At 63.9% G+C, this 46,715-nt stretch carries 47 protein-coding genes and 1 pseudogene; 23 read left to right on the forward strand and 25 right to left on the reverse strand.

Features of this window, described 5'->3' with window-relative positions:
- The first annotated feature begins 336 nt into the window (after positions 1-336).
- The gene (locus AC0L3N_RS28455; protein ID WP_473550835.1) at positions 337-933 is read left to right on the forward strand and encodes a DUF6456 domain-containing protein; all 597 of its coding nucleotides are present in this window, start codon (positions 337-339) and stop codon (positions 931-933) included.
- 367 nt (positions 934-1,300) lie between these two features.
- A pseudogene (locus AC0L3N_RS28460) lies at positions 1,301-1,580 on the forward strand (DUF2285 domain-containing protein).
- A gap of 565 nt (positions 1,581-2,145) precedes the next feature.
- On the opposite strand, the gene efp reads toward AC0L3N_RS28460, so the two are convergent.
- Positions 2,146-2,712 carry an elongation factor P gene (gene efp, locus AC0L3N_RS28465; RefSeq protein WP_292193664.1) on the reverse strand — a complete coding sequence of 189 codons (567 nt, stop codon included), beginning with the start codon at positions 2,710-2,712 and terminating at the stop codon, positions 2,146-2,148.
- Between the two features lie 129 nt (positions 2,713-2,841).
- Here efp and epmA point away from each other — a divergent pair, with 129 nt between their 5' ends.
- Positions 2,842-3,885 (forward strand): EF-P lysine aminoacylase EpmA, encoded by a 1,044-nt coding sequence (gene epmA / locus AC0L3N_RS28470; protein ID WP_473550836.1) that lies wholly within the window; start codon positions 2,842-2,844, stop codon positions 3,883-3,885.
- A gap of 228 nt (positions 3,886-4,113) precedes the next feature.
- Here the strand turns inward: epmA and AC0L3N_RS28475 are convergent, their stop codons facing one another.
- Positions 4,114-4,710 carry a DUF922 domain-containing Zn-dependent protease gene (locus AC0L3N_RS28475; protein ID WP_473550838.1) on the reverse strand — a complete coding sequence of 199 codons (597 nt, stop codon included), beginning with the start codon at positions 4,708-4,710 and terminating at the stop codon, positions 4,114-4,116.
- Positions 4,711-4,947: 237 nt separating this feature from the next.
- Here AC0L3N_RS28475 and msuE point away from each other — a divergent pair, with 237 nt between their 5' ends.
- From msuE to AC0L3N_RS28500, 5 genes are read left to right on the forward strand one after another with little or no spacing between them, the layout of a single operon-like run.
- Positions 4,948-5,499, forward strand: coding sequence for an FMN reductase (msuE, locus tag AC0L3N_RS28480; RefSeq protein WP_123148028.1), 552 nt, complete (start codon positions 4,948-4,950; stop codon positions 5,497-5,499).
- Positions 5,500-5,553: 54 nt separating this feature from the next.
- Entirely contained in the window at positions 5,554-6,918 is a 1,365-nt protein-coding gene (locus AC0L3N_RS28485) for an LLM class flavin-dependent oxidoreductase (RefSeq protein ID WP_473550839.1), read from the forward strand.
- Positions 6,919-6,944: 26 nt separating this feature from the next.
- The gene (locus AC0L3N_RS28490; RefSeq protein WP_473550841.1) at positions 6,945-7,793 is read left to right on the forward strand and encodes an ABC transporter permease; all 849 of its coding nucleotides are present in this window, start codon (positions 6,945-6,947) and stop codon (positions 7,791-7,793) included.
- Between the two features lie 59 nt (positions 7,794-7,852).
- Entirely contained in the window at positions 7,853-8,851 is a 999-nt protein-coding gene (locus AC0L3N_RS28495; RefSeq protein ID WP_473550842.1) for an ABC transporter substrate-binding protein, read from the forward strand.
- Positions 8,852-8,865: 14 nt separating this feature from the next.
- Entirely contained in the window at positions 8,866-9,627 is a 762-nt protein-coding gene (locus AC0L3N_RS28500) for an ABC transporter ATP-binding protein (protein WP_123148032.1), read from the forward strand.
- Positions 9,628-9,661: 34 nt separating this feature from the next.
- Here the strand turns inward: AC0L3N_RS28500 and AC0L3N_RS28505 are convergent, their stop codons facing one another.
- The 3 genes from AC0L3N_RS28505 to AC0L3N_RS28515 form a co-directional block, all read right to left on the reverse strand.
- Positions 9,662-11,629 (reverse strand): acyltransferase family protein, encoded by a 1,968-nt coding sequence (locus AC0L3N_RS28505; protein WP_473550844.1) that lies wholly within the window; start codon positions 11,627-11,629, stop codon positions 9,662-9,664.
- Positions 11,630-11,929: 300 nt separating this feature from the next.
- Positions 11,930-12,292, reverse strand: a complete 363-nt coding sequence (locus AC0L3N_RS28510; protein ID WP_123148034.1) for an SPW repeat protein — start codon at positions 12,290-12,292, stop codon at positions 11,930-11,932.
- 218 nt (positions 12,293-12,510) lie between these two features.
- Complete coding sequence (locus tag AC0L3N_RS28515) at positions 12,511-12,732, reverse strand: alkylphosphonate utilization protein (protein ID WP_123148066.1); 222 nt, start codon at positions 12,730-12,732, stop codon at positions 12,511-12,513.
- A gap of 183 nt (positions 12,733-12,915) precedes the next feature.
- Between AC0L3N_RS28515 and AC0L3N_RS28520 the strand changes: the two genes are divergently transcribed.
- Entirely contained in the window at positions 12,916-13,269 is a 354-nt protein-coding gene (locus tag AC0L3N_RS28520; protein WP_473550845.1) for a cupin domain-containing protein, read from the forward strand.
- Positions 13,270-13,457: 188 nt separating this feature from the next.
- Here the strand turns inward: AC0L3N_RS28520 and AC0L3N_RS28525 are convergent, their stop codons facing one another.
- Both AC0L3N_RS28525 and AC0L3N_RS28530 read right to left on the reverse strand, forming a co-directional pair.
- A complete protein-coding gene (locus AC0L3N_RS28525) occupies positions 13,458-13,688 on the reverse strand; it encodes a hypothetical protein (protein ID WP_123148036.1) in 231 nt (76 codons plus the stop codon).
- A 277-nt stretch (positions 13,689-13,965) separates the two neighbouring features.
- Positions 13,966-14,229, reverse strand: coding sequence for a hypothetical protein (locus tag AC0L3N_RS28530; protein WP_123148037.1), 264 nt, complete (start codon positions 14,227-14,229; stop codon positions 13,966-13,968).
- A 319-nt stretch (positions 14,230-14,548) separates the two neighbouring features.
- Between AC0L3N_RS28530 and AC0L3N_RS28535 the strand changes: the two genes are divergently transcribed.
- Together AC0L3N_RS28535 and AC0L3N_RS28540 are read left to right on the forward strand one after the other, a co-directional pair.
- Positions 14,549-15,481, forward strand: coding sequence for a hypothetical protein (locus tag AC0L3N_RS28535; protein ID WP_473550847.1), 933 nt, complete (start codon positions 14,549-14,551; stop codon positions 15,479-15,481).
- Positions 15,482-15,681: 200 nt separating this feature from the next.
- The gene (locus AC0L3N_RS28540) at positions 15,682-17,673 is read left to right on the forward strand and encodes an AI-2E family transporter (RefSeq protein WP_473550848.1); all 1,992 of its coding nucleotides are present in this window, start codon (positions 15,682-15,684) and stop codon (positions 17,671-17,673) included.
- Between the two features lie 15 nt (positions 17,674-17,688).
- On the opposite strand, the gene AC0L3N_RS28545 is transcribed toward AC0L3N_RS28540, so the two are convergent.
- From AC0L3N_RS28545 to AC0L3N_RS28580, 8 genes are all read right to left on the reverse strand, one after another.
- On the reverse strand, positions 17,689-18,618 hold the full coding sequence (locus AC0L3N_RS28545) for a phosphatidate cytidylyltransferase (protein ID WP_473550850.1): 930 nt from the start codon (positions 18,616-18,618) through the stop codon (positions 17,689-17,691).
- A 12-nt stretch (positions 18,619-18,630) separates the two neighbouring features.
- On the reverse strand, positions 18,631-19,392 hold the full coding sequence (locus tag AC0L3N_RS28550; RefSeq protein WP_473550851.1) for a lysophospholipid acyltransferase family protein: 762 nt from the start codon (positions 19,390-19,392) through the stop codon (positions 18,631-18,633).
- Between the two features lie 8 nt (positions 19,393-19,400).
- Positions 19,401-19,829 (reverse strand): hypothetical protein, encoded by a 429-nt coding sequence (locus AC0L3N_RS28555; protein ID WP_473550853.1) that lies wholly within the window; start codon positions 19,827-19,829, stop codon positions 19,401-19,403.
- On the reverse strand, positions 19,826-21,163 hold the full coding sequence (locus AC0L3N_RS28560; protein ID WP_473550854.1) for a phosphatase PAP2/dual specificity phosphatase family protein: 1,338 nt from the start codon (positions 21,161-21,163) through the stop codon (positions 19,826-19,828). Before AC0L3N_RS28560 ends, AC0L3N_RS28555 begins: the two co-directional genes overlap by 4 nt.
- 2 nt (positions 21,164-21,165) lie before the next feature.
- Positions 21,166-22,947, reverse strand: a complete 1,782-nt coding sequence (locus AC0L3N_RS28565) for a bifunctional alpha/beta hydrolase/class I SAM-dependent methyltransferase (RefSeq protein WP_473550855.1) — start codon at positions 22,945-22,947, stop codon at positions 21,166-21,168.
- A gap of 24 nt (positions 22,948-22,971) precedes the next feature.
- On the reverse strand, positions 22,972-23,574 hold the full coding sequence (locus tag AC0L3N_RS28570; RefSeq protein WP_473550857.1) for a CDP-alcohol phosphatidyltransferase family protein: 603 nt from the start codon (positions 23,572-23,574) through the stop codon (positions 22,972-22,974).
- A 385-nt stretch (positions 23,575-23,959) separates the two neighbouring features.
- Entirely contained in the window at positions 23,960-24,559 is a 600-nt protein-coding gene (locus AC0L3N_RS28575; protein ID WP_473488935.1) for an NADPH-dependent F420 reductase, read from the reverse strand.
- A gap of 203 nt (positions 24,560-24,762) precedes the next feature.
- The gene (locus AC0L3N_RS28580; protein ID WP_473550858.1) at positions 24,763-25,497 is read right to left on the reverse strand and encodes an SDR family NAD(P)-dependent oxidoreductase; all 735 of its coding nucleotides are present in this window, start codon (positions 25,495-25,497) and stop codon (positions 24,763-24,765) included.
- 270 nt (positions 25,498-25,767) lie between these two features.
- Here AC0L3N_RS28580 and AC0L3N_RS28585 point away from each other — a divergent pair, with 270 nt between their 5' ends.
- Positions 25,768-26,664 (forward strand): LysR family transcriptional regulator, encoded by an 897-nt coding sequence (locus AC0L3N_RS28585; protein ID WP_473550860.1) that lies wholly within the window; start codon positions 25,768-25,770, stop codon positions 26,662-26,664.
- A gap of 529 nt (positions 26,665-27,193) precedes the next feature.
- On the opposite strand, the gene AC0L3N_RS28590 is transcribed toward AC0L3N_RS28585, so the two are convergent.
- The 3 genes from AC0L3N_RS28590 to AC0L3N_RS28600 form a co-directional block, all read right to left on the reverse strand.
- A complete protein-coding gene (locus AC0L3N_RS28590) occupies positions 27,194-28,030 on the reverse strand; it encodes an alpha/beta fold hydrolase (protein WP_473550861.1) in 837 nt (278 codons plus the stop codon).
- A 138-nt stretch (positions 28,031-28,168) separates the two neighbouring features.
- Positions 28,169-29,731 carry a bifunctional AfsR/SARP family transcriptional regulator/alpha/beta hydrolase gene (locus AC0L3N_RS28595; protein WP_473550863.1) on the reverse strand — a complete coding sequence of 521 codons (1,563 nt, stop codon included), beginning with the start codon at positions 29,729-29,731 and terminating at the stop codon, positions 28,169-28,171.
- 87 nt (positions 29,732-29,818) lie between these two features.
- Positions 29,819-30,955, reverse strand: coding sequence for a nucleotidyltransferase family protein (locus AC0L3N_RS28600; RefSeq protein WP_473550864.1), 1,137 nt, complete (start codon positions 30,953-30,955; stop codon positions 29,819-29,821).
- 244 nt (positions 30,956-31,199) lie between these two features.
- Between AC0L3N_RS28600 and AC0L3N_RS28605 the strand changes: the two genes are divergently transcribed.
- The 6 genes from AC0L3N_RS28605 to AC0L3N_RS28630 all read left to right on the forward strand — a co-directional run bounded on the left by AC0L3N_RS28605 (position 31,200) and on the right by AC0L3N_RS28630 (position 37,659).
- On the forward strand, positions 31,200-32,189 hold the full coding sequence (locus AC0L3N_RS28605) for a TIM barrel protein (RefSeq protein ID WP_473550865.1): 990 nt from the start codon (positions 31,200-31,202) through the stop codon (positions 32,187-32,189).
- Between the two features lie 41 nt (positions 32,190-32,230).
- On the forward strand, positions 32,231-33,289 hold the full coding sequence (locus tag AC0L3N_RS28610) for a sugar ABC transporter substrate-binding protein (protein ID WP_473550867.1): 1,059 nt from the start codon (positions 32,231-32,233) through the stop codon (positions 33,287-33,289).
- Between the two features lie 67 nt (positions 33,290-33,356).
- Positions 33,357-34,910 (forward strand): sugar ABC transporter ATP-binding protein, encoded by a 1,554-nt coding sequence (locus AC0L3N_RS28615; protein WP_473550869.1) that lies wholly within the window; start codon positions 33,357-33,359, stop codon positions 34,908-34,910.
- Positions 34,907-35,884 (forward strand): ABC transporter permease, encoded by a 978-nt coding sequence (locus AC0L3N_RS28620; RefSeq protein ID WP_473550870.1) that lies wholly within the window; start codon positions 34,907-34,909, stop codon positions 35,882-35,884. Before AC0L3N_RS28615 ends, AC0L3N_RS28620 begins: the two co-directional genes overlap by 4 nt.
- Positions 35,881-36,756 (forward strand): MurR/RpiR family transcriptional regulator, encoded by an 876-nt coding sequence (locus tag AC0L3N_RS28625; RefSeq protein ID WP_473550872.1) that lies wholly within the window; start codon positions 35,881-35,883, stop codon positions 36,754-36,756. Before AC0L3N_RS28620 ends, AC0L3N_RS28625 begins: the two co-directional genes overlap by 4 nt.
- A gap of 12 nt (positions 36,757-36,768) precedes the next feature.
- A complete protein-coding gene (locus tag AC0L3N_RS28630; protein WP_473550874.1) occupies positions 36,769-37,659 on the forward strand; it encodes a ribokinase in 891 nt (296 codons plus the stop codon).
- A gap of 328 nt (positions 37,660-37,987) precedes the next feature.
- On the opposite strand, the gene AC0L3N_RS28635 is transcribed toward AC0L3N_RS28630, so the two are convergent.
- On the reverse strand, positions 37,988-38,524 hold the full coding sequence (locus AC0L3N_RS28635; protein ID WP_473550875.1) for an Hsp20/alpha crystallin family protein: 537 nt from the start codon (positions 38,522-38,524) through the stop codon (positions 37,988-37,990).
- A gap of 58 nt (positions 38,525-38,582) precedes the next feature.
- Positions 38,583-39,047 carry an Hsp20 family protein gene (locus AC0L3N_RS28640; RefSeq protein ID WP_473550877.1) on the reverse strand — a complete coding sequence of 155 codons (465 nt, stop codon included), beginning with the start codon at positions 39,045-39,047 and terminating at the stop codon, positions 38,583-38,585.
- A 232-nt stretch (positions 39,048-39,279) separates the two neighbouring features.
- Between AC0L3N_RS28640 and AC0L3N_RS28645 the strand changes: the two genes are divergently transcribed.
- Positions 39,280-39,498: a hypothetical protein gene (locus AC0L3N_RS28645; protein WP_425294096.1), complete on the forward strand. Its 219-nt coding sequence runs from the start codon at positions 39,280-39,282 to the stop codon at positions 39,496-39,498.
- A 170-nt stretch (positions 39,499-39,668) separates the two neighbouring features.
- A complete protein-coding gene (locus AC0L3N_RS28650; RefSeq protein WP_123147845.1) occupies positions 39,669-39,926 on the forward strand; it encodes a DUF982 domain-containing protein in 258 nt (85 codons plus the stop codon).
- A gap of 98 nt (positions 39,927-40,024) precedes the next feature.
- Here AC0L3N_RS28650 and AC0L3N_RS28655 read toward each other — a convergent pair whose 3' ends face one another.
- Together AC0L3N_RS28655 and AC0L3N_RS28660 are read right to left on the reverse strand one after the other, a co-directional pair.
- Positions 40,025-40,294 carry an usg protein gene (locus AC0L3N_RS28655; RefSeq protein WP_123147846.1) on the reverse strand — a complete coding sequence of 90 codons (270 nt, stop codon included), beginning with the start codon at positions 40,292-40,294 and terminating at the stop codon, positions 40,025-40,027.
- Between the two features lie 23 nt (positions 40,295-40,317).
- Positions 40,318-40,650 carry a hypothetical protein gene (locus AC0L3N_RS28660; protein WP_244602764.1) on the reverse strand — a complete coding sequence of 111 codons (333 nt, stop codon included), beginning with the start codon at positions 40,648-40,650 and terminating at the stop codon, positions 40,318-40,320.
- Positions 40,651-41,003: 353 nt separating this feature from the next.
- Between AC0L3N_RS28660 and AC0L3N_RS28665 the strand changes: the two genes are divergently transcribed.
- From AC0L3N_RS28665 to AC0L3N_RS28675, 3 genes are read left to right on the forward strand one after another with little or no spacing between them, the layout of a single operon-like run.
- Complete coding sequence (locus AC0L3N_RS28665; RefSeq protein ID WP_095493216.1) at positions 41,004-41,318, forward strand: co-chaperone GroES; 315 nt, start codon at positions 41,004-41,006, stop codon at positions 41,316-41,318.
- Positions 41,319-41,376: 58 nt separating this feature from the next.
- Entirely contained in the window at positions 41,377-43,008 is a 1,632-nt protein-coding gene (gene groL / locus AC0L3N_RS28670) for a chaperonin GroEL (protein ID WP_123147847.1), read from the forward strand.
- Positions 43,009-43,034: 26 nt separating this feature from the next.
- Entirely contained in the window at positions 43,035-43,298 is a 264-nt protein-coding gene (locus tag AC0L3N_RS28675) for a hypothetical protein (protein WP_123147848.1), read from the forward strand.
- A gap of 139 nt (positions 43,299-43,437) precedes the next feature.
- Here the strand turns inward: AC0L3N_RS28675 and AC0L3N_RS28680 are convergent, their stop codons facing one another.
- From AC0L3N_RS28680 to AC0L3N_RS28690, 3 genes are read right to left on the reverse strand one after another with little or no spacing between them, the layout of a single operon-like run.
- Entirely contained in the window at positions 43,438-43,935 is a 498-nt protein-coding gene (locus tag AC0L3N_RS28680) for a GNAT family N-acetyltransferase (protein WP_123147849.1), read from the reverse strand.
- A 47-nt stretch (positions 43,936-43,982) separates the two neighbouring features.
- Positions 43,983-44,999, reverse strand: coding sequence for an ABC transporter permease (locus AC0L3N_RS28685; RefSeq protein WP_473550879.1), 1,017 nt, complete (start codon positions 44,997-44,999; stop codon positions 43,983-43,985).
- Positions 44,996-46,567: a sugar ABC transporter ATP-binding protein gene (locus AC0L3N_RS28690; RefSeq protein WP_473550880.1), complete on the reverse strand. Its 1,572-nt coding sequence runs from the start codon at positions 46,565-46,567 to the stop codon at positions 44,996-44,998. The genes AC0L3N_RS28685 and AC0L3N_RS28690 overlap by 4 nt, the downstream gene beginning before the upstream one ends.
- Between the last annotated feature and the right edge of the window lie 148 nt (positions 46,568-46,715).

Below are 46,715 nucleotides of genomic sequence, written 5' to 3' on the forward strand. Positions count from 1 at the left end.
CGACGCTCCCTCCAAAAGCAGGTCGGGACGGAGGGATGGCCGCCAAACCGTCGAACAAAGGGATGGCCGCCTTGAAAAGGCCCCTTGACAGCGAAAGCCCCATACAAGGTGGCCCGGCGAAGCTGGGACGGAGAGGGGGCGCCCTACGCGAAGCCAAGGCCGGATGAGGAATTGCAAGGGCCAAACCGATGAAGACCTAAGCTCTTCAACGACGAAATCGCCAGCGTGCGGCGCGACTGCCCCTCTCCGTCTCGGCTTTGCCGAGCCACCTCTCCCCACTCCGTGGGGCGAGGAACCCAGATCCTGCGAAGGCAGCAATCAAACGAGGAGCCACAGATGAGCAAGAAGACCGCCCAAAAGGCCAAGCCGGCCAAACTATCCAAGGGCGAGGCCGAGCAGGTGCGCATCCGCAAGGAGGTCGGCCATGATTTCGCGCTGAAGGACGACGCCTTCGGCCGCAAGCGGCTGGCGACCGGCACGCTGGAGGCGAAGCGCATCTATGAGGTTTCCAATGACAGCTCGACCGGCGGCATTGTGCGGGTGCGCAATGTCGACCCGCTGACCGGCATCACCTCGCTGTCGCGCCAGCAGCGCGAGGCGGGTATGCGCTACTGCGAGGATTTTCGCGTCTCGGCGCAGGACGGTGTCAAGCCGATGGCGCTGACCGAGCGCGTCGACGGTGGCCGCATCGGCGGCGGCGTTGCCGACCGCATCCTGTCCGCCGGCCGCTCTTATGCCGACGCCACCAGGGCGCTTGCGCATTGGGAGGTGTCGGGCGTGGTGCAAAAAGTCTGCTGCGCCGGCGAAACGGTAAAAAGCCTGGCCGAACAGACCGGCGAGCCGCGGGATGTGGTCTCTAAACTGCTCAAGATCGGGCTGGATTTGTTGGCGGTGCATTACGGGATGATGCTGATGCGGCGGCCGCGGGGGTAGAGGGCAAACGGGGCGGGCGCTATGAACTTGTCATGCCATCAGAGGCTGCCTACCTGACCAAGAGATGTGAGGGTTGGCAATGCGTTTCATGGGTGTTGTTTTGGGGGCAATCTTAGCGATCGTCGGCATTGTTGCGGCAACGGCGGCTGTGTCCAGCACCCATCCGATTTTTAATGTCTCGCTTGTCTTTGCGCTCTTGTTTGCCGCCGCAGTGCTATGGGCTCATCTAAAGCCCCAGAAGCGAATGTAGCAAGCCGCATCCTGATTTTCGGGGCGCGCAGCGAGCCTCGATCGGCCAGCGTCCTCCAATTGAAGGGCGCGGGCTTCTCGACGGCCTGTTACGGTGCGCCATTGCTGGTAGATCGCAATGCCAAAGCCACCGCTAGACCCTCATTTCGCAGACGTGGCGCCGACGTCTTCGGTGCTGACCGCGTATGACGAGCACTGCATGCTGACTTACATGCGGCTGCTCGATGCTTCGGCGGACGGGGCCGATTTGGCGTGAGGTCGTCCACACCGTTCTGCATATTGATCCGAACCAGGAACCGGAACGGGCATTCCGGGCCTGGGCGACGCATCTGGCGCGTGCCCGCTGGATGACCGGGAATGAGGGTTGGCGCCGATCGCACTATGAGCGGTGCGGATGACGCCGGGCATTTCCGTGGAACCGCCGTCCCGGTTTGCCCGTTTAGATAGGAAACCAACTGGGAAGCACACGATGAATCGTTGGCAAATCAACAGGTTGGAGGCTTGCTGCCTTCTTGCCGTTCCGCTGTCGATGGTCCTTACGGTTCTCGTAGCGGGTTTCATCCTTGGCTGAATGCCCCGCTGCACTGTCCAGTAAACCCGCTGCACTGTCCAGTGAAGCAGACTCTTCCCGGCGCGCATCATGGCATGGGGCAATCGCGGGTTGGGCCTCTACCTTGGCATTCTGCGACGATCAGGCGCCGTGGCGGGCCTCGCTCACCGATACTTATAGGGGACTGTTAAGAGACAGGATTAACGCGTATGTGCGAGCTAGGGTTAACAAAGGGTTTTCCGGTGACGCTGCTTCAAATCACCTCCATCGTGGCCGAACTCGCGGTCTCCTACGTCACGATTGCACTCACATACCTGGCAGCTGTGTACGCGATTTGCTCCCGCTACTAGCCGCCGCGCGCTCAGCCGGCTTCCAGCACGCGAGGCTTGTCGCCCGCAAGCGATCCACCAGCCTCAATCCTTGGCGCGCTCCACATACGCGCCATCGGCCGTCATCACCACCACGCGGGTGCCGGCGGTGATGTGCGGCGGCACCAGCGTGCGCACGCCGTTGGATAGCGTCGCCGGCTTGTAGGACGAGGACGCCGTCTGGCCCTTGGTCACCGGCTCGGTCTCGACCACCTCGAAGGTGGCGCGCTGCGGCAGCACCAGCGAGATGGCGATGCCGTTGTACTGGGAAATCTGGACCGCCATGCCTTCCTTGAGATAGGGCGCCATCTCGCCGACCACGCTTTCCGGCACCGCGACCTGGTCGTAGCTTTCCGGGTTCATGAAATGGAAGCCTTCTGCGTCGCGGTAGAGGAAGGTGTGCTCGCGCTCCTCGACATAGGCGCGCTCGACCTGCTCGGTGGTGCGGTAGCGCTCCGAAACCTTCACCCCGTCGGAGATACGGCGCATGTCGAGCTGGGTCACCGGCGTGCCCTTGCCCGGATGGATGTTTTCGGCAAAGAGGATCACATAGAGCTTGCCGTCCTTTTCGACGACATTGCCTTTGCGTAGGGAACTGGCGATGACCTTCACGGGCTTTATTCCTAAGAGCGTTGACTGGCCTGGGAGCGCCGACCGGCGCAAATCGGCTGCGGGAGCCGTTCGGTGCGGCCTAGCGCATCTTGGCGGCAATCGCCAGTCCTCCATGCAAATCCTGTCGTCATGACCGCCGCCTCGCCCTGGTGGACGCCTGATGTTCACGCCGACAGGCGGCCGCGGCTGATCCTGCGCAATGCCATCACTGCGGCCCTGCGCGACTGGTTTGCCAGCCGCGATTTCATCGAGGTCGAGACGGCGGCGCTGCAGGTCTCGCCCGGCAACGAGGCGCATCTGTCGGCCTTCGCCACCGAGGCGATCGGGCCGGACGGACAGCGTCTGCCGCTCTATTTGCACACCTCGCCGGAATTCGCCTGCAAGAAGCTGCTCACCGCCGGCGAGACGCGCATCTTCAGCCTGAGCGCCGTCTATCGCAACCGCGAGCGCGGCCCGTTGCATCATCCGTCCTTCACCATGCTCGAATGGTACCGGGCTAACGAGACCTATGAGAGCCTGATGAAGGACTGCACCGGGCTTATCGCGCTGGCCGCCGAGCGCGCGGGTGCAAAACGTTTCGCCTTTCGCGGCCGCGCGGCCGATCCGTTCGCCGAGCCCGAACGGTTGAGCGTCGCCGATGCTTTCATGCGCCATGCCGGCATCGACCTGCTGGCCACGGTCGCCGCCGACGGCAGCACCGATCGTGAAGCGCTGCACGCGGCTCTGCTCCAGGCGGGCTTACGCACCGCGCCCGACGACAATTGGGCCGATCTGTTCAGCCGGGTGATGGTGGAAAAGATCGAGCCGGCGCTGGGGCAGGGGCGCGCCACCATCCTTTACGGCTATCCGATTTCGGAGGCCGCCCTTGCCCGGCCGAGCGCAGATGATCCGCGGGTCGCCGAGCGCTTCGAGCTCTATTGCTGCGGCGTCGAACTGGCCAACGCGTTCGGCGAGCTGACCGACGCCGCCGAGCAGCGCCGGCGCTTCATCCTCGAGATGGACGAGAAGGAGCGTATCTATGGCGAGCGCTATACGATCGACGAGGATTTCCTCGCCGCACTGGCCATGATGCCGCAGGCGAGCGGCGCCGCACTCGGCTTCGACCGGCTGGTGATGCTGGCGACGGGGGCAATGCGGGTCGAGGATGTGATGTGGACGCCGATGGCGGGGTGAGGCGAGGCCTGTGCTCTACGGCGCCCCCTCTGTCCTGCCGGACATCTCCCCCACAAGTGGGGAGATCGGCAGTTCCGCCGGCAGCGCCTCTTTTTCGAGGTGGGCGATTGGCGAAATCAAAGATGACGGCCGATCTCCCCCCAAGTGGGGAGATGTCCGGCAGGACAGAGGGGGGCGCTGTCCCGCCGACCTGTCCGCCGCCAGCCTTGCCGTGGTTTCCATCCTCCCCTACCGCCCCATCAGCAAATTAACGATGAGCTGCTGAAGATTGCCGCGCGGGGCGAATTCCACCCGGTCGAAATCGCGGCTTGCCTGCCGCTGCGCCTGGGAGAGTTCGGCAAGCCGCCTTGTCATTTCGGTCCTGATCTTGCTGCAGCCGGGATCGTCGGGGACGGACAGGCCGATGGTCGCCGTCTCGATCTTGCGGGCCATGTCGACGATGATGTCGCCATGCACCTTTTCATGGGCGGCGAGGCCAGCGGCGAAAACGTCCCAACTCTTCTGCACGGCGGCCGGCACCGGCCCGGACGTTTTGGGCAAGGTGTAGGTTATGATGAGCTTCGGCCGCGCCGACACCAGCACGCAGGCGTTGCCTTGTCGCTGATAGTCCCTGACCCAGGTCAGCTTGAAATTGGTGTAGGCCATGGCGCGGACCTTGCCCTTGCCGATCATTGGCCCGCGCTCGCCCATCGAGGCATGGAGCTGGGGACCGGTCTGCCCTGAAACGGCGTAGGTCTCGACCTTCTCGACCGGCTTCCATCCCGCCTGCGCCGACGAAGCCAGCAAACAGGCCAGCAGCAGATACGTCAGAACGGCTGTTTTCATGCGAATCCCCCGGGCCGATGGCTTTGATGCGCTTGAGATCATCAACGCGTGGCCGGAATGCGGTCAAGGCGCCGTTGCCAGACACGGCGTTCGCATTTCGCGTCGAAAGAACCAATCAACGGCGATGTGCCGCAAACTCAATCCGCTTGAAGGGCTCGTTTTGAAATCTTCTTTCTGATCTAATTCTATAAACTAAGTAGACTTAATACACAGATGCCGTTTTGCGAGGAGCCCAAAATGTCGAAAACCCTGGTGGTGGGGCTGTCGGGCAACCTGACCCGTCCGTCCAAGACCAAGGCGTTCATCAGCCACATCGTCGCGGAGCTGGCGAGCGGCACCGGTGCAGCCTCGACCGTTTTCGACATCGAGGATCTCGGTCAGTCCTTCCCGCAGGCAAGGCGCATTGGCGAGTTGGATCCGTCGGCCAGGAACATCGTCGAGCAATTGCTGGACGCCGATGTCCTGGTGATTGGCTCGCCGACTTTCAAAGGCAGCTACACCGGGCTTTTCAAACATTTCTTCGACCTGCTCGACCCGTCATCCCTGAGGGGAAAGCCGGTCATCCTTGCTGCGACCGGCGGCGGCGATCGTCATTCACTGGTTGTCGAACATCAGCTGCGGCCGCTGTTCGGCTTCTTCGAGGCGCTGACGCTGCCAACCGCGATCTACGCCTCCGACAAGGACTTCGCCAACGGCGTGCTGGTGTCCGAAGCCATCCATGCTCGCGCCAGGCAAGCGGTCGCCGAAGCATGCCGGGTGGTGCCACGCAGCGTAGGTCTTGCCGCCTGAACACCGGCCAGTGACCCTCGATGCCCTTTCCGCACAGCTCAGAAGGAGCCCGCAATGACCAGATCCAGCAAGTCCAGGCAGATCAAGCTTGGTGCTTTCCTGCCCGGTGGCGGACAGCACATCGCAGCCTGGCGCCATCCTGACGCGCCGGCCGACGGCGCGACGAATTTCGAGTTCCACAGGCAGCTCGCGCTGACCGCCGAGCGCGGCCTGTTCGACGCCTATTTCCTCGCCGACAATCTGACCGTCGGCCTTGGCGCCCGCGAAGGCGGCAATGCCAAGATCGCCGGGTTCGAGCCGGTGACGCTGTTCGCCGCATTGGCGCCGCTCACCACGCATCTGGGCTTCATCGCCACCGCCTCCACCACCTATGAGGAGCCCTATACGCTCGCCCGCAAGTTCGCCTCGCTCGACCTGCTGTCGAATGGCCGGGCCGGCTGGAATGTCGTGACCTCGGCGGGCGACGATACCGCGCGCAATTTCAATCGCGAGACGCAGCCTGCCCACGCCGAGCGCTATGCCCGGGCGCATGAGCATGTCGAGACGGTCAAGGCGCTGTGGGACAGCTGGGAAGACGATGCCTTCATCCGCGACAAGAAGTCGGGGCGCTTCTACGACAAGGACAAGCTTCACGACATCGACCGCAAGGGCCGGCATTTCAGCGTCAAAGGTCCGCTCAATGTACCGCGCCCGGTGCAGGGTCACCCGGTGGTGGTGCAGGCCGGGCAGTCGGAGGACGGCCGCAGGCTCGCCGCCCATTCGGCTGAGGTCATCTTCACCGCCCATCAGAATCTCGCCTCGGCGCAAGAGTTCTACCGCGACATCAAGGCGCGCGTGACGGCGGTCGGCCGCGACCCCGGACAGGTGCTGATCATGCCGGGCGTAGCTCCCTTCGTCGGCCGCACCGAAGAGGAAGCCCGCGCCAAGTACCAGCAGCTGAACGACCTGATCCTGCCCGAGGACGGCGTGGCCCTGCTCAACGGGCTGGCGGGCCAGACGCTCGACATCAGCGGGTATCCGCTCGACGGACCGCTGCCGCCGAGCAAGGAAACCGAAGGCATGAAGAGCCGCCAGGCACTGATCCGCCAGATTGCCGACGAGCACGACTTCACTATCCGCCAGCTCTACCACTGGGTGGCGACGGCCCGCGGCCACTACACCGTCATCGGCAGCGCGGTGCAGGTCGCCGATCAGCTGGAGGAATGGTTCGGCAACGACGCCGCCGACGGATTCAACATCCTGCCGCCCTGGCTGCCTGGCGCGCTCGACGATTTCGTCGACCTGGTGATCCCCGAGCTGCAGCGCCGGGGCCTGTTCCGCACCGCCTACGAAGGCAGGACGCTGCGCGAGAATCTCGGCCTCAGGCGGCCGGAAAACCCCTGGACCGCCGGCCGCTCCAAGGTGCTGGCCGCCGAATAGATTCTCTTAAAGCAAAGGGCAGGACGATGAGTTTGCAACACATCGAGCAGCGGGTCACGATCGGTACACATGACGGCAGAACCAGCCTTGGCGCCGTTTTCCCGCGCCTGGCCAACCGGACTGTCGTCCGCTTCCTGTCCCGCTACGGCATCCTGATCGCCTTCCTCGCGATCTGGCAGGTCTCGAGCCGCGCGGGATGGGTCAACGCCGCGGTGCTGCCGCCGATCGACACGATCGTCTCCGCATTGTGGAACGGTCTGGCCGGCGGCACCTTGCTCGGCGACATCGCCATCAGCCTGCAGCGCGCCGGCCTCGCCTTCGCGGCGGCGGTGGCGGTTGCCATCCCGCTTGGTCTGTTCATGGGCCAGGTGCGCGCCGTCGAAACCGCGCTTGATCCGATCCTGCAGGTCTTCCGGCAGACCTCGGCGCTGGCGCTCTATCCGGTGTTCATCCTGCTGCTCGGGCTGGGGGAGGCATCAAAGGTCTTCGTCATCTTCTGGGCGACGCTGTTTCCGCTGCTGCTCAACACCATCAGCGGCGTCAAGCAAGTCGATCCGAAACTGCTTGAGATGGCCCGGGTCTATGGCGCCGCGCGGCTCACCGTGTTTCGCCGTGTCGTGCTTCCAGGGGCCGTCCCGTCGATCTTCGTGGGCTTAAGGCTGAGTGCGACCACGGCGCTCTTGCTGCTGATCGCCTCCGAAATGATCGGCGCCAACAAGGGCATCGGCTTCCAGGTGATGAACGCGCAGTACAACTTCCAGATCCCGCTGATGTTTGCGGCGATCGTCATCCTCGCCGGCCTCGGCCTGATCGCCAACCAGGCGTTGGTCAGCCTGCAGCGGCGGCTCTGCCGCTGGAGCAATCCCATCGACTGACCAGCCTTCACCATCCTCTTCAACAGGCACCACCCTCTCCAACAGGAAAGACCGGACCCATGCCAATCACTCGCCGTTCCCTGCTTGCGGGCGCTCCCTTTGCCGCCGGCATCATCGCCGCCGGCCTGCCCCGCTTCGCCGTTGCGCAAGCCGCGCCGGTCACGTTACGCTACCTCGCCAGCCGCGGCAGCATCTCGCCGCATGAGCTGGCGGACGCGCTCGGCTATTTCGAGGGCCTCGGCGTCAAGCTGGAGAATGTCGGCTACTCCAGCGGCGGCCCGGAATCGCTGTTCGCGCTCGCCTCCGGCAGCGTCGATCTCGGCTCGGCCGCGACCGCTGCGGTGATCAACTCGATCTCCGGCGGCAACGACTTCGTCGCCGCCTATCCAAGCAACGTCATCAACAGGCAAGTGCGCAGCGTCTTCTACGTGCTGGAAGACAGTCCGATCAAATCGATTGCCGACATCGCCGGCAAGACCATCGCGGTCAACACGCTCGGCGCGCATCTCGACTACACCGTGCGCGAGGCGCTGCACGGCGTCGGCCTGCCGCCGGATGCCGCCAACCTCGTCGTGGTGCCGGGGCCCCAGCTTGAACAGACTTTGCGGTCACGCCAGGTCGATATCGCGGGACTGGGCTATTGGCAGGCGACCTTTGCCGGCGCCCTGGTCGACAATGGCGGCGTGCGCGGCGTGTTCAACGACACCGACGTGCTGGGCGAACTGGCCGGCGGCTTCATCGTCGTGCGGCGCGACTTCATCACGGCGCATCCGGATGGCGCCCGCAATTTCGTCGACCAGTCGGCCCGCGCCGCCGACTGGTCGCGCCAGAACCCGTACGAGGCGCGCAAGGTGCTCGCGGACATCCTCGACAAGCGTGGCGAAAATGGCGAGCTGGCGCGCTACTGGACCGGCTTCGGCCTGCGTGAAGGTGCGAAGGCTGACGACCGCGACATCGCCTTCTGGGTCAGCGTGCTCGAGCGCGACGGCCGCCTGCCCAAGGGCAGGCTGAAAGCCGCTGACATCCTTTACCGGCGCGGCGAATCGAAAACCAACTGACCGGGAGACGGGCCATGGCCACCACAAGCGGCGGCGAGGTCACGATACGTGACCTCTCCAAATCCTTCACGCTTGGCGGGCGCCCGCTTGCCGTGCTGAGGGCGCTCAACCTCGACATCCGCTCCGGCGAATGCCTCGTCATTGTCGGCGCCAGCGGATCGGGCAAGACCACGCTGCTGCGCATTCTTGCCGGGCTGGAGGCTGCCGACAGTGGCGGTGTCGCGATCGACGGCAAGCCGATCCATGGCGTCGGCTCCGAGCGCGCGGTGATCTTCCAGGAACCGCGCCTGCTGCCGTGGCTGACGGTACTCGGCAACGTCGCCTTTGGCCTCGAAGTGCGGGGCGTGCCCAAGGCGGAGGCGGAGGACAAGGCCCGCATCTATACCGCGCTCGTCGGTCTGGCCGAATTCAGCGATGCCTATCCCAGGCAGCTTTCGGGCGGCATGGCGCAGCGCGTCGGCATCGCCCGGGCGTTGACCGTGCGGCCTGAAATCCTGCTACTCGACGAGCCGCTAGGCGCGCTCGACGCGATGACCAAGATCGGCATGCAAGAGGAACTGGCGCGCATCTGGAGCGAGGAAAACGTCACTATGGTCATGGTCACCCATGATCTGGAAGAAGCGATCTATCTTGCGGACAGGGTGCTGATCCTGCCCAGGGAGAAAGGCGGCACGGCGCGGCTGGTCGACGTTGAACTGCCACGCCCCCGCGATCGCAGCGAAAGCCGCTTCGTGCGCTATCGTGAAGAATTGCTGCGCGAGTTTGGCTTGCACTGAGACAGCGGGTGAAAGGCGCGTCTTTGCGCCGCCCTTATTTCTCCGCCGCCCCGGTCGAGAACAGCGCGCGCTCGACCGGCGGCTCCAGCGTTTGCGCAAAGGGCGTCGCCATGTGGTGGCGATCGCGGTAGGCCAGCTTGCCGTCGATGAAGACATGGCAGGTCTTGGCGTCGCAGAACCGGTCCGTCATGTCGATATAGGTCGCGTTGGGGACGGCGCGCACGATGTCGCGCTCCAACGCGGCCATGGCGTCGTTGGCGGCGTCGGTTCGCGGCGCGTCACATATCGATGGCGTCTGTCCACGCCACAGCGCGCGGGCCACGCAGGTGTCGACAAACATGCTGTTGAACGGCACATCGCGGATGAAGGCGACTTTCAGCCCGGCCTGGCTGAACGCCTCCAGCGTTGCGCGAAGGCCGGCCTGCCAGTCCTGATCCAGGCTGTCGGATTGCTGCGCGTCGGGCGACAGTTTGCGCGAGCTGGTCAGCGAGATCTCCGAGATCACCACCAGGCTCGGGCGCAGGGCGATGATCTCCTTGATCGATTGCTCGCGCCATTGATCGCACTCGGTGTAGTCGCGCTTCAGCTTCGAGCTCCAGACCGTCAGCCGCGACGCCCGGCAGGCGGCTTTGAGCCAGGTGACGACCTTGTAGTCGTTCTTCTTCGCCGCCTCGATCAGCGGCGTCGACCAGTGGTCGGCATGCGAATCGCCGAACAGCGCAATCGAGCGCTCGGCATTCTTGGCGCCGAACACGCAGGGCTTCGGCGTCACGGTCTCGTAGTCGAGAACGCAGCCCACCTCGGCGCGCGCGGTAGAGGGCTGCGCGGCAGTTTCGGCAATGATGCGTTGTGAGGGATCGAGGTCGTCCACGGCAAGGCGCGCATTGGCGTAAGTCGCCATGACGCCGGCGCCGGTCAACATTGCGGCGGGGATTAGCGCGCGCGCCGCGTGCGCCATCAGCCAGCCGTTGCGACGGATCGGGTTTTCGATGAAATGATAGGTGAAGATCGACAGCGCCAGCGTCAATGCCGCGCAGGCAAGCCGCCCGGGCCAGGAGAGGTCGGGCACCATCATCGTCGCATAGACGGCGACCGGCCAATGCCAGAGATAGAGCGAATAGGAAAGTTTCCCCAGCCATTGCAAAGGCGGCAGCGCCAGCATGGCACTCGGCCCTCTTTGGACATTGCCGGAGCCGCTGAGCAAAAGGAGCACGGTGCCGGCCACCGGCACCACCGCCGCGACGCCGGGGAAGGGGGTGTCCTGCTCGCTGAAGGTCAGATAGGCGCCGGCGATCAGCGCCAGGCCAAGCCATGCCAGTGCCGCGCCCAGTTGCGGGCGCTCTCGCCAGAATTTTGCCGGCGCCATCGTCGCCAGGCCGCCGGCGGCGAATTCCCAGGCCCTGAGCGGCGAGAAATAGAAGGCCCAGGGCTGCGCCACGGTGGTAAGCCAGGCGCAGACGGCGAACGACACCGCGCCGGTGAGGCCGATCACCAGGATCGCAGTGCGCTTGCCCGGGCGCAGCCACGCAGCCAGCAGAAGCAGCCCCGGCCATACGAGATAGAATTGCTCCTCGACCGAGAGCGACCAGAAGTGGATGAAGGGGTTGTTCGCCGCATCGGGGGCGAAATAGTCGAACGACCAGCGGATCAGCCAGAAATTGATCGCATAGGCCGAGGCATACATGGCGCCTTTCGAATAGAGCGCCTGTTCGTCCGGCGACAGGATGAAGTAGCCCGCGACCAGCGTGGCGAAGATGACGAACAGCGAGGCCGGCAGCAGGCGTCGCGCGCGCCTTGCATAGAACCGCCACAGGTCCAGCCTGCCGTCCTCGGCGATTTCCCGCAGCAGCTGGCCGGTGATCAGATAGCCGGAAATGACGAAGAAGATGTCGACGCCGGTGAACCCGCCCGGCAGGTCCGACAGACCAAAATGAAACGCGACGACGCCCGACACCGCCAGCGCACGCAGCCCTTCGATATCAGGCCGAAACAATGCTGACACGGCGAAACCTCACATAGGTCGTTGAAAAAGCCCCGTTGCGAAGACTCGACGCAATGCATTGATATTGCAATGCAACAAATCTAACGCAATGCAACATAAGCGGAAGTTCACGGAGTGTAGCAGGATGCTCGTCGGCGTCTATACCAGGAAGCCGCGGCGGCGCTGCCATCTGCACCCGCGGGCGGCTGGTTTTTGAGCGCAAGGAAATGATTGGCCCGGCTAGCGGGCCTGCGTACCGATCTCAGGCTTAGGAAGAGCCCGCCGCTCGCGCGCCGGGCTCCTCCCCTTGGTCGTCACCGATCACGCATGCGCTGGCGGATGATGACGGGAGTCCCAGACCGCCCAGGCCGATGCCGCAACCACCAGCACGCCGAGGACCACATGGGTTCCCATCGCGTTGACGTTTGCCGTGAAGCCAAGCAGCCAGGGCGAGACGATCAGCCAGAGCCCGACGACAAGGTTCACCCACTCTTCCCATTCGGCGAATACCGAAAGCGCCGCGAGAGCCAAGGCGCCGAGCACGACTGCGGCAATCCAGGCGTTCCACGCAGGAGCGGTTTCAGCAACGAAGCCGATGACCCAGGGTGAGATGAACAGACATGCCGCAAGGATCAGGTTGATCCAGTCCTGGGCTTTCTTTCCTTCCATCAGACCGTTTGCCATGACAACCTCCACAGGTGAAGTTTGACCAAAGCACTACGTCGCGTGCAGCGCACGCTTAGTCATTGATATATCGCACTTTCGGCGGCTTTCAAGGAGTGGCTCCGCCGGCCGGTTAGCCAGGCTCCGTCAGTGCCGTCATTCGCCTGCTCAACTTAGAGGCGCCGCGCCGGGTTCTGGAGGCCGCAAGGCCCCGGATCACGGGTCAAGACTCCACGCGATCACGCCTTTTTCAGGAACTCGGTCTTCAGCACCAGGCCCTTCACCTGCTTGGTGTTGCACTCGATCTCGCTGGGATTGCCGGTGAGGCGGATGTTCTTCACCAGCGTGCCGCGCTTGATCGTCTCCGACGTGCCCTTGACCTTCAAATCCTTGATCAGGGTCACGGAATCGCCCTCGTTCAGCTGGGCGCCGTTGCTGTCTCTTACGATCGCGTCTGTCATATCAGGGCCTTTCATCGAAGCCGGACAACGGACTATCCGGCGGATGGCGGCAAGGTCAAGCGTGGTGGCAAACCGTGGCATCGCTGGCTCGTGAAGCGAGCAGGGCACCCGCGTTGCTCATCTCAGGTGCTTCAGCTATTGACCGGCAGCCAATGCCGGCACAGTTCCAAACGGAGCCCGACCATGACAGAGAAGACCATCCTCAAATTCGGCGCGGTCGAAAACGCCGAGGCGGGCGATCTCGCGGGCTGGGTCGTGGTCGACGGCAACCCGACCATGAAGACCGCCGTCCAGCACACCACAGCGGACGGCAAAATCATGTCGGGAACCTGGCAGGCCACCCCCGGTACCTACCACGCAACCTACAGCGACTATGAATTCGTGCACATGATCGCTGGGCGCATCGTCATCACGCCCGATGGCGGCGCGCCCGTCGAAGTCGGCCCCGGCGACGCCTTCGTGGTTGAAGCCGATTTCAAGGGAACGTGGAAAATCATCGAGCCGGTGATGAAGCATTTCGTCGTCAGGGTCGGCTGAGGCCGGAGGTGAACGGAACAATCCTGTCACGGCCTGGCGCGCCGCCAAGTCTGTTGATCCCGAGGCCTGTCGATCGGGCCTGTCGATCCCAGGGCCTGCCGATCCCAGGGCCTGCCGATCCCGGGCACCGCAAGCGCGGTGCGGTCGAAATAAAAGGTAGAACCCCTCCATCAGGGATGGATGAAACGCTAGAAATCGAAATAGATCGCCGGCGGATACGGACTGGACACATTCTTGTCGGCCGGCGCTGCCATCGCACCGGGCGACGCGGTGATCCCGCCGGTGGACTTGTTGTCGAGCGGCGGCCGGCTTTTCTCGGCTGTCGCCGCATTGGCATCGGTGGCAACGACTTTCGTTTTAGCCTCCACGGTTTGCGAAAGGGCGAGCACGGCGAGAAGTGCAGACAGAGCAAGTTTCATAACGGCGTCCCTCAATGGTTAACGTAGGTAAACGCCAGCCGCCGGCCCGAACATGGCCGCTACGCGGAAAGGCGTGGAATTCTGCGGAATTCCTGGAATATGGCTTGTGGAAAAGCGCGGCTGCAACGAACCGGCGCGAGTCAGGCTTACAGTCGCATCAAGGCAGCAGGGTGCGCCATGTCGCGCAGGGTTTGACGGTCACTCCGTGGTGACCGTCGTCCGCGCAAGACGGCGGCAGCTATTCGCGCGCTTCGTCGCGTCCGCGCTGGTGTGAAGATCAATCCTTGAAGCCGGTCGAGTCGAGTAGGGCGACCTGCTTGCCGTCGATGTAAAAGCGTATCACGTGCGCGCCGCCGTCGACTTCGATGCGCGTCGGATCGATGACCGGCGCCGCAGGAGCCGCCTTGCCATATGTCGCTGCCGCGCGCGAGCCGGCAGCGGCACGCGACGGTCCATCCGGCCCGAAGGTCAGCAGCAGCAGTGCGGCGGATCCAGCCGCAACCGCGGTGAAAGGGATTTTGGGGGAGGCAATCCAGGACATCGAATTTTTCCTTCCTTGTTGAGGCGGCATCTACGCTGGTTTGTGCCGGTGCCGAGAGCTCGGCTTCGCCGTCGTTCAAATGGCTGAGGAAGGGTGTTGGTATTCAAGCCTAGGTAGCGTGAGTTTCATAACTTGCCCTTGCCCTGCGCGACCTTAGCGCCGCCCGGCGGGGCGAAAAGGGCAGGCGCGTGGAGCGGCGTGGAATTCTGCGGATTTCCTGGAATATGGACTTTAGGAGAGTTCCGGCCGGCAATGAATGCGGTGGGAGCAAGTGCTGGCACATGCTATGCCTTACGGTGGCATAAAGGGGCAGGTGGGGATGGCACAGCATATCGCGCAGAAGTTACGGTTGACTGCAGCCTTGCTGGGAACCGTCGCCCGCAAGGATTTGGCGGCGGCGTTCCGGGGCGTCAACCCGAAGACGGCGTTCGATCTCGGCCGTGCCGACAAATGGCTGCAGGGCCGCGCCCAGCCACGCGAGCTCAGCGTCTACGACGACTGGTCGAAGCTTCTCAAGCTGGAGCAGCCCGGCGCCTGGATCGCCGAGAGCGACCTGTCAGGCTTTACGGCGGCGATCTGCGCCCGCCACGGCGTCGAGAGGGCCGAACTGGAACGCCGCGCCGGTGCGCATTTCGAGACGGCGTCGGGGCATGAGGAGCGAAGCCTTGGATTGGCCCTTGCCGGAACCTACGCATGTTATTCGCATGCCTTGTCGCCCTATTATCGCGGCCGGTTAATCAGGGGCAGCCTGTCGATAGAGACCGGGCCGGGTGCACACGGCCTGACTGCCGCCTATCGCGAGGTGTTGCCGACCGGACAACTGCAGGTCGGCGGACCGGTGAGCCCGGCAAAACGCGGGCTCTATGCGTTTCTGAAGGAAACCGGCGGCGATGCCCATTTCTTCCTCTGCCTGTTCCCGCACTCGCGGCCAGGGAGCGTGCTTGGCGGCTATATGGTCGGCGGCGCCATCATCGGCCCGGAGCCGCAGCCATCCCTGACCAGGATCCTGATCGTCCGCTTGCGCGAACCGGCGCCCGAGGCCTGGGGCGGATATCTGCCGCCCGACGGGTCGATCGCTAGGGATTTGGCTTCGCTTGGCGTGGCAATTGAGCAGCCGGAAATGGTCGACCGGCAGCTGGCGCAATTCCTCGTCGGAGACAGCAAGGACGGCGGTGCCAGCCAGATCCCGCCGGCCGAGTTCCGAGCCATCCTCGACGTGTTCGATCGTCATTGGCTGCGTCATTCGGATTAAGCCTGACCTCGTCTTCTGCAGTGCGGAATCCGATCACTACGTCAGTTGTTGTGTCCGACGACCAAGCGCCCGTCCGGCTGTCCAGTTGGGCCGCCAAGCCCTTGCCGCTCGCGTTTTCGAGCTCGCCGGTGCGAAGAAGCGAAAGTTGCGCGCCGGCTCAATATGCCTGATCATGGTGATTGGCAGGGTGGAGGCACCAAGTGGCGGCCAATCGTCGAAACGGCATGCACCCGTCGGAGTCCGGGCTGGTGGGCATTGTTTCCGGTGCCAGGGTCCTCCCGCGCATGTCATTGCCGACCGTCGCGACCGTCGTGGCTACGGTTGCCGCCCTGTATTTCGGGCGCGAGGTATTCCTGCCGATCGCAATCGCTCTGCTGCTTACCTTTGCACTTGCACCCATGGTTTCCGTACTCAAGCGAATCGGCATTCCCCGTCTTCCGGCCGTCATCGCCACTGTGCTGGGCGCATTCACGGTCCTTGCGCTGTTCTCCTTCATTGTCGCCACGCAGGTCAGCGAACTGGCGCAGAACATCCCGCTTTACCAGTCGAATATCCTGACCAAGGTCAGGTCCCTGAAGGAAACCGGCATCGGCGGAGGCATCATCGCCAGGCTGAGCGGGGTGATCGAAAGCGTTGGCCAGGAACTCGACAGGCAGGAAACCTCACCGCCCGCCGCAGATGAGCCAGAGCGCGAGCCGGTGCCTGTCGAGATCATCGCGCGCGAAAGGCCGCTCCAGGTTCTCCAGAACTTGATCGGGCCGCTGATCAGCCCGCTGGCATCGGCCGGCCTGATCATCGTCGTCGTCATATTCATGCTGCTCGAGCGCGAGGACCTGCGCGATCGTTTCATACGCCTCGTCGGCTACGGCGATCTTCATCGGACCACCGAGGCGCTCCAGGAAGCGGGCAAGCGGGTCGGCCGATATCTGCTCATGCAATTAGTGGTGAACATCGTCTACGCCGTGCCGATTGCATTCGGGCTTTGGGTTCTCGGCATACCCAATGCACTGCTGTGGGGATTGCTGGCGTTGGCGCTGCGCTTTGTTCCCTATATCGGCCCGATCATTGGTGCGCTGCTGCCTCTGTTCCTGGCGCTTGCCGTGGCTCCCGGCTGGTCGCTCGTGCTGTGGACCGCCGGGCTGTTCGTGGTCATGGAAATGATCACCGGCAACGTCGTCGAACCTTGGCTCTACGGCTCGCGCACCGGGCTCTCACCATTGGCCATCATTGTCGCGGCGATCTTCTGGACCTGGCTCTGGGGCCCGCTGGGCCTGGTTCTGTCGACGCCGCTCACGGTCTGTCTCGTCGTGCTCGGCAGGCACGTGCCGCAGTTCGAATTCCTCGACGTCCTATTCGGCAACGAACCCGTGCTCGAGCTACATGCTCGGCTTTACCAACGGCTGTTGGCCGGCGATCCGGAAGAAGCCACTGATCACGCCGAGGAGATCCTGGAGGAAAAATATCTGTTCGAATTCTATGACAAGGTCGCCATTCCCGCACTTCTGCTCGGCGAACAGGATCGCGTGCGGGGTGTCATGGGCGATGAGCAAAGACGGCAGGTGGCGGCCAGTGCGCAGACGCTGGTGGCGAACCTCGACGACAGCGCACGGGAGGAAGCGGAGGAGGACGATGACCCGGCTGCGGCCGAGCCTGCCACAGCGGATGAGGAAAAGCAGGCTCAAGCGGAGAGCGAGGACGACACCGAACTGCCGGATGGCACGGACATGTCGGTGCTTTGTGCCGGCGGCCGCGGCGAACTTGATGATGCCGCCGCCGCCATGCTGGCGCAGGTGCTCGAAGTCCAGGGAGCGACCGTCTCGAAGGCGAGCTTTGCCGACATGGAACCGGCGAGCATTCGCCGGCTCAAGTTCGATGCTGTCAACACCGTCGTGGTCGGATTCCTTAACCGCGACTCCGTCAAGCACGCCCGTTTCCTGGTTCGTCGGCTGAAACGTGCCAAATCGGCGCTGCGGGTAGGCATCGTGTTTTGGTCGGAGGACGGCGACGCCAGCGAGACAGCCGTCAAACTGGCCAATGACATCAATGCCGATTTTGTGGCGTATGGCATGGTCGAAGCCGTTCTGGGGGCGTTGTCGAGCGATCCGCCGGTTGCGCTGAAGGTCGCTGCCAAGCGCCGCATGCGCCGCCGGCCGCGCCCTGCCGAGAAAGCGCCGCTTGCCGCTGCAAAATGAGACCGTAGCTCGTTCTCACGTCCAGAAGTAACGCACCGTGTGAAAGAACACCGGAGCGGCGAAGACCAGGCTGTCGGCGCGGTCCATCATGCCGCCATGGCCCTCGATCAGATGGCCCCAGTCCTTCACCCCCTGGTCGCGCTTGATGGCGGAGGCGACCAGCCCGCCGAGGAACCCCATCAGGCAGGCGATGAAGGCGACGCCCGCCGCCTGGAGCGGCGAAAACGGCGTCAGGAACGACAGCAGCGCGCCAAGCAGGCTCGACGTCGCCAGCCCGCCGACCAGCCCTTCCCAGGTCTTCGACGGCGAAATCTTCGGCGAGATCAGGTGCCTGCCGAACAGCTTGCCGAAGATGTATTGCAGCACGTCGCTGCCCTGCACGGTGATGATCAGGAAAGCGATCAGCAACAAATTACGGCCTTCGAAGCCGGGAACGTCGAGCGTCAGCAGCGCCGGCACGTGGCTGACGCAGTAGACCGAGATCATGACGGCCCATTGCTGCGCCGAGACGCGCTCGAGAAAGCGCTCGGTGTCGCCGTGAAGCGCGGTGATCGCCGGCATCAGCAGGAAGCAGTAGACCGGGATGAAGATGGTGAAGAGGCCGTACCAGGCGGTCCACACCAGCCAGTACTGGAACGGGATGACGATGCCGAACATGCCGAGCAGTACCCAATGGTCGCTGCGGCGGCTGTGCGTCAGCGTCACGAATTCGCGCAAGGCGGCAAACGAGATCAGCGCGAACAGGATGGTCATGCCGGAGCGGCCGAAGAAGAAGGCAACGGTGATCGCTACCACCATCACCCACCAGGCGTTGATGCGCTGGTTGAGGTTGACCAGCGTCGAAGACAGAGGCTTCGGCGCGCGCCACGACAAGATGCCGGCGACCAGGCTTGCCGTGGTCAGCACCGCAGCGAGGCCGATAACCAGAATGAGGGTTTCGTGCATTGGCATGTTGTTCTAGTCGTCCCTCCGAGCATAGTGCCGGATGGATCCGGCACGATGCTCTACGCCCTTTTGGTCGCATGATGTTTTCCGGAAAACCGGATTCCACTTTTCCGCATCATGCGTTGGCGGGCGGGGGTTCAGCGCAAGCAGTGTTTGGCGGGCGCGGTCGAGAAAGGCACGGCGTTCCTCGCCGGGCGCAATGGCGATCGGCGCGCCGAAGACCACGCGGCAGAGCAGCGGCACCGGCACGAACTGGCCCTTGGGCAGCACCCGCGACATGTTCTCGATCCAGCACGGGATGAGTTCGACATCGGGCCGCGCCATCGACAGATTGTAAAGGCCGGAGCGGAACGGCAGCAGCGGCTGGTCGGTCATGTTGCGGGTGCCTTCGGGAAAGATGATCAGCGAATGGCCCTCATCGAGCACCGACAGCATGATCGAGATCGGATTCTGCGCCTCATCGGTCCACTGCCGGTGGATCAGCACGGAGGACAGCATGTCCTGCGCGATGAACCGGCGCAGCCGCGATTTTCCCCAATAGTCGGCGGCAGCGACGGCATGGGTGCGGGCGCGCTGCTTCTCACTGAGGCAGGCCGACAGCAGGATGAAGTCGCCGTGGCTGGCATGATTGGCGAAGTAGATGCGCTGCCGGTCCGACGGCTGGCTGCCGTTCCAGATCGGCCGCACGCCGGTCACCGCCCAGGCCAGCGCCGACAGGCCGACCGAGGTCACGGTCTGCAGCAGGGTGAAGGTCCTTGTGCCGAGCTTGCTCATCGTCCGGCTCAGAAGGACAAGGCGACGAGGGATGCCGCCACGAACAGGCCGAGCGCGATGCGCTGCTTCATCAGCAGGCGCTGCGTGCCCGCGATGCGCCGGTCGAGCGAGCGGATGCCGGCAGCGGCCGGCTTGACGCGCATTCGCGCCAGCACGTCGTCGACCGAGACACCGCCGGCGGCCTCGCTGATGTGGCTAGCCATCAGCCAGAATAGCAGTGCGTCGAAGGTAAGCAGGGCCGAGAGGGCGAGGGTGACCACGCCGCTCGCTGCCGCGATCAGCCAGGCCGCCGCCGCCAGCATCGTCGCCTGCGGCTGCGCTGCCACGGCAATGACCGGCGCGGCCGTCAATGCGGCCAGCACCAAAAGCAGCGGCCACACCGCCTGCGTCATCAGCCCGGCGGCGAAAGCTTCGGCCTTGTCTCGATGGGCACTCATGCCGGCTCATCCACCGCGATCCGAAGATGCACCGGCCGGCCCGATGCCGCGAGCCGTTTGTGCGCCTGCGCCGGCGTTGGCGAGCGGCCGGTGGCAACCAGCCATTCGGCGACGACGCCGGCGCTGCGCTGGAAGCCGAGCGCGCAGCAGACCAGCACCGTGCCGTGGCCGCGGGCCGCCTCGATCGCCGCCACCGCTTGCGCTTGCGCCTCTGGCGATGGCGGCAAAAGGTCGACCATGGCGACACTCGTCCAGCGGCTGGTGACGCCGCGCGGCCGTTCCAGCTCGCCGGCAAGGTCGATCACCGTGCCGAAGGCGTCGGCCTCGGCGGCGGTGGGAAAGCGGCCGAGGAAGACGCCGTCGGCAATGGCGACATGCGGCGGCAGCTTGCGCGTCCATGCCCATCTATTGATCCTGGCGCCAAGCCGGTAGGGCAGCAGCAAGACACGGCTTGCCAGCGAGACGCTGCCGTCGGCCGTCTTCTGGAACACTCTGGCGCCGGCCCCGGCATAGGCGAAGGCGACGATGGCCAGCGCCAGCGCCGGCCACAGCAGGATCAGCCACAGCGCCGAGACGAAGGCGCCGGCAACGGCGCCGGCCAGCACAAGGGCTGTGCCAAGCGCGTAGAACCGAGCCAGCCGCCTGGCCCTGGCGTCGGCGGTTAGCTGAAAGCCGGCGAACGGCAATTCGCCATCGCGCGGAAACAGCCACAGGGCGAAGAAGCCGAGCAAAGCGCCGGTCGGGATGTCGATGACATGGTGCTGCCACGTCGTCAGCACCGAGGCGCCGATCAGCAAACACCAGGCATGCCAGACGGTGGCCATGCCCTTGAGCCGACCGCGCCAATGATCCCAGATGATGATCAGCAGCGCGATGTGCAGCGATGGCGCCTGGTTGAACGGCTTGTCGAAGCCGCCGAGCACCGCGAACATGAAGCCTGGCAGGCCCGATGTCTGCGGCCGCGTGAAGGTCGCCGTCAGCGGGAACAGGATGAAGCAGGCGACGGCGATGATCTGCGCTGTCAGATAGCGGCCGGCGAGACGATCGACGCCGCGCTTGGTATCGTTCAAGAGCAGCGACAGGCCGTAGAACAGGTTGATCGACCAATAGGGCACGATCGTCCAGGCGATGAACGGGATGCCGCGCTCCCAGGCAAAGACGATGCTGCCGACATCGTCGCGCTGCGACGCCAGCCAGTTGGCGAAGCCGTAGGTCGCGTAGAAGAACGGCGCCAGGAATGCGAGCCACAGGGCCGCCCGCAGCACGATGCCGGCGTACGGCTCGCGCGCAGAGGCGGAAGGGGCAGGGGCAGGGCCAAGGGCAGGCAAGACCATGCTCAGACGCGCCGCGCGACCGAGACGGTGAAGATGCCCCACTGGTCGATGCGCTGGTCGAACTTCTCGAAGCCGGCCGCCGCCACCAGCTGGTCCATCTCGCCTTGCGTGCGCCGGCGCATCACCCAGGCCTGGCCGCCGCGATGCGAGGTCAGGCTGCGCGCGATCATTTCGAGCTGCGGATGCCAGGGCTGGTTGGTGTAGAGAAGCAGGCTGCCGGGCTGCATCGCCCTGGCCAGCCCGCCGAGCGAGCGGGCGATCATGGCGTTGTCGGCAAACAATTCGTAAAGCCCGGAGACGATGGCGAGGTCCGGCGCCGGCTCCAGCCCGGCAAGCATTTGGGCGTCGAAGGCGTCGGCCTGGTGGAACGAGATGCTGGTCGGCAGGTGCCGCTCGGCGATCAGCTTGCAGCCGAGTGAAACGTTGAGCTCGGAGAAATCCTGCAGCCGCACGCTGGCCGGCGGCTCAGTGCATTTGGCGACGGCGTCGAGCACGTAGCGGCCGTGGCCGGCGGCGATATCGACGATATGGACCGGCCGCCCGGCTGCCTTCAGCGTCTCAGTTGCACTGCCGATCAACTCTTCCAGATGCAGCTTGCGCTGGCGGATGCCGCGCCAGCCGATGGCGTCGAGAAAGGTGCGGTCGATCATGCGGCCGAGCGGACCGGTGCCCCGCGCCTCGTTCTCGTAGACATAGTCGAGCGTCGAGCCGGAATCGAAGCCGGTGGCAATCCCCGTCTTCATGCCTGACGACAGCCACGCGCCCATGCGGATCGAGGCGCGGCTCATTGCCCAGTACAGGCCTTTCGGTGACAGCGGGGCGAGCGGCGAGGCCAGCCGGTCGGCCTCGTCGCGTGTGTAGCCGGCGCGGTCGGCCGTGGTCAGGTCGAGCGGCTTCTCCGGCGTCGCGAACTGTCTTTCGAGGAACGGCTTGATCAGGTCGAGTGCCTTGCGGCGGTCGCGTTCGCCGAGCGTGTCGTGGAAGAAGCCGGGCAGCACATGCCGCTCCTTGGCCGGGCTGGCGAGATTGACGAAGAACTCGTGCTGCGGTCCATACCGCACCACCCAGTCGCTGCCGGAGATCAGCAATTGCGTCGGCACAGTGATGGCGCGGGCGTCGGCGACGATACGCGCGGCGTGGTCGTAGAGCTCGACGAGGATGTTGGAGGCGATCGGCCGCGTGATCAGCGGATCGGCCTCGAAGGAGGCGATGCGCTCGGGGTCATGCGTCAGGAACTTGGCCTTGACGTAGGAATTGACGAAGAAGCGGCCCTTGATCTTCTGCCACAGCGCAATGCCTTGTTTGGCGAAGGGCACGTAGAGCTTGACCGAGAAGGCCGGCGAGGCCAGCACCAGTGCGCGGATGTCGGGCGCATAATCATGCACCCAGGCGGCGGCGAGCACGGCGCCGAAGGATTGCGCGATCAATGCGATGTCGCGTTGGCCGAACCCGTCTCTGCCGATCTCGCGCACGAAACAATCGATGTCGCGCACAAGTGCTGCAAAGGACGGCGCATAGCCGCGCTCGCCGGCCGAGCGGCCATTGCCGCGCGCGTCCCAGGCGTAGAAGGCATGGCCGGGCATGTCGAGTTCATCGACCAGATGCGCCATGCGGCCGCCATGCTCGTGGCCACGGTGGAACAGCAGGACCGCGCTTTTGCCGTGTTCGGTTAGTGCCGGCCAATAGCGATAGAAGATCTCGGTGCCGTCATGCGTGCGGAAGGTGCGCTCCTGCGCCACCCGCTGCTCACTTGCGGAAGCGGCAATCGTTGGTTCATGAAGCATGTTGTTCCCCTGGCGACCGGAATTTCAGTCACCGCTCCCGTTAAGCCCGCTGCGTATCCGGTTGATGGCGGTCACCAGCGAGAGTGTAGCCAAGGCCGGAAACACAAACGGCGTGATCGCGTCCACCCACAGGCCGCAGGCGATGAGAAAGGCGATGATACCGAGCGCCATCGCCCGGTCGCTCTTGCCGAACGGCCCGGCATAATTGCGCCCTGTGCCCGCCGCGATGCCGAGCACGCCGGCGAATTCCACAAGCACTGCTGTGACGGCAAAGGCGACGACGCCCCAGGCAGGGAAGAGAGCGGCAAAGGCCAGGATCAGCGCCAGGTCGGAAACGACGTCGCAGAGTTCGTTGAGATACATGCCGAGCTTGGAGGTCTGGCCATGTTCTCGCGCAAGCATCCCGTCGATGGCGTTCAGCGCCATGCGCGCAAACAGCACCACCGGCATCAGCAGGAAGACTGCGCGATGGCCGGCAAGGGCCGCGACCACAACGCCGGTGGCAACCGACAGGGCGGCAGCCAGCAGCGTGATCTGGTTGGCGGTGACGCCGGCCCCGGCCAGCCGGTCGGCGAGCGGCCGCAGCTTCGCCTGAAAGGCCGGTTTAAGCGCATAGAGCGTCGGCATGTGCGAACCCCCCGGCCGCGGTGCAACTAACGTCGGCGAGCATGGTCAATTGGCGCGCAAGACGCAAGGGCGGCGAGCGTGACCAAGCTGTTGACGGCGGGCTCGATATTCTAGTGGGAGTGAAGGGAGTACCGTGGAGTAGTATCGGATAGCAGAGGATACTCGAGCGAATCCTAGGCCATCGATAGCAGTCGATAGATTCTAGGCGACCTGCAGATCTGCCGCTCTGTCGGGCGTTTCCCCGCTTTTCGAACGGCGCCCATACGCCGTCAGGCCCACCCCAACCTTCGCGACTTTGTGGCCTTCAAATATTCGGTCGCGCGCTGCTCGAAGAAGTTAGCGCGCGCGACCAGTTCTCGGCGTCGATCACACGGTCGTAGATCGATTACTGCTCCTTCTTGAACAAATCCTGGAAGATCAGCTGGCCCCAAGTGCGGCCGCGTGCGTGCACCAGCGCGCCACCCTCGTTGAGCTTTCCCAGCTTGACGGGTGCGAACCCGAGTTGTTTGGCCAAAGCCGCCACGGGAGCGGTCGCGTCCTCGTCGTCGCTCGACAGAAAGACGACCCGGTGGCCGCCCTCGACGATCGGATCGGCAGCCAGGGTGGCCGCAATCAGGTGATTGAACCCTTTGACGAGCTTGGCGCCGGTGAACGCCTTCGCGACGAAGGCGGAGGACGGGAGACCGTCCAGCTCTTCAGGGACTGGAAACACGTTCGTCGCGTCGATGACTGTCTTGCCTTCCCAGCTCGGCAGAGCCTTCGCAACCTCGCGGTGCTCCCAGAACGGGATTGCCAAGATGATCGTGTCGGCCTCGACTGCATTCTGCAGAGACTTGGCGACGACCGTGGGTCCGATCGCCCGAGCCTGTGGCGCCAACGCCTCGGGCGGACGGCGGCTCGCGACGGTCACGTCGATGTTTTTACGGGCGAAGGCGTGGGCGAGGGCCTGGCCTATCTTACCGAATCCTACAATTGCGTAGCTCATAATGCTTCTCCGATCCGTGTTGATATTCATTCCCCGCCTTCAACGGCGCTGGGTTATCCGTTCTGCTGTGTGGCGACCTTTGCGTAGACATCCCGTCGTGAACGACTTCCGCGCGGCCGGGCCGACCGTTCAGCGCGGAAGTCGTTCCACCATGGACATGCTAGTTCCCGCCGATCAGCCACTTGCCGCGATCCGGCGCGATTTCAGATGGCCGAGAAGCCTCCGTCGACAGACAACTCCAGCCCATTCACGAAGCTCGAATCGTCTGAAGCAAGAAACAGCGCGGCCGTCGCAATTTCCTCAGGACGCCCCATCTTTCCCCGCGGGATCAGGGCTTCGAACATCCGCTTCCCCTCCTCGTCGAGAACTTGGTCCTGCATCGGTGTGGCGATCGGCCCCGGGTGCAGCACGTTCACCCGGATATTCCTGCCCTTCAGCTCGTTGAGCCACCCGCGTGCGAATGCGTGCAACGCCGCCTTGCTCGCCGCATACACGCTGTAACCAGGAAAACCTTTCACCGAAGCAACTGATCCGGTCATGAAGATCGATCCGCCATCGTTGAACAGCGGCAACGCCTTTTGCACCGTGAACAGCGTGCCGCGCGTATTCAGGCCGAAGGTCGAATCGAAATGCTGCTCGGTAATCTCGCCCAGTGGGACGGCTTCGCCCGTGCCGGCGCTCGCATACAGGACGTCCATCTTGCCCTTTTCCCGCTTGACTGTATCGAACAGGCGGTCGAGGTCGTCGAGATTAGCCGCGTCGCCGCGCACGCCGGTCACGTCCCGGCCAATCAGCTTGACGGCCTCGTCGAGCGCCTCCTGCCTCCGGCCCGTGATGAAAACGTAGGCGCCTTCTTCAACGAACCGCTTGGCGCTCGCCAGCGCCATGCCGCTCGATCCACCCGTGATGACTGCAACCTTGCCCTCAAGCTTTCCCATGACTTCTCCTTTCGTGGTGTCGGGACAGCATCTGCCTCCGAGGACCTCGAAATGGGTCAGTCGGCGTCAGTTGTTGAGTGCGGAAGCGCGCACATCGGTGGTGCGAAATCGATCCGGCTGGACGACTGACGCCAGCCGCGACGATCGGTGTCCGCCGTTCGGAATGGGGCCTCGTTCGTCGACATAGGCTAGGATAACCGCCCGTACTGCTGTTCGATGTGCTAGATACGGGCTTTGGAAGGCGCGCACCGCGCGGTGCCGGATTGCACCATGATCGACTGGGATGACGTTCGCTACTTTCTTGCCGTCGCGCGCGGAGGCTCAGTGCGGGCCGCCGCCGAGGGCCTCGGGGTGAATCACTCGACCGTGCTGCGACGCATCGCTCAGCTCGAGGAACGCCTGGGGGCGCACATGTTCGAAAAGCTGCCTTCGGGCTACCGCCTGACGGCTGCGGGCGAGGAGGTCCTCGAGTTCGCGGAGCAGATGGAGGCGTCGTCGAACCGGCTGGAGACGCGAATCTTCGGGCGCGATCAGGGCGTACGCGGACTCTTGCGGGTGACACTGGCGCCGACCCTCGCGACGCACCTGCTCATGCCCGACTTCGCTGAGTTTGCGCTTCTGCATCCGGACATCGAGATGGAAATCTTGTCGTCCGGCGAGTTGGCAAATCTGACCAACCGAGAGGCCGATGTCGCGATCCGCGTCGTTTACGACCGCAAAACCCTGCCGCTCAATCTTCACGGCCTGAAGGGACCGGAGCTGTTCAGCGGCGTCTACATGTCTCGCGATCGACTAGCCGCGTGGCGTGCGGGTGCGCCTGATCCCATCCGGTGGATCGTCATAAGCTTTCATGGCATCCCGGACTGGGCCCGCGAGGGTGAGGTTCGTACCACGGAGGCTCCGTTCAGGACCACGGACGGCGAGGCGCAGATCGTTGCAGTACGGCAAGGGCTCGGTATGACGACACTGCCGTGCTTCGTCGGAGATGCCGACCCCCTACTGGTAAGGGTGCCGGGCACCGACCTGCACATGCATGGAACGCTCTGGCTTCTCACGCAGGGGGAGACACGCAAGACGAAGCGCGTGCGGCTCTTCACTGAGTTCGTATCCCGCAGGCTCGCCGCGTACGCTCCGCTTCTCGCGGGGCTGTCTGTATCGCGCGACTGATGCGCAGCAGGTCGCCGGCGACGCTTGCCGTAATCCGGTCGGAAGCCGAGCTGCGATCGCTTGAAGCGGCGTCGTTCAATCCGCGAATGTTGCGCCGTGTCGCAACCGGCGGGAGGGCCACACTACTGACGGCGACGGACTTCACCATCGCTGACGGTCTTTTTGGCAGGCTGGAGACGCCGCTTTTGCGGAGAACTCCGAGGAAAATAGACAACCGATATCGATAGTCTTTGAAACCGAGCAAATCGCGGATCGCCGAAATTCTCCTTTGAATTCAAGAGCGAGAATTTCTGACGGATCCGGGATACGGTTCTTCGTCGTCAGCGGAAAGATTTTCCTCGATGGATCAATGCGTTATGATGCTTCAGAACAATCGAGTGGGAGGCGTGGTGCTGATACGCAGGCCGCGTTCAAAACCCGGACGGAAATTCGCCGCGTCGAGCCTTACGTCCGCAATGCGCCGCCAATAGCAGACATGACGGCCTGGTCCGATTGAGAAGCCTTGGCGCGAAATGTCCGCTATCGTCAGCTATGATGTCGTCGCTTTGCGCACGAAGTCGGTGAGTTCGCGGTTGAAACGAGAGGAGTCCTCGATGAAGGGTGCGTGTCCGGTCTCGGGGTACCAGGAAGCGGTGCTCGTCGGACATGTCTTGAGGATGTGATCGCCCATTGCCGGGAGGACCACCGTGTCGCTGCGGCCCTGAGTCATAAGGACAGGTCTCTCTAACATGGTCAAAACGTCGTCGGAGTTGATCGCGCGCGTGACAAGCGCAGCCCGGACGCTTGGGGCCACAACGATGTTCCAGCACAGGGCCACCTCGTATTCGTCTCTCGGTAGCGGTCGCGCGGTGCAGCCCTGCACGAAGTCGCGAATGGCCTGGATGTTGGAGGGGAAGTCGTCGCCTGCGGTCGCGCCCGGCACGTGATCGAGAAAGCCGGGGCCGATCAAAACGCCGAACGCGGCCCTGTCAAGCGTTACAGCCGCACCGACGAAGTTGATCCCGGCAATCGCATCCTGGCCGCAAGCGCGTACATAGTCACAGATGATGAAGCCCGCATAAGACCACCCCACGAGAACGGGCCGGTTCAGGCCAAGCTGGCCGACGATGGCCGCAATATCGTCCGCCCATGGCTTGGGCTCCGTGTACTGCTGCTGTGCCTCGGGCGCTTCCGACATGCCATGGCCGCGAAGATCGAAGGCGACGAGGCGAAACGCGTCCGCAAGCTCACTCTCGTACTGTTTGCGCCAGCAAAGGTGGTTCTGCGACCACCCGTGGATGAAGAGGATGGCTGGAGCATCGGCGTTGCCCCATTCGCGCACATGCAGCTTCACGTCGCCGCCGCCGATCACGGAATGAATCTTCATCTTGATCCTCCATTTGCTGACCACGGCGCCGATGATCACCGGTCTGCGTTGGAAGGAGTGTTGTTGCGGGCGTTAGAAAAGAGCAGCCGAAGCGTTGAAATTTGCCGGCTGGAGAGAAGAACCCGCCGAGCCGATCCGTCACTCGGGTCCGGCCATGAAGGATCTGACTTCACGCAGGAAATCGGCGAAGGCAGGCTCGTCGCCGAGGAGGATATGATTTGCGCTGTTGAGGTCGACGAAGCGCGCCCCCGGTATGCCGGCCGCGAGCACCTTGCCTTCGTCGAATGGAACCACGGCATCGTTCCTGGCATGCAGCACCAGCGTCGGAACGCTCACCTCTCCCAGCATCGCCGAAACGTCTATGTCGCCGAAAGTGGAGTGAAGCAGGCTGGCGTTGAGCGGCGATGTGGTCTGCCTCTGGAGATCGTTGAACCAAGCCATCTGCTCGCGGCTGGCACCCGGAATGAATGCCTCGGTGAACAGCTGGCGGAACGCGGCATTGTCCTTGCCCCATCCTTCACGGATCAGGGTGGTCATGGCTTCATGGGTATCGAGCTGGTGGGTGTCGCCGCGCTTTCGCCGGCCCCTTGCATAGCCGCCGTAGAGGATGAGGCGAGTTACGCGCTCGCGGTGCCGGAGGACATAGGCGATCGATACCGCACAACTTTGCGAGACGCCGAGCAGCCGGAACCGGTTGAGGCCGCTTGCGTCGGCAACGCTTTCCAGATCCGTGACCATGGCGTTGAAGGAGAAGTCGCCGACGTTCCAGTCGGAGAGGCCGTTGCCGCGCTCATCGTAGCGGATCAGCGTATTCCTGCTCGAAAGCTGATCGATCCAGTGTCGCCACACCGGGCTTTCCCATTCGTATTGCAGATGCGACATCCAGTGCGCCGCGCGAAGCAGCGGCGGGCCGTCGCCCGAAACCGCGTAGGCGATCCGGACGCCATCGGGGCTCCTGCAATAATGTATCTCCTGGGAACGCCGGTGCTCATTTTGGCCGCCACCCGGAGCGGGACGGCCGGCTTCACCTGATGCTTGTTGCCCGGCTTGCTCGCTGACCGGTCGCAGTTGCGTTGCGCGCTCTCGAGCCGAAGCCTCGAGGGATATTATCTCCAATGAAACCTGCTTGTTGGCCGGGTCCAGAGACTGCAGCGTTTCGGCATAGGAAAGGGCCCGTTCAGGGTCGCTGCGTAGCCGCTCGACGAGCGCCTGCAGGATCATCGATCTGGTGCGATCCAACGCGTCACCGTGGAATGTGCGCCAAGCCTCGAACACCGGGCAGCGCGGCAGTTCCAGGTCTTCGAGGAACTGCCCCCGGAACATGGCAGCCAGGGTTTCCAGGCGTGAGGTGTCGAGAAAGCGTACCTCGTTCGCCGTCATGTGGGCGACTTGCAGCAAATCGACATCAAGCTTGGCGGTGTCGAAAAGCACGCTCTCTCGATCGGCCTTCAGGCAGCCCTCGTCACCGTTCTGGTTGATGATGTGCCTTAGCTTCGAGAGACTCCATCTCAGCGAAGCCCTTGGGTCGTCAGGCACCTCCCAGAACATTCGGCACAAATGATCGCGCCGCTGACGCCGGTTCGCCACCACTAAGTAGGCGAGCAGAGCGCGCGTTTTCTTCGACGGTGGCAGCGCGATCTCCCGGGCGCCCCGCAGGACCACCAATTCGCCGAGCACCTTGATCTTCAGTGGGCCCTTCATTTGGGACGCCGATCGCTTGCAAGCAATTTTACCCGCGATACTGCTCTGTGTAAATTTACTTGATGGTCGGCGCCTACTGCCGGAACCTTACAATTGGCCAGGCCCTATCGTTTCGGCGCGGCCGCCGCGTTCTTCAAGGTCGAATTCCGAAGGGTCTCTTTCCAGTTTTCGGATAGCGCGGGCCAGCGCCGGCAGGACGGTTTCGCGCGCGCCGTCGTCAACCTGGGACAGACTCCTGCGTATGGCATCCTTCCAGGCCGGGCCGCGGTCGTAAGCCTCCATGAAAGCATCGGCCAGGTCTTCCGACTGCCGTTGTTCGATCATGGCTTCCATGATGGTTGCAGCCTGCATCCTGTCCTTGCGGCTCTTGGCGGTGCCGTCGCTGTCCGTCCGACGGCGGCTGGCGACGATGAGTTTGTGGATGGCGTACCGTTCGGGCGACGGCACGTTCACCGGCACGCCGGCACCGTGAAGGAGAACGGCCCGGATCGGCTCGTATATCAGGAAATCGAGAAACCGCAGGGGCTGCGCCGACGCGCCACCAAGCGCGGGCATGGTTGTTGGACGACCCTCGTAGTCGGCCGAACCGGTGTTCGGAGTCAGGAATTCGACCTTGTATCCGGAGCGGGAAGAATATTGCGTGGTGAAGCGGCCGTCAGCCTGGTGCGGAATCTCCCGGAAAGTCGGGTCGACTTTCCTCAACGTATCGAGCACGGGTGGCATCTTGTCATCGACGGCCGTCGAGATCGAATGAAACTGCGCAAAATCGGCATCTCCCGTGACCATCGACGTACTGGGCAGGCGAACGCCAAGGACCGCTGGATAGCATTGATAGGCGACGGTACCGACCAGGACACCGCGAAGCCTGAAGAAGCCGGCTTCGGCGAGCGCCTGGACAATGTCGCCGGTCTTCCTTTCCGGCCGTGGCAGGTAGGCCTCGCGAATGAGTGTCGAAACCAGCTTTCGCCGCTCTTTGATGTCGGCTTTCAGGTCCTTGAAGTTTTCGACCCTCCTGGTGATTTGGGGATCGTCGACGGGGCCGACATATGTGCGTGTTTTGCCGCCGTCAGGGTTCGGCAGGTCGAGATACCAGTAACGGCGGCCTTTCACCTCGGCTGTGACAAAGCGGCCGCCGACGTTGAATTCCGTCCAAAACGAGGCATCCAGCGACCGCTGCGCCAACTCGGAATAGAGTGTCTGGTATGTGTGGGGAATCTGCTGCATGTGCGTTGTTACCGTTTTCGCGAAAAGGGTAATAACACAATTTCATCGCCACCGTCATCATAAATTGTTACCGCTTTCGCGAAAGCGGTAACAACTGCGCTCAAGGCATCCGTGGATGCGGGTCAAATCGCGCGCCAGCAGTTCGCCTCTTCCCAGGCCCGGCCCCCACGATTGAATTAAACAGTGCCCTATACTTTACAAGTAAATTTAAATATGTGAAGTTATGTCCACCAAAGGATCCTCCATGACAGCCAATCGTTTCGCCACACGCCTCAACTCCTTTGCCTCGCGGCCACAGGCCGAATGGCCGGATCTTGTCGGCAAGCCGTCCATGCTGCAGATGGCGTCGCGTGCGGCGAAGGTTGCGGGGCTGACCGACCTCGACCTCAACTTTCCCGACCATGTCGGTGAAAAACCAACAGAAATGGCGCGAAAACTCGGCGATGTCGGGCTTTCAATCAATGGCTTCGCCATGCGCTACTATTCCAACCCGGCTTTCAAGCTTGGCGCCTTCACCAATCCAGATCCCGCAGTTCGCCGCGAAGCCATCGACCTGACCAGGGCCGGCATCGACGCCGCGCGTCAGGCCGGCGCCAATCTGATGACGCTGTGGCTCGGGCAGGATGGCTTCGACTATGCCTTCCAGGCCGACTACGCGACGCTGTGGCAACACGAGATAGACGGTATTCGTGAAGTGGCGGCGCATGATCCCGACTGCCAGATCAGCCTGGAATACAAGCCCAACGAGCCGCGCTCCTACAGCCTGATGCCCGACGCGGCGACGACGTTGCTGGCGATTCGCGAGATCGGACTGCCCAACCTCGGCGTGACCCTCGATTTCGCCCATGTGCTCTATGCCGACGAGCAGCCGGCTTTCGCCGCAGCACTGGTGGCGCGCCACAGCAAGCTGCTCGGCGTGCATCTCAATGACGGCTACGCCAAGCGCGACGACGGCCTGATGGTCGGCGCGGTGCACGCGCTGCAGACGATCGAGCTGCTCCACCAGATCCGCCGCGACGGCTACGGCGGCGCCATCTACTTCGACACGTTCCCCGACATGACCGGGCTCGATCCTGTCCACGAATGCGAAGTCAACATCGCCACCGTCAAGCGCATGCTGCGCGTCGTCGAGCGGCTGGAAAAGGACAACCGCCTGTCCACCGCCGTCGACCGACAGGACGCGGTCGCATCGCAAGCCATCATTCAGGAAGCCATGCTCGGGCCGGACAGCTGACGCCGGCGCCGTCACCGTTTTTCAACAAGGGAGGAAAGACCATGAAAATTCTGCTTGCCACCGCTGCCGCTGGCCTGATGGCGCTGTCCATCGGTTCGGCCTTTTCCGCGGACCTCGCGCCGCTCAACTCCGACACCGAGAAGGATCGCATCGACTGGTCGCAGCTCGAGGCCAAGTTCGGTGCTTTCCCCAAGCTGCCCGAGGGCACCAAGGCGGGCGCCGTCTCCAAGACGCTGACCAACGAATACTGGCGCTCGCTGGGTGAGGGCTACAATTCGTTCGGCGATCGCGTCGCTGTTCCGGTCGTCTACCAGGCGGCGCAGAGCGAGGGCGACCAGCTCGGCCAGCTCACCATCGCCGAAGGCCTGGTCACGCAAGGCTACAACGTGCTGCTCGTCTCGCCGCAGACCGATTCCAACCTGCAGCCGATCATGGAACAGGCCAAGGCCGCCAACGTGCCGGTGGTCAACGTCAATGATGCGGTCATCCCGCAGGCCGAGCACTATGTCGGCAATGTCCAGCGCGACAATGGCGTGCGCGTCGCCAAATGGTTCGTCAAGAACCGGCCGGATGGCGGCAAGGTCGCCATCGTCGAAGGCCAGGCCGGCGTCTATGCTGCCGTGCAGCGCACCGACGGCTTCAAGACCACGATCACCGAAGCCGGCAAGTTCGAGGTCGTCGCCAGCGTGCCCGGCAACTGGGATCGCCAGACCTCCTACGACGCGGCCACCAACATCCTGCAGCAGCACCCCGACCTGATCGGCTTCTATGCCAACAATGACGGCATGGCGCTGGGCATCGTCGAGGCGGTCAAGGCCGCCGGCCTGCAGGACAAGGTGGCCGTCTTCGGCACCGACGGCATCTCCGACGCCTATGCCTCGATCCGCGCCGGCGAGCTGACCGGCACCGTCGATAGTTTCCCGGTGCTGACCGGCGAGGTGGCGCTGGAATCGGCGCTGCGACTGGTGGCCGGGCAGAAGCTGCCGCGCGTCGTTGCCACGCCGCAGGCGCTGATCACCAAGGACAATGCCGACCGCTATTCCGGCGCCGGCGACGCCGTGCGCAAGGCGCTGCTCGAGGACGCGGCAGTGGGCAACTAAGGGCACAAGGGCGGGTGCCGGCGAGAGCATCGTGCTCTGCCGGCACTTCGCCTGGAGAACCGAAGCGATGTCAGTTATCCCCCGGCTGCAATTCGAGGGCATTTCCAAGGTCTTTCCGGCCGTGCGGGCGCTGAGCGATGTGTCCTTTTCGGTCGGCGCCGGCGAAATCCATGGCCTGCTCGGTGAAAACGGCGCCGGCAAATCGACGCTGCTGCGCATCCTGTCGGGGGTCTACAGGCCGACGGCCGGAAGCGTGCTGATCGACGGCAGTCCGGTGACGCTGAACAATCCGGGCGCCGCCCGCGGCGCGGGCGTCGCCATGATCCATCAGGAATTGCAGCAGGTGCCGAACCTCAGCGTCGCCCAGAACATGTTCCTCGGCCATCCGCTGACGCGCGGCGGCATCTTCGTCGCACGGCGCGAGCAGGAGCGTCGCGCTGCGGAAGCCCTCGCCGCCCTCGATCCGACGATCGATCCGGCAGTCCCGCTCGGCAGCCTGAAGGTCGCGCAGCGGCAGATCGTCGAGATCGCCCGGGCGCTGCTCGATCGGGCACGCATCGTGGCGATGGACGAGCCGACATCGAGCCTGACGCCAAGCGAGTTCGAGCGGCTGGCCGAAGTCATTGCCGGACTGGCGCGCGACGGTGTCGCGGTCGTCTATGTCTCGCACAAGCTGGACGAGGTGTTCGGCATCTGCCAACGCGCCACCATCATGCGCGACGGCGTTGTGGTCGGATCCATCGATCTCGCCCAGGTGTCGGAAAAAGCCGTCGTTTCGATGATGGTCGGCCGCGAGCTTGCCCAGGAGCAGCACCGCTCGCACGCCTCAAGCGAGGTCAGGCTGAGCGTGCGTTGCCTCGCCTCGGCATCCAAGGTCCATGACGTCTCGTTCGACCTGCATCGCGGCGAGGTGCTGGGCATTGCCGGCCTGGTCGGCTCGGGCCGCACCGAACTGCTGCGGCTGCTGGCCGGCGCCGACCGCGCCTCATCAGGCACGGTCGACATCGACGGCAAGGCGATCAAACTTTCCAATCCGCGCGACGCTATCGCCGCCGGCATCGGCCTGGTGCCGGAGGAGCGCAAGCGCGAAGGCATCGTGCCCTTACGGTCGATCTCCAGCAATATGACGCTGGCGTCGATGGGCGTGTTCGCACCGCGCGGCGTCATCGATCACACCAGGCTGAAGCGGGTCGCGGCTGAGAAGATGAAGCGGGTCAATCTCAGGCCATTCCTGCTCGACCGGCCGATCCGGCTGTTCAGCGGCGGCAACCAGCAGAAGGCGATCATCGGCCGCTGGCTGGCGGCGGGAACGCGCATCCTTTTGTTCGACGAGCCGACGCGCGGCATCGATGTCGGCGCCAAGGCGGAGATCTATCATTTGATCGAGGAGCTCGCAGCCGAAGGCCATTCGGTCGTCGTCGTGTCGTCCGAGCTTCCCGAGGTGATCCGGCTCGCCGACCGCGTGCTGGTCATGCGCGACGGCACGGTCGCGGCCGCAATCGACCGGTCCGATCTCAACGAACAGGCGATCGCGGCGCACGCCATACCCCAATCGGAGACTCAGGCCGGCAAGGCGCAAGGCCATCGGGCCCGGTGCATAACGGACAGGACCAGCGGATGACTGATATAACCGAACACACAGCAGCGCGCCCAAGGGCTGAATTCCTGCACCGGTTTTCCGTGCGCGACGCCGGGACGCTGATCGGCCTGGTCGTGATCCTCGCCGTCTTCGGTGCGCTGGTCCCGGGCTTCTTTGCCGAGCGCAACCTGATCAACATCCTGCAGCAGTCGAGCATCAACGGCTGCCTGGCCTTGGGCATGACGCTGGTGATCATCTCGGGCGGCATCGATCTGTCGGTCGGGCCGACGGCGGCCCTTTCGGCCGTCATCTCGGCCTCGATGCTGGTTGCCGGCGTGCCGTTTCCGCTGGCCATCGCCGCCGGCTTCGCCATCGGCCTCGTCTGCGGGCTGCTCAACGGCGTGCTGGTCGCCTATGTCGGACTGCAGCCTTTCATCGTCACGCTGGGAACGCTCAGCACCTACCGGGCGCTGGCGCTGATCTATACCGGCGGCAATCCGGTGCTCGGCCTGCCTGCCGGCTTCCGCGCCATCTTCAACGGCTCGCTGTTCGGATTGCCGTTGGCGGTCATCATCGTGGCCGTGGTCGCGCTGATCGCCTGGATCATCCTCAAGAAGACGCCGTTCGGCGAATATCTGCTCGCCGTCGGCGGCAATGAGGAGGCCGCCTACATAGCAGGCGTGCCGATCGCCCGCACCAAGATAGCCGCCTACATGATTTCGGGTCTGCTGGCGGCCCTTGCCGCGCAGATCCTGATCGGCCGGCTGGGTGCCGCCGAGCCCATTCTCGGCAATCTCTGGGAGCTCGATGCGATTGCCGCGGCGGCCATCGGCGGCGCCTCGCTGATGGGCGGCAAGGGCAGCGTCGTCGGCACCATCCTGGGCGCCGTCATCCTCGGCACCATGCGCAACGGCCTGACGCTGATGAACGTCCAGTCCTTCTATCAGCTCCTGGCAACTGGTCTTATAATCCTCGCCGCGATGCTTATCGATCGCGTGACGAGGGGACGTGGATGACCTTGACCGGCCTGGATCTGAAAGCAGTAGGACCGCGGATCCGCATGATGATGCCGCATTTGACGCCGCTCGAGGCGAAGGTGGTGGAAACCGTCTTCGGACGGCGCGGCTTCGACGAGACCATTCCGCTCAAGCAGATCGCCGAAGAGGCCGGCGTGTCGGAGGCGATGGTGGTCAAAATCGCCAAGAAGCTGGGTTTTTCCGGCTACCGCGACTTCCGTACCGCGGTCTATGAGTATAGCCGCCTGCCGACCGCAGAAATGCACCAGGAGCTGTCGGCCGACGACAGTTCGGCCGAGATCGTCCAAAAAGTGTTCCGCACCTCGATCCAGGCGTTGGAGGAAACGCTGGCGATCCTCGACATGGACGATTTCGACCGCGCCGCCGATCTTCTCTACCGCGCCAAGAACCGGGATTTCTATGGCGTCGGCGGTTCGGCGCAGATCGCGCGCGACGTCTCGCACAAATTCCTGCGCATCGGCATCCGCGCATCGGTCTACGACGATTCGCACATGATGCTGATGTCGGCCTCGCTGCTCGGCGCCGACGACATCGCCGTCGGCTTCTCGCATTCGGGCAACACCAGCGCCGTCATCGATGCCATCCATCTCGCCCGCAAGAGCGGGGCGCGGACGCTGGCGATCACCAACTACGACAACTCGCCGCTGGCCGCCGTTGCCGACATCGTGCTGTGCTCGACGGCGCAGGGCTCGCCGCTGATGGGCGAGAACGCGGCGGCGCGCATCGCCCAGCTCAACATTCTCGATGCGCTGTTCGTCGCGGTGGCGCAGCGCGACTATCAGGCGGCGGAGCGCAATCTCGGCCGCACCATGTCGGCGGTGACGTCGAAACGCCGGGACAAGGGCTCATAAAGATTGGGGTACATGACGGCTCCGCTGGTCACCGTGTTCGGCAGCCTGCATTACGACATCATGGTCGAAGCGCCTGACCGCCCGCGCAAGGGCGAAACGGTGACCGGCCATGCCTGGCAGCCGAAATGCGGCGGCAAGGGCGGCAACCAGGCAGTGTCGGTGGCGCGAGCCGGCGTGGGCTCGGCGATGATCGGCGCCGTCGGCGATGACGATTTCGGCCGCGTGCTTCTCGACAATCTCTACCGCTGCGGCGTCGACAGCCGCTTCGTGCGGGTCGCGGTTGGCGCCGGCTCCGGCATGAGCGTGGCGATTTTCGACGACGGCGGCGATTATGGCGCGGTGATCGTGTCAGGCAGCAATCTCACCTTGGGCAAGAAAGACGTCGCGGAAGCTACTGATGTGATTGCGCAAACGTCGGTCCTGCTGCTGCAGAACGAGGTGCCGGAAGCCGCCAACATTGCCGCGGCGCGGGCGGTGAAGGCGCATGGCGGTCGCGTCGTGCTCAACGCGGCACCCGCCCGAAAACTGTCCGGCGAACTGATCGCACTCACCGATATCGTCATCGTCAACGCCATCGAGGCGGAATTCCTGGCCGGCATTCCGGTCGTCGACACGCTCGAGGGTGCTGCCGAGGCGGCACGCATGCTGATCAAATCCTACCCGGCCGCGATCGTCACGGCCGGCGGCGAGGGCGTTGCCTATTGCGACCGCGACGGCCAGGCATTTGCACTGGCGGCCATCCCGGTGAAGGTCGTCAGCACCCATGGCGCCGGCGACGAGTTCGTCGGCGCGTTCGCGGCAGGCCTTGCCCGCGGGCATCAGGTCGAGGCCGCCATCGCTGCCGCCAACGCCGCCGCGGCCGTGCTGGTCGCCACGCCGGAACGCGAGCGCGAGGCGATCTGAGACGGATGGCCGCCTCCGCCCGTGATCGTAACAGGCGACAACAAGCGGATGGCGAGGACTTTTCGCTCGGCTCCGATAGGCCGGCAAGTCCAACAATTGATAGCCCGCCACCCTTTCGGATGACGGGCTCCGTTGCCTGGATGCCAGGAACGCTACGGTAGCGACTCTGCTACTAAATGCTCCCGCAGATACTCAATATGCGGCCTTCGGGCCGTCAGGCGCATCGGCTAAACAAATGAAGCCCGCGCCTTTGGCGGAGAGCGCGGGCCGGATCGGTTGCAGCCCGATCTGCGCAGCCGGGCGCTTGCGCGTCCGGCTGCCGATGTCGTCAGTGCTTGCTCTTGCCGGGGCTGGCGGCACCGCCACTGATGGCGATGCGCTTGGCTTTCGACTGTGCGCGCTCCGTCTTGGGCAGCGTCACGGTGAGCACGCCGTTATGGAAGGCGGCGTTCACCTTGTCCTCCTCGACCTCGTAGCCGAGCGGGATGCGGCGCTCGAAGCGGCCGTAGAACCGCTCGGAGAACTGCCTGTCCTTGTCCTCGGTCTCGGAGCGCTTCTCGCCACGCAGCGTCAGCACACCGTCATCGAGCATCACCTCGACGTCCTTTTCGTCCATGCCGGGAATTTCCGCGGTCACGCGGATCTCCTTCTCGCCGTCGGAGATTTCGACGCTCGGCCAGCTGCCGCGCGCCGACGAAAATCCGCTGAGCGAAGGCATGCGCGTTTCGAAGCCGCGGAACGCGTCGTCGATCAGGCGGTTCATCTCGCGATGCAACGCCATGAACGGGTCGCGGTCCTCGTCACGATAGAAGCTGGGAACCGGACTGTTCTCCCGGCCCCAGGGTATGAGATCACGAATAGCCATTGCTGTTCTCCTTTCTCGACTGGTTGCGCCAAAGGCGAACGCCAGAGATCGCCTTCGCTCAGGCGGCCTGCTTCGGCTTCTCGACCTGCCCGGCCTTCCGCGCGTCGTCGTCCTTGGCGATCGCGATGCGACGCGGCTTCATCTCCTCGGGCACTTCGCGCACGAGGTCGATCGTCAGCAGGCCGTTGTTGAGCGAGGCGCCGGTGACCGTCATGTGATCGGCAAGCTCGAAGCGCCGTGTGAACGGTCGCACCGGAAGGCCGCGATGGAGATATTCCACCTCGTCCTGTTCCTTTCGCTCGCCCGAGACGATTAGAAGGTTCGGCTCATGGCTAATGTCGAGATCGTTCTCGGAAAAGCCGGCGACGGCGATCCTCACGCGATAGGTGTTCTCGTCGCTTCGCGCGATGTCATAAGGCGGCCAGGTTTCGACTGCCTGAGGCGCGTTTTCCAGCAGGGTGAAGATACGATCGAAACCGATGCTCGACCGATAGAGCGGGGAAAAGTCGAATGCGGTTCTCATAGCTACATCCTCCATGGAGCAACATAGTACAAGGGACGCCAAAGAGCTTGGCGCTCCCTGGGTTCTGCCGGTCCCGTTCGGCAACCGGCAATTTGGATTTGGTTATTGTCAGGCCGAAATCAAGACCCAGATTCTGTCCCGCAGCCAGATTTTTTTGTTGCCAGATTGTACTGGTAATGCCGGTTTCAACCGTCATTTGAGGGTCGCGCCGGCACGCCGCATGGAGGATATCATGACCATGACACGCGACGACATCATTTCGGTGCTGGGCCCGGTGGACGACGCCATCATCGCCGACATCGCCTCGACCGGCGCGACGATCGAAGAGTTGCGCGAGGCCTTTGCCTGGGTCGGCGCCGATGAGGCGCTGGTGAATGAGGGCCGCCCTCTGCCGTCGGCAAGGGTGGCGACGCTGATCGGGCTTCTCGAACCGCCGGACGACGACATATAGCCGGCCGTTAAGTCGGCAGGGGCGGGGTCTGGGGCAAGCAGGGCTGGAGACGGGGAGGTCTTGAAGCGCGCAGGCAGACGAACCATCTCGTCCATCGGCGCCGATCGGGCTGCCTCCTGCTTAATCGAGGATGCTACTTGCTCTAAAAAAACAGAAAGAAGGAGGAAGTGATGAACGACGTCCCATTTTCCGAGCCGATCACGCTCAAGCTCCAATCCGTCGGGGAGCGCAAAGTCGGCAGCAGCTGGGAAGCCATCGAATGCATGCAGCAATGGCCGGACCGGGCGCGCGGCCGGAACTGGCGCGCAGCCTATCGCGCCTGCCGCGACGCGCTCGACGGCTGGCGCACCGCCCGCGAGGCTCGCACTGCCTTCGTCAAGGCGGCTCGCACGGCCGGACTGCTTGTCACGGGGCGTAAATCCACCTGAATATCAATCCACCTGAACGCCAATGAACCTGAAGCCGGGGCGGACGCGCTGTGCTGCAGAGGCGGCGCCTTTCATGAAAAGCGCCGCCTCTCCCTGTCTCACTGCAGCGTAATAACACCGTCCACCGCCCGCCATTCGGAGGGCTGGATCAGACGGTGATGGGCGACGCGCACGGAATGCAGCGGGCCTTCGATCTCACGTTCCCAAAATTCGAGGAAATGCTTCAGAGTCGGGAAATCCGGGGCGATGTCGTATTCCTGCCAGATGAAGAGCTGCAGCAGGTCCCGGTAGTCGGGAAGACGATAATGAATCTCCGCCGTCGTCAGGCCAAAACCCTGCATCTGGAGCTGGAACTCGTTGCTGACCATGCACGTCTCCTTTCTGTCGTAAATCAGGCGCCGACGCCGTGGGGGCCGCCGTGGCGGCTTCGGCCGGCGCCGGCGCCCTGAGATGGACCTGCGCCATCGAGTGCCTGCAGCGCGTCCATGATCTCTTCAAAAGCGATTGGAGCTTTGGCGCCGGGCGGCTTGCGCAGCGCCGGCATGGATTCGACCGCGTAGGCATCGGAGGCCCATGACGACAGGATCGCGCGCTTTTCACCGACGTCCAGCGTCGCGTCGGCCAGCACGTCCTGTGGACGATCGAAATGCCGCGCCGGATCGAGCAGCCGGCCAAGATCGGTGTCTTGCGGTGCAATGGAAGTGATGGGGACATCGCGTTCCATCGCCTTCCTCCGAATGGAAAAACGCCTCCGCTTCCTCATCGGTTCCGGCCGCTGGCAGGCGGTGCCGGGATTGACAACGATGTCGGAATCTTGCGGCGTGATTTCAAGCCGCATCCGTCGTTTCAAATCCTAGAATAGCGCCATTATTACAGTGCGTTATTACGGTGCGTTGGCACTCGACAACGGCGAGTGCCAAAATATTTTCGGCGTCCTCTTGAAAGGCTGGATAGGCAGACTAATTCGATATGCGCGTGATGCCTGAGCAGGGGTCGCGCACCGTCGCATCGGCCGTTGTACCGGTCGGCTGCGAAGGGAGGTCCAAGAAAATCTGTTTGTCCTATGAGGAGAACGACATGGCGTTCCGTCCATTGCATGACCGTATCCTGGTCCGCCGCATCGAGGTCGATGAGAAGACCGCCGGCGGCATCATCATTCCCGACACTGCCAAGGAAAAGCCGCAGGAAGGCGAGGTGATCGCCGCCGGGCCCGGGGCGCGTGACGATAGCGGCCAGCTGCAGCCGCTCGACGTCAAGGTCGGCGACCGCATCCTGTTCGGCAAGTGGTCGGGCACCGAGATCAAGCTCAACGGCGAGGACCTGCTCATCATGAAGGAAAGCGACGTGCTGGGCGTGATCGAATCGACCGACAAGATGCAGAAGGCCGCCTGAGCGGGGCCTGGACAAGCAATCAGTCAACGAAAAGCTGCCTATTTGAAGGAGTTATCCAATGGCTGCCAAGGATGTGAAATTCCATACCGAAGCCCGCGAGAAGATGTTGCGCGGCGTCGATATCCTCGCCAATGCGGTGAAGGTGACGCTCGGTCCCAAGGGCCGCAACGTCATCCTCGACAAGTCATTCGGCGCCCCGCGCATTACCAAGGACGGCGTTACCGTCGCAAAGGAAATCGAGCTTGAGGACAAGTTCGAGAACATGGGCGCGCAGATGGTGCGCGAGGTGGCGTCGAAGACAAGCGACGTCGCCGGCGACGGCACAACGACCGCGACCGTTCTGGCTCAGTCGATCGTCCAGGAAGGCGCCAAGGCGGTTGCCGCCGGCATGAATCCGATGGACCTGAAGCGCGGCATCGACAAGGCGGTCGACGCCATCGTCGCTGAACTCAAGGCCAATGCCCGCAAGGTGACCCGGAACGACGAGATCGCCCAGGTCGGTGCCATCTCGGCCAATGGCGATGCCGAGATCGGCCGCTTCCTCGCCGAAGCGATGGAAAAGGTCGGCAATGAGGGCGTCATCACGGTCGAGGAGGCCAAGACCGCCGAGACTGAGCTGGAAGTGGTCGAGGGCATGCAATTCGATCGCGGCTATCTCAGCCCCTATTTCATCACCAACCAGGACAAGATGCGTGTCGAGCTCGAAGAGCCCTATGTGCTGATCCACGAGAAGAAGCTGTCCAACCTGCAGGCCATGCTTCCGGTGCTCGAAGCCGCAGTGCAATCGAGCAAGCCGCTGCTGATCATTGCCGAGGATGTCGAAGGCGAGGCGCTGGCGACGCTGGTCGTCAACAAGCTGCGCGGTGGCCTGAAGGTTGCCGCCGTCAAGGCGCCGGGTTTTGGTGACCGCCGCAAGGCGATGCTGGAAGACATTGCCATCCTGACCGGCGGCACGGCAATCAGCGAGGATCTCGGCATCAAGCTCGAAAACGTCACATTGGAGATGCTCGGCCGCGCCAAGAAGGTGCTGATCGAGAAGGAGAACACCACCATCGTCGACGGTGCCGGCCGCAAGGATGAAATCCAGGCGCGCATCAGCCAGATCAAGGCGCAGATCGAGGAGACCACCTCCGACTACGACCGTGAGAAGCTGCAGGAGCGGCTGGCCAAGCTCGCCGGCGGCGTCGCCGTCATCCGCGTCGGTGGCTCGACCGAGGTCGAGGTCAGGGAGCGCAAGGACCGCGTCGACGACGCCATGCACGCCACCCGCGCTGCGGTCGAGGAAGGCATACTGCCCGGCGGCGGCGTGGCGCTGCTCAGGGCGGCGAAGGCGCTCGACAATGTCGCCGTCGACAATCCCGACCAGAAGACCGGCGTCGAGATCGTGCGTCGGGCCATCGAACAGCCGGTGCGCCAGATCGCCGAGAATGCCGGCGCCGAGGGTTCGATCATTGTCGGCAAGCTGCGCGAGAAGACCGAATTCGGCTATGGCTGGAACGCCCAGACCAATGAGTTCGGCGACCTCTACGGGCAGGGCGTGATCGACCCGGCCAAGGTGGTGCGCGCCGCTCTCCAGGACGCCGCGTCGGTGGCCGGCCTGCTGGTGACCACCGAGGCGATGGTGGCTGAGAAGCCGAAGAAGGAAGCGGCCGCTCCGGCGATGCCTGCCGGTGCCGGCATGGATTACTGACGCCAGGCTTCTAAGGACAAACGGCCGTGCCCGCCGACGCGAAGGCGGGCACGGCCTTGCCCGGATCATATGCAGGTGTTGCCATGGACATGATGAACAGTTTTGGAAAGATCGCGGCGCCGACCCTTTCCAAGACCGATTTCAACTATGAAACGGAGTGCAAGACGGCGCTGGCGCCGCTTGTCGACGGATTGCTGGACGCGGTCGAGTCGGCCGGCTGGGACCGTCGCAAGGCGGCCTATACGTTGATGTTCCTGTCGGCTCAGCGATTGGGAGCCGGCAAGGAGTAGACGGCGCGCGACCTTCATGGCCGCAACGATCTTCTTGCACCGCAGACGAATGGGACGGTCGCGAGCGGTGCGTTCGCAGCGCGTTAATGCTCCGGCCTGAGTGGAAGACGAAGCGCGCCGAGCGCAGGAACACGCGCGCCTAAGCTCGTGGCAAGGGCCTGCGCATGATGAACGACGCATGGCCTTCCGCGCCGTGGGACGAAGGCCTGCGCTCGACCACTTCGAACCCGTGCTTGCGATAAAAGGCCAGCGCCCGGTCGTTCCCCTCGATCACTTCAAGCGCGATGCTGGGAATTCCCGAATGAGCGGCAAGGACGGCGTGCAGCATATCGGCGGCCAGCCCTGTGCCGAACTCGCTGTTGTCGATGTGGAGCCGGTCGAGCATGACGTTGCCGGTTTCATCCATCTCGGCCATCGCGTAGCCGGCGATAGAGCCGTCCGGCCGTTCCGCAACGAAAGACATCTTGTTGTCGTCTGCCAGTTCCGCCGCGATCTTCTGCGGCGCGTGGTAGTCGTCCGAGATGCGTGCCGTGGTCTCGGCACCGATGATTGGCGAGTAGGTCCGGCGCCAGGACTCTCCAAGGAGCCGCGACACCGACGGCACGTCCCGTTCGGTCATGGCCCTGATTTGAGTCATCGCTACCTCCCCGGCAGTTTATTGCATCGCATCCTTCGCGCCTCGGATCATCGTCTCACCCGCGATTTCAGCCAGCGGTCGAAGGCCACGGCGAGGATGAGGATCAGGCCGATGACGATGCTCTGGGTGTAGGACGAGACGTTGTTGAACTGCAGCCCATTCTGCAGCACGCCGATCAGTGCCGCACCCACCACCGTGCCGCCGACCGAGCCGATGCCACCGAACAGCGAGGTGCCGCCGATGACGACCGCCGAGATCACCGTCAGCTCGTAGCCGATGCCGGCGACGGCTTCCGATGAATTGAGCCTCGCCGACAGCACGAAGGCGGCGAGGCCGGCGAAGAAGCCGACGATGACATAGACCGAGATCAGGATACGGTCGACGCGCAGGCCCGACAGCCGCGCCGCCTCGGCATTGCCGCCGACTGCGTAGACGGCGCGGCCGTAGCGCGTGTAGCGCAAGACGATGTGGCAGAGGATCGCCGCCGCCGCGAAAATGATCGCCGGCACCGGGACCGGGCCGATCAGCCCGGTGCCGAACCAGCGCATCGAGGCGTCGAAGCCGGAGATCGGGCCGCCGTTGGAGATCGTCAGCGTCAGGCCGCGAAAGACGGTGAGGCCGCCAAGCGTGACGACGAAGGGCGGCACCTTCAGCCTGGTGATGGCAAAGCCCTGGACGCCGCCGGCCATGGCACCGACGACGACGGCAGCCAATAGCGCTGCGAACCAGCCAAAGCCTTGCGTGCCGGACGTCGAGAGCGACAGCGTGTTGGCGGTGCCGCCCTTGGCCACCACTGCCGCGACCATGCCGCAGAAAGCCAGCAGCGAACCGACCGACAGGTCGATGCCGGCAGTGAGGATGACGAAGGTCATGCCGAGCGCGATCAGCCCGGTGATCGAGATCTGCCGCATAATGTTGAAGATGTTGATGGGGTCGATGAAGCTCGGCTTCAGGACGGTGAAGACAACGATCAGCAGCGCCAGGAACATCAGCGGGCCGAAGCTCATCAGCAGGCGCGCGACATTGATGCCGCCGCGCTCTCTCTGTTCGGTCGTGCTGGTCATTGCGTCGCTTCCTGCGTTTGATCGAGCGCCATCAGTTCCATCAGTTTTTCCTCGGTCGCCTCGATGCCTGGCATCTCGCCGGTGATGCGTCCGCGCCGCATGGTGACGATCCTGTCCGACACCGCAAGCACTTCGGGCAATTCCGACGAGATCATCATGATGGCGATGCCGCGCGCCGCGAGCTGCACCAGGATCTGGTGCACCTCGGCCTTGGCGCCGACATCGACGCCGCGTGTCGGTTCATCGACAATCAGCACCTTGGGGTCGCGCGCCAGCCAGCGGGCGAGAATGACCTTCTGCTGGTTGCCGCCGGACAGCCCTTCTATGGCCTGCTCGGGCGAGGCCATGCGGATCGACAGCGTCTTCCTGTAGCTCGCCAGCGCTTCGCGCTCACGGCGCTCGGCCATGAAGCCGGCGGCGTTGGAGTAGCGGCCGAGCGCGGCGATGGAAAAATTGGTCAGAATGCCGAGCGCGGCGAAGATCGCCTGGTGCTTGCGGTCTTCCGGCACCAGGCCGATGCCGAGCGCGATGGCGTCGGCGGGTGTTTCAGGCGCGATCGTCTTGCCCTCGAGCGTGATGGTGCCGGCGGCAATGCGGTCGGCGCCGAAGATGGCGCGGGCCAACTCGGTGCGGCCGGAGCCGACGAGGCCGGCGACGCCGAGGATCTCGCCCGCCTTGAGGTCGAGATCGACGCCTTCGAGCACGATGGCGTGCGGCGCCTGCGGATCGCGCACCGTGCGCAGGCCGCGCACGGAGAGCCTGACGTCGCCGGCGACGTCGCGCAGCGTCGGCCTGGCATAAAGCTCGGACGCGGCGCGGCCGACCATCTTCTCGATGATTTTCGGCAGCTTGATCGGCCCGCCGTCGCGGTCGAGATGACCGGCCAGCCTGCCGTCGCGCAGCACCGTCATGCGGTCGCAGATGGCAGAGGCCTCTTCCAGCCTGTGGGTGACGAACATGATCGCGACGCCATCCTTGCGCAACCGGCCCATAATCGACATCAGCTTCTGCACTTCGGTTTCGGTCAGCGCCGAGGTCGGCTCGTCCATGATGATGAGGCGGCTCTTCAGCGACAGCGCGCGGGCGATCTCGACCAGCTGCTGTTCGGCGACAGACAGTGCCGACACCGGTGTCGCCGGATCGATATTCAGGCCGACGCGGGCGATGATGCCGCGCGAGTCTTCCTCCATCTTCCGCCAGCTGACCAGGCCGAGCGGCCCGAGCGGCGCGCGGCCGATAAAAATATTCTCCGCCACGGTGAGCGTCGGGATCAGGCTCAGTTCCTGGTAGATGGTGACGATGCCGAGGCGCTTGGCGTCCTGCGGGTTGTGGGGATTGAATTCGACGCCGTCGAAGACGATGCGTCCGCTGGAGGGCGGCATCACGCCGGACAGGATCTTGAGCAGCGTCGACTTGCCGGCGCCGTTCTCGCCGAGCAGGCCGAGGATTTCGCCGGGCCGAACCTCGAGCGAGACATCGCTGAGCGCGGTCACGCCGGCAAAGCGCTTGGTCACGCCCTCTACGGCGAGGAGGGCGGGACTCGGTGACGATGCTACGTTTTCAGCCACGGACAAAGGTTTCTCCCACGGTGCAGTTCATGCCGCCTCGAACGCCGAGCTTGAACACCCCCCTCTGTCCTGCCAGCCTTGCCAATTGGCGACCTGTCGTCGCCCTACTTCGTCTCGCCCAGCCTTTCCGCCTTGTCGAGATTGTCCT

It is taken from the genome of Mesorhizobium sp. WSM4807, from assembly GCF_055811615.1.

What these genes read in the sequence shown, in the direction of transcription:
- epmA (WP_473550836.1), top strand. Translation starts at nt 2,842, where the DNA reads ATGACCGCCGCCTCGCCCTGGTGGACGCCTGATGTTCACGCCGACAGG.
- AC0L3N_RS28545 (WP_473550850.1), bottom strand. Translation starts at nt 18,618, where the DNA reads ATGCACGAAACCCTCATTCTGGTTATCGGCCTCGCTGCGGTGCTGACC.
- AC0L3N_RS28500 (WP_123148032.1), top strand. Translation starts at nt 8,866, where the DNA reads ATGGCCACCACAAGCGGCGGCGAGGTCACGATACGTGACCTCTCCAAA.
- AC0L3N_RS28510 (WP_123148034.1), bottom strand. Translation starts at nt 12,292, where the DNA reads ATGGCAAACGGTCTGATGGAAGGAAAGAAAGCCCAGGACTGGATCAAC.
- AC0L3N_RS28525 (WP_123148036.1), bottom strand. Translation starts at nt 13,688, where the DNA reads ATGAAACTTGCTCTGTCTGCACTTCTCGCCGTGCTCGCCCTTTCGCAA.
- AC0L3N_RS28580 (WP_473550858.1), bottom strand. Translation starts at nt 25,497, where the DNA reads ATGGGAAAGCTTGAGGGCAAGGTTGCAGTCATCACGGGTGGATCGAGC.
- AC0L3N_RS28485 (WP_473550839.1), top strand. Translation starts at nt 5,554, where the DNA reads ATGACCAGATCCAGCAAGTCCAGGCAGATCAAGCTTGGTGCTTTCCTG.
- AC0L3N_RS28640 (WP_473550877.1), bottom strand. Translation starts at nt 39,047, where the DNA reads ATGAGAACCGCATTCGACTTTTCCCCGCTCTATCGGTCGAGCATCGGT.
- AC0L3N_RS28645 (WP_425294096.1), top strand. Translation starts at nt 39,280, where the DNA reads ATGACCATGACACGCGACGACATCATTTCGGTGCTGGGCCCGGTGGAC.
- AC0L3N_RS28605 (WP_473550865.1), top strand. Translation starts at nt 31,200, where the DNA reads ATGACAGCCAATCGTTTCGCCACACGCCTCAACTCCTTTGCCTCGCGG.
- AC0L3N_RS28560 (WP_473550854.1), bottom strand. Translation starts at nt 21,163, where the DNA reads ATGGTCTTGCCTGCCCTTGGCCCTGCCCCTGCCCCTTCCGCCTCTGCG.
- groL (WP_123147847.1), top strand. Translation starts at nt 41,377, where the DNA reads ATGGCTGCCAAGGATGTGAAATTCCATACCGAAGCCCGCGAGAAGATG.
- AC0L3N_RS28665 (WP_095493216.1), top strand. Translation starts at nt 41,004, where the DNA reads ATGGCGTTCCGTCCATTGCATGACCGTATCCTGGTCCGCCGCATCGAG.
- msuE (WP_123148028.1), top strand. Translation starts at nt 4,948, where the DNA reads ATGTCGAAAACCCTGGTGGTGGGGCTGTCGGGCAACCTGACCCGTCCG.
- AC0L3N_RS28575 (WP_473488935.1), bottom strand. Translation starts at nt 24,559, where the DNA reads ATGAGCTACGCAATTGTAGGATTCGGTAAGATAGGCCAGGCCCTCGCC.
- AC0L3N_RS28615 (WP_473550869.1), top strand. Translation starts at nt 33,357, where the DNA reads ATGTCAGTTATCCCCCGGCTGCAATTCGAGGGCATTTCCAAGGTCTTT.
- AC0L3N_RS28495 (WP_473550842.1), top strand. Translation starts at nt 7,853, where the DNA reads ATGCCAATCACTCGCCGTTCCCTGCTTGCGGGCGCTCCCTTTGCCGCC.
- AC0L3N_RS28555 (WP_473550853.1), bottom strand. Translation starts at nt 19,829, where the DNA reads ATGAGTGCCCATCGAGACAAGGCCGAAGCTTTCGCCGCCGGGCTGATG.
- AC0L3N_RS28635 (WP_473550875.1), bottom strand. Translation starts at nt 38,524, where the DNA reads ATGGCTATTCGTGATCTCATACCCTGGGGCCGGGAGAACAGTCCGGTT.
- AC0L3N_RS28475 (WP_473550838.1), bottom strand. Translation starts at nt 4,710, where the DNA reads ATGAAAACAGCCGTTCTGACGTATCTGCTGCTGGCCTGTTTGCTGGCT.
- AC0L3N_RS28520 (WP_473550845.1), top strand. Translation starts at nt 12,916, where the DNA reads ATGACAGAGAAGACCATCCTCAAATTCGGCGCGGTCGAAAACGCCGAG.
- AC0L3N_RS28625 (WP_473550872.1), top strand. Translation starts at nt 35,881, where the DNA reads ATGACCTTGACCGGCCTGGATCTGAAAGCAGTAGGACCGCGGATCCGC.
- AC0L3N_RS28455 (WP_473550835.1), top strand. Translation starts at nt 337, where the DNA reads ATGAGCAAGAAGACCGCCCAAAAGGCCAAGCCGGCCAAACTATCCAAG.
- AC0L3N_RS28550 (WP_473550851.1), bottom strand. Translation starts at nt 19,392, where the DNA reads ATGAGCAAGCTCGGCACAAGGACCTTCACCCTGCTGCAGACCGTGACC.
- AC0L3N_RS28585 (WP_473550860.1), top strand. Translation starts at nt 25,768, where the DNA reads ATGATCGACTGGGATGACGTTCGCTACTTTCTTGCCGTCGCGCGCGGA.
- AC0L3N_RS28650 (WP_123147845.1), top strand. Translation starts at nt 39,669, where the DNA reads ATGAACGACGTCCCATTTTCCGAGCCGATCACGCTCAAGCTCCAATCC.
- AC0L3N_RS28630 (WP_473550874.1), top strand. Translation starts at nt 36,769, where the DNA reads ATGACGGCTCCGCTGGTCACCGTGTTCGGCAGCCTGCATTACGACATC.
- AC0L3N_RS28530 (WP_123148037.1), bottom strand. Translation starts at nt 14,229, where the DNA reads ATGTCCTGGATTGCCTCCCCCAAAATCCCTTTCACCGCGGTTGCGGCT.
- AC0L3N_RS28660 (WP_244602764.1), bottom strand. Translation starts at nt 40,650, where the DNA reads ATGGAACGCGATGTCCCCATCACTTCCATTGCACCGCAAGACACCGAT.
- AC0L3N_RS28590 (WP_473550861.1), bottom strand. Translation starts at nt 28,030, where the DNA reads ATGAAGATTCATTCCGTGATCGGCGGCGGCGACGTGAAGCTGCATGTG.
- AC0L3N_RS28655 (WP_123147846.1), bottom strand. Translation starts at nt 40,294, where the DNA reads ATGGTCAGCAACGAGTTCCAGCTCCAGATGCAGGGTTTTGGCCTGACG.
- AC0L3N_RS28680 (WP_123147849.1), bottom strand. Translation starts at nt 43,935, where the DNA reads ATGACTCAAATCAGGGCCATGACCGAACGGGACGTGCCGTCGGTGTCG.
- AC0L3N_RS28570 (WP_473550857.1), bottom strand. Translation starts at nt 23,574, where the DNA reads ATGCCGACGCTCTATGCGCTTAAACCGGCCTTTCAGGCGAAGCTGCGG.
- AC0L3N_RS28565 (WP_473550855.1), bottom strand. Translation starts at nt 22,947, where the DNA reads ATGCTTCATGAACCAACGATTGCCGCTTCCGCAAGTGAGCAGCGGGTG.
- AC0L3N_RS28535 (WP_473550847.1), top strand. Translation starts at nt 14,549, where the DNA reads ATGGCACAGCATATCGCGCAGAAGTTACGGTTGACTGCAGCCTTGCTG.
- AC0L3N_RS28610 (WP_473550867.1), top strand. Translation starts at nt 32,231, where the DNA reads ATGAAAATTCTGCTTGCCACCGCTGCCGCTGGCCTGATGGCGCTGTCC.
- AC0L3N_RS28685 (WP_473550879.1), bottom strand. Translation starts at nt 44,999, where the DNA reads ATGACCAGCACGACCGAACAGAGAGAGCGCGGCGGCATCAATGTCGCG.
- AC0L3N_RS28490 (WP_473550841.1), top strand. Translation starts at nt 6,945, where the DNA reads ATGAGTTTGCAACACATCGAGCAGCGGGTCACGATCGGTACACATGAC.
- AC0L3N_RS28600 (WP_473550864.1), bottom strand. Translation starts at nt 30,955, where the DNA reads ATGCAGCAGATTCCCCACACATACCAGACACTCTATTCCGAGTTGGCG.
- AC0L3N_RS28595 (WP_473550863.1), bottom strand. Translation starts at nt 29,731, where the DNA reads ATGAAGGGCCCACTGAAGATCAAGGTGCTCGGCGAATTGGTGGTCCTG.
- AC0L3N_RS28515 (WP_123148066.1), bottom strand. Translation starts at nt 12,732, where the DNA reads ATGACAGACGCGATCGTAAGAGACAGCAACGGCGCCCAGCTGAACGAG.
- AC0L3N_RS28620 (WP_473550870.1), top strand. Translation starts at nt 34,907, where the DNA reads ATGACTGATATAACCGAACACACAGCAGCGCGCCCAAGGGCTGAATTC.